This is a genomic window from Colwellia marinimaniae, from assembly GCF_002207865.1.
Lineage (GTDB): Bacteria > Pseudomonadota > Gammaproteobacteria > Enterobacterales > Alteromonadaceae > Colwellia > Colwellia marinimaniae.
On sequence record NZ_BDQM01000014.1, the window covers coordinates 57,672 to 99,627 of the forward strand.

At 37.6% G+C, this 41,956-nt stretch carries 39 protein-coding genes, 1 tRNA gene and 1 pseudogene (1 of these 41 running past the window's edge); 29 read left to right on the forward strand and 12 right to left on the reverse strand.

The genetic code is table 11. The annotated features are described in order from the left end of the window. A protein-coding gene (gene bioD / locus MTCD1_RS10140) for a dethiobiotin synthase (protein WP_057180996.1) crosses the window boundary here: on the forward strand, positions 1-57 show its 3' end. It extends 777 nt beyond the left edge of the window; 57 of the gene's 834 nt are visible here — the last part of the coding sequence; its start codon lies beyond the left edge, outside the window; the stop codon is at positions 55-57. Positions 58-81: 24 nt separating this feature from the next. Here bioD and MTCD1_RS10145 read toward each other — a convergent pair whose 3' ends face one another. Further along, positions 82-504 carry a type II toxin-antitoxin system HicB family antitoxin gene (locus MTCD1_RS10145; protein WP_057180995.1) on the reverse strand — a complete coding sequence of 141 codons (423 nt, stop codon included), beginning with the start codon at positions 502-504 and terminating at the stop codon, positions 82-84. A gap of 671 nt (positions 505-1,175) precedes the next feature. On the opposite strand from MTCD1_RS10145, the gene MTCD1_RS10150 reads away from it, so the two are divergent. From MTCD1_RS10150 to MTCD1_RS10165, 4 genes are all read left to right on the forward strand, one after another. Next, positions 1,176-1,910 carry an EAL domain-containing protein gene (locus MTCD1_RS10150; RefSeq protein ID WP_057180994.1) on the forward strand — a complete coding sequence of 245 codons (735 nt, stop codon included), beginning with the start codon at positions 1,176-1,178 and terminating at the stop codon, positions 1,908-1,910. Positions 1,911-1,988: 78 nt separating this feature from the next. Beyond that, positions 1,989-2,525 (forward strand): peroxiredoxin family protein, encoded by a 537-nt coding sequence (locus MTCD1_RS10155; RefSeq protein WP_057180993.1) that lies wholly within the window; start codon positions 1,989-1,991, stop codon positions 2,523-2,525. Between the two features lie 84 nt (positions 2,526-2,609). Further along, positions 2,610-2,861, forward strand: coding sequence for a hypothetical protein (locus MTCD1_RS10160; protein ID WP_057180992.1), 252 nt, complete (start codon positions 2,610-2,612; stop codon positions 2,859-2,861). Between the two features lie 179 nt (positions 2,862-3,040). After that, positions 3,041-3,214, forward strand: a complete 174-nt coding sequence (locus MTCD1_RS10165; RefSeq protein WP_231733022.1) for a hypothetical protein — start codon at positions 3,041-3,043, stop codon at positions 3,212-3,214. Positions 3,215-3,383: 169 nt separating this feature from the next. Here MTCD1_RS10165 and MTCD1_RS10170 read toward each other — a convergent pair whose 3' ends face one another. Both MTCD1_RS10170 and MTCD1_RS10175 read right to left on the reverse strand, forming a co-directional pair. Next, on the reverse strand, positions 3,384-5,837 hold the full coding sequence (locus MTCD1_RS10170) for a TonB-dependent receptor plug domain-containing protein (protein WP_057180990.1): 2,454 nt from the start codon (positions 5,835-5,837) through the stop codon (positions 3,384-3,386). Positions 5,838-6,531: 694 nt separating this feature from the next. Continuing rightward, entirely contained in the window at positions 6,532-7,167 is a 636-nt protein-coding gene (locus MTCD1_RS10175; protein WP_057180989.1) for a hypothetical protein, read from the reverse strand. Between the two features lie 286 nt (positions 7,168-7,453). Between MTCD1_RS10175 and MTCD1_RS10180 the strand changes: the two genes are divergently transcribed. After that, positions 7,454-8,317, forward strand: coding sequence for an RluA family pseudouridine synthase (locus MTCD1_RS10180; protein WP_057180988.1), 864 nt, complete (start codon positions 7,454-7,456; stop codon positions 8,315-8,317). A 118-nt stretch (positions 8,318-8,435) separates the two neighbouring features. On the opposite strand, the gene sigZ is transcribed toward MTCD1_RS10180, so the two are convergent. Continuing rightward, positions 8,436-8,966 carry an RNA polymerase sigma factor SigZ gene (gene sigZ / locus MTCD1_RS10185; protein WP_057181044.1) on the reverse strand — a complete coding sequence of 177 codons (531 nt, stop codon included), beginning with the start codon at positions 8,964-8,966 and terminating at the stop codon, positions 8,436-8,438. 205 nt (positions 8,967-9,171) lie between these two features. Here sigZ and arsH point away from each other — a divergent pair, with 205 nt between their 5' ends. The 9 genes from arsH to MTCD1_RS10225 all read left to right on the forward strand — a co-directional run bounded on the left by arsH (position 9,172) and on the right by MTCD1_RS10225 (position 15,790). Next, the gene (gene arsH, locus MTCD1_RS10190) at positions 9,172-9,846 is read left to right on the forward strand and encodes an arsenical resistance protein ArsH (protein WP_057180987.1); all 675 of its coding nucleotides are present in this window, start codon (positions 9,172-9,174) and stop codon (positions 9,844-9,846) included. Positions 9,847-10,129: 283 nt separating this feature from the next. Continuing rightward, the gene (locus MTCD1_RS10195) at positions 10,130-10,327 is read left to right on the forward strand and encodes a carbon storage regulator (RefSeq protein WP_057180986.1); all 198 of its coding nucleotides are present in this window, start codon (positions 10,130-10,132) and stop codon (positions 10,325-10,327) included. A gap of 255 nt (positions 10,328-10,582) precedes the next feature. Further along, the gene (locus MTCD1_RS21750) at positions 10,583-11,002 is read left to right on the forward strand and encodes a hypothetical protein (RefSeq protein ID WP_231733021.1); all 420 of its coding nucleotides are present in this window, start codon (positions 10,583-10,585) and stop codon (positions 11,000-11,002) included. 81 nt (positions 11,003-11,083) lie between these two features. Continuing rightward, the gene (locus MTCD1_RS21755) at positions 11,084-11,548 is read left to right on the forward strand and encodes a transposase (protein ID WP_235013366.1); all 465 of its coding nucleotides are present in this window, start codon (positions 11,084-11,086) and stop codon (positions 11,546-11,548) included. A gap of 499 nt (positions 11,549-12,047) precedes the next feature. Then, complete coding sequence (locus MTCD1_RS10205) at positions 12,048-12,509, forward strand: hypothetical protein (RefSeq protein ID WP_057180985.1); 462 nt, start codon at positions 12,048-12,050, stop codon at positions 12,507-12,509. A 75-nt stretch (positions 12,510-12,584) separates the two neighbouring features. Continuing rightward, on the forward strand, positions 12,585-13,112 hold the full coding sequence (locus MTCD1_RS10210; RefSeq protein ID WP_057180984.1) for a GNAT family N-acetyltransferase: 528 nt from the start codon (positions 12,585-12,587) through the stop codon (positions 13,110-13,112). Positions 13,113-13,374: 262 nt separating this feature from the next. Continuing rightward, a complete protein-coding gene (locus MTCD1_RS10215) occupies positions 13,375-13,707 on the forward strand; it encodes a hypothetical protein (RefSeq protein WP_057180983.1) in 333 nt (110 codons plus the stop codon). Between the two features lie 237 nt (positions 13,708-13,944). After that, positions 13,945-14,358, forward strand: coding sequence for an LIC_13387 family protein (locus MTCD1_RS21475; protein ID WP_057180982.1), 414 nt, complete (start codon positions 13,945-13,947; stop codon positions 14,356-14,358). Between the two features lie 211 nt (positions 14,359-14,569). Continuing rightward, a complete protein-coding gene (locus MTCD1_RS10225) occupies positions 14,570-15,790 on the forward strand; it encodes a DEAD/DEAH box helicase (RefSeq protein ID WP_057180981.1) in 1,221 nt (406 codons plus the stop codon). Positions 15,791-16,661: 871 nt separating this feature from the next. Here the strand turns inward: MTCD1_RS10225 and MTCD1_RS10230 are convergent. Further along, entirely contained in the window at positions 16,662-18,935 is a 2,274-nt protein-coding gene (locus MTCD1_RS10230) for a tetratricopeptide repeat protein (protein WP_057180980.1), read from the reverse strand. A 289-nt stretch (positions 18,936-19,224) separates the two neighbouring features. Here MTCD1_RS10230 and MTCD1_RS10235 point away from each other — a divergent pair, with 289 nt between their 5' ends. Continuing rightward, on the forward strand, positions 19,225-19,617 hold the full coding sequence (locus MTCD1_RS10235; protein ID WP_057180979.1) for a DUF3718 domain-containing protein: 393 nt from the start codon (positions 19,225-19,227) through the stop codon (positions 19,615-19,617). A 473-nt stretch (positions 19,618-20,090) separates the two neighbouring features. Here MTCD1_RS10235 and MTCD1_RS10240 read toward each other — a convergent pair whose 3' ends face one another. Then, positions 20,091-20,831 (reverse strand): endonuclease, encoded by a 741-nt coding sequence (locus tag MTCD1_RS10240; protein WP_088568941.1) that lies wholly within the window; start codon positions 20,829-20,831, stop codon positions 20,091-20,093. A gap of 34 nt (positions 20,832-20,865) precedes the next feature. On the opposite strand from MTCD1_RS10240, the pseudogene MTCD1_RS23290 reads away from it, so the two are divergent. Then, positions 20,866-21,021 (forward strand): annotated as a pseudogene (locus tag MTCD1_RS23290) (DUF6988 family protein); the annotation flags it as partial. Between the two features lie 118 nt (positions 21,022-21,139). Here MTCD1_RS23290 and MTCD1_RS10245 read toward each other — a convergent pair. The 3 genes from MTCD1_RS10245 to MTCD1_RS10255 all read right to left on the reverse strand — a co-directional run bounded on the left by MTCD1_RS10245 (position 21,140) and on the right by MTCD1_RS10255 (position 23,378). Continuing rightward, positions 21,140-21,216, reverse strand: a tRNA-Pro gene (locus tag MTCD1_RS10245). A 153-nt stretch (positions 21,217-21,369) separates the two neighbouring features. Next, positions 21,370-23,130: a DUF3413 domain-containing protein gene (locus MTCD1_RS10250; protein WP_057180977.1), complete on the reverse strand. Its 1,761-nt coding sequence runs from the start codon at positions 23,128-23,130 to the stop codon at positions 21,370-21,372. Positions 23,131-23,171: 41 nt separating this feature from the next. Continuing rightward, on the reverse strand, positions 23,172-23,378 hold the full coding sequence (locus MTCD1_RS10255; protein WP_057181043.1) for a YejL family protein: 207 nt from the start codon (positions 23,376-23,378) through the stop codon (positions 23,172-23,174). Between the two features lie 123 nt (positions 23,379-23,501). Here MTCD1_RS10255 and yejK point away from each other — a divergent pair, with 123 nt between their 5' ends. The 11 genes from yejK to MTCD1_RS10310 all read left to right on the forward strand — a co-directional run bounded on the left by yejK (position 23,502) and on the right by MTCD1_RS10310 (position 38,301). Then, positions 23,502-24,572 carry a nucleoid-associated protein YejK gene (yejK, locus tag MTCD1_RS10260; protein ID WP_057180976.1) on the forward strand — a complete coding sequence of 357 codons (1,071 nt, stop codon included), beginning with the start codon at positions 23,502-23,504 and terminating at the stop codon, positions 24,570-24,572. 152 nt (positions 24,573-24,724) lie between these two features. Further along, entirely contained in the window at positions 24,725-25,792 is a 1,068-nt protein-coding gene (gene pyrC / locus MTCD1_RS10265; RefSeq protein WP_057180975.1) for a dihydroorotase, read from the forward strand. Between the two features lie 108 nt (positions 25,793-25,900). Next, the gene (locus tag MTCD1_RS10270; RefSeq protein ID WP_057180974.1) at positions 25,901-26,791 is read left to right on the forward strand and encodes a 6-carboxytetrahydropterin synthase; all 891 of its coding nucleotides are present in this window, start codon (positions 25,901-25,903) and stop codon (positions 26,789-26,791) included. Continuing rightward, entirely contained in the window at positions 26,784-27,659 is an 876-nt protein-coding gene (locus MTCD1_RS10275) for a M23 family metallopeptidase (protein WP_057180973.1), read from the forward strand. Before MTCD1_RS10270 ends, MTCD1_RS10275 begins: the two co-directional genes overlap by 8 nt. A 20-nt stretch (positions 27,660-27,679) precedes the next feature. Next, positions 27,680-31,495 (forward strand): ATP-binding protein, encoded by a 3,816-nt coding sequence (locus tag MTCD1_RS10280; protein ID WP_057180972.1) that lies wholly within the window; start codon positions 27,680-27,682, stop codon positions 31,493-31,495. Then, positions 31,488-32,111: a hypothetical protein gene (locus MTCD1_RS10285; protein ID WP_057180971.1), complete on the forward strand. Its 624-nt coding sequence runs from the start codon at positions 31,488-31,490 to the stop codon at positions 32,109-32,111. The genes MTCD1_RS10280 and MTCD1_RS10285 overlap by 8 nt, the downstream gene beginning before the upstream one ends. Further along, a complete protein-coding gene (locus tag MTCD1_RS10290; RefSeq protein WP_057180970.1) occupies positions 32,111-33,373 on the forward strand; it encodes a hypothetical protein in 1,263 nt (420 codons plus the stop codon). Before MTCD1_RS10285 ends, MTCD1_RS10290 begins: the two co-directional genes overlap by 1 nt. A gap of 40 nt (positions 33,374-33,413) precedes the next feature. Beyond that, a complete protein-coding gene (locus MTCD1_RS10295; protein WP_057180969.1) occupies positions 33,414-34,340 on the forward strand; it encodes a DUF7281 domain-containing protein in 927 nt (308 codons plus the stop codon). 514 nt (positions 34,341-34,854) lie between these two features. Next, the gene (locus tag MTCD1_RS10300) at positions 34,855-36,120 is read left to right on the forward strand and encodes a tyrosine-type recombinase/integrase (protein ID WP_057180968.1); all 1,266 of its coding nucleotides are present in this window, start codon (positions 34,855-34,857) and stop codon (positions 36,118-36,120) included. A 920-nt stretch (positions 36,121-37,040) separates the two neighbouring features. After that, the gene (locus MTCD1_RS10305; RefSeq protein WP_057180967.1) at positions 37,041-37,250 is read left to right on the forward strand and encodes a hypothetical protein; all 210 of its coding nucleotides are present in this window, start codon (positions 37,041-37,043) and stop codon (positions 37,248-37,250) included. Then, a complete protein-coding gene (locus MTCD1_RS10310) occupies positions 37,237-38,301 on the forward strand; it encodes a tyrosine-type recombinase/integrase (RefSeq protein WP_057180966.1) in 1,065 nt (354 codons plus the stop codon). Before MTCD1_RS10305 ends, MTCD1_RS10310 begins: the two co-directional genes overlap by 14 nt. A 357-nt stretch (positions 38,302-38,658) precedes the next feature. On the opposite strand, the gene MTCD1_RS10315 is transcribed toward MTCD1_RS10310, so the two are convergent. The 3 genes from MTCD1_RS10315 to MTCD1_RS10325 form a co-directional block, all read right to left on the reverse strand. Continuing rightward, positions 38,659-39,282: an ATPase gene (locus MTCD1_RS10315; protein ID WP_057180965.1), complete on the reverse strand. Its 624-nt coding sequence runs from the start codon at positions 39,280-39,282 to the stop codon at positions 38,659-38,661. Next, positions 39,270-39,530 (reverse strand): hypothetical protein, encoded by a 261-nt coding sequence (locus MTCD1_RS10320; RefSeq protein ID WP_057180964.1) that lies wholly within the window; start codon positions 39,528-39,530, stop codon positions 39,270-39,272. The genes MTCD1_RS10315 and MTCD1_RS10320 overlap by 13 nt, the downstream gene beginning before the upstream one ends. Positions 39,531-40,099: 569 nt before the next feature. Then, positions 40,100-40,432 carry a YggL 50S ribosome-binding family protein gene (locus MTCD1_RS10325; protein WP_057180963.1) on the reverse strand — a complete coding sequence of 111 codons (333 nt, stop codon included), beginning with the start codon at positions 40,430-40,432 and terminating at the stop codon, positions 40,100-40,102. 461 nt (positions 40,433-40,893) lie between these two features. Here MTCD1_RS10325 and MTCD1_RS10330 point away from each other — a divergent pair, with 461 nt between their 5' ends. After that, positions 40,894-41,814 (forward strand): hypothetical protein, encoded by a 921-nt coding sequence (locus MTCD1_RS10330; RefSeq protein WP_057180962.1) that lies wholly within the window; start codon positions 40,894-40,896, stop codon positions 41,812-41,814. Positions 41,815-41,956 lie beyond the last annotated feature (142 nt).

Consider the following 41,956-nt stretch of genomic DNA (forward strand, 5'->3'; position numbering starts at 1 on the left):
CATGATAAAATTCACCTTGCGGCTCAGAAAATTAATTTAGCACCCTTAGTAACATAAATTTTTGCTTACTGATTGGCAGAACTATTTTTGTAATTCAGCAAAGCAAGCACTGGCAATAAATCCTGAGCGAGTTTTGTAATCCGATGACTTACTTACTTTGTCATCTATTTGAGCAATAAGTAATTCAGGTAGGGTAACATTTATTTTATGGCTCTTACCAAGGTAGGGGGTAATATCAATACTGACTATCGCCCAAAAAGCGTGGGCAAAAGTATGTGGATTTGCTAGAATATGGTTTTTTCTATGTTGCTCTAAGCCTTGTGCATTTGGGATCTTTTCCCCGTATTCCGCCAAAATAGCCAGATGTGATTGTATTGCTTTTGTCACTTCTTCCATGCCTAAATCAATGGTCTTCTCGGTAATTTGACAGCCAGGAAGATCAGGTACTGACACCTGATAATCTGTGCTTTTTTCAGCTTGAGTAAACACCACAGCATACTTCATTTTGAACTCCCAACAACAGTAAAAAAATCCATTAATCATAGTAACTCTGATAACTCATACTTGCAATAGGTTGATAACCCCTCTAACCCCACCAAACCCATACAAACAACCCCAGTAACCCTATGTAGTAATAATATCGACAACCCTGATAACCCCGTAACCTTTCTGTAGGTGAATGTTTACTATGATTAGCGCTACTTAATAATCAGAGCATAAATTAATTATCGGTAAGTTAGTTTATTTTGATAAGAGATTTTTTATCTGCGCTAGTTGAAAATTAGCAAGCAGGACTTAATGATTAAGCTAGGTGGCTAGAGTTATTATTTATCATGGCTCAGCAATACCTAGCTCAGCCAAAAGGATAATAAAATGCCATAGCACCGGTAATATTAGCCACTATTATTAGTCGTTATAGTAAGTAATTAAATTGCAGGTGAGCGAGATAAATGCAGGAAAACATGGTCATAAAGTTGCCCGAATAAAGACATGATGAGCTTAGTTTTATTTATTGAGGCACGAGTATTACTGCTATTTTAGCCATATTGCGCAAATTAATGGCAATCAAGCACGATTTGCGAAACACTTCTTTACATGATAATCATTCTTATTTACAGTTATGTTTCCATATATGTTGTAGGAATTGCTGACTAAGTAATTATCAGCTGTAGTTAATGAAAGATAAGAAATTACTCAACGCAGAGTGTTTAATTGATCTCTTGGAAAACAGGCGCTTTGGCGTTGAATACCAACCAATAATTAGTTGTAAAAACCAAGAGATTTTTGCTTATGAATCCCTCGCAAGATTCTACACTGCCAATAACGATTCAATTCGGCCTGACCTTGTTTTCGAATCGCTGCACAGTAGCCCATTAAGTTTGTTTCAAATTGAATACCAACAAAAGAAATTACAATTATCTTATGCCGTCAATGGCCATGATATTTTTGTAAATTTAGATCAAGACTCTTACTTTTCCTGTGGTGTCATTGGTCAAAAAAATCCCTTTCTTAAGTTGTTTAAAGAATTCCAAAAGTCTAAGGTTGTGGTCGAGTTAATAGAAAACTCGGAACTTAATGATGCCATTATGAGTTTGGCCATGATCGATGACCTAGCTCAAAACAATATTGCTACCGCGATAGATGATGTTTGTAATCCGCAATCCATGATATCCACCTCTGTTATTCAACTGGTTGATTACATCAAACTTGATAAGTTCGTCATAAAAAACAAAAAGAATCGTAACTTTATGTTACTGGTTAAATCGATTATCGATTACGCTCACAGTACAAATAAAAAAATAATACTAGAAGGGGTAGAGACCGCAGAGGATTTAAAGCTTGCCCAACAGCTTAACTGTGATTTTGTCCAGGGCTTTTATTACCGTCATCTTTTTAAGAAGGTAGGTTAAGCTCTGTTAATCACGGTATTAACCCCATACAATGTCAGAAAAGCTTACTTACCTTTCCCCTCAATATTGAGTACTAATATGAAAAGAAATATCAAAAAATCTATACGTTTACTTTGTAGCCTAGTGACTTTTGTCGGCTGCTCAGCTTTTGCCTCCGATCTAAAGGTTGGCGATAGCGCGCCAAACTTTAACTTACAAGCAACCACAGGTGGCTTTTACCAACTGAGTGATTATCAAGGTAAACAAGCCGTAGTCTTGGCTTGGTATCCCATGGCAAACACACGAGGCTGTACTATTGAATGTAAATCGTTAACTGAGCAAGGCCATCTTATTCGTGAATATGATGTCAGCTATGTCATGGCAAGTGTTGACCCTATTGATGACAATCGCGCCTTTGCCGAGAAAACGGGTGCTGATTTTCCTATGCTAAGTGATCCCACTAAAGCCACCGCAAAAGCCTATCAAGTGCTAAATATGTTTAGGGTGGCTAGTCGGGTAACATTTTATATTTCTAAAGAAGGCAAGATTTTAAAAATAGATGACGATATTACCCCCAAGTCTGCCGCGCAAGATATTGCTAATAACCTAGCAGCACTAAATATAGATAAGAAGTAGCCTATACAATCGGCCTTAGCAAGAATCTATTTAGGATGAGTTTAAAGCTTTGCTATACCAAAACTAGACTGAAGATAATACTTTATGGCAAAACCCAATAAAAAAGGTCCAAGTAAAACAGTCGATATCTATTGCAAGGGCTGTAACTTTCTCCTATTCAAATATAGGAAAGCCGGTAAGGGTGCTTTACTCAAATGTTTTAAAGAACGTATCAGTAAAGATTTTACCGATATCCCTTGTACCTGCCCGCAATGCGATAAAGTATTTGCCCGAGAATGTTTAATTCGAGGCACGCCCGCTTTTAAAATGATCGGTGGTAAAGTCTGGTGTAAATAGCTTGTTAACGTATCGTTATGGATATGCTCTATTTGGTAACTAAAAACAATTGAACACATTTTTAGCACAACTTATAGCATTTATAGTTTTTTTGCCCGCTATGATATGCGCACATAACTTATATTAGGATTGGCTCATTGGATATCGAACAAGCGAGAATAAAAGCTGTATGTAATCATATGACTACCATCAGCATTGATAATAAACCTTTTGTGCCATTAATTAAGGTCAAGCGCAGTGAGGCATTGCTTGCTGGCAATATCAGAGTGATGTTATCGAAAAGACGTTCTAACCGTATTCATTATTTTTTGCAGATGTATTCGCATAAAATCACCTTCGTTAATAAAGATTAGACTGACGAAGTTTTATCGCAGTGTCAGAGCATTCAGCTTATATCTGCTTTGAATTGGGTAAAATGTTAGCTCTAATAAAAAGCACCAGCTAAAAACTGGTGCTTTTTTTATAAATACCGCCAAAAAACTTAATCGTTATTGGACTATTTATCAGCTAAAGATTACTTGATTAGAAGTTATACGAGGCTCTCATATAATATTCCCGTCCGGAAAGAGAGAAGGGGAAACTTGTCCAGCCATATTTAAAACCAATTTGAGGGAAAATTCCGCCGTTATCGCCCCATTCATCAGGGTACTCATCGGTTAAGTTTAAGATACCGCCGCTGATGCTGACGTTATCGGTGACATGCCATTGCGCGGTAACATCAAATAAACTTTTTGCACCCCATGTCGTTTCTTCTGTGCCATAAGATGCTGAAGTAACTTCACCATAATAGGTCATTCGGGCTGTTACCGACCAGTTATCCATATCAAACATGGCTGATAAGGCCGCTTTGTCTTGTGGTTGTGCTTTCTCCACTAACAATTCTTGGGCATGATTGAAAATAATTTCATCAGGCACCATAGCAGAAGAGGTGTTGATGTTACTTACTTGGGTATTATTATGGTGATAAGAAAGCTCATAGACTACATCCATATTACTTAGCGTTTGTGTATATTGGTTAACCCAATCAAGACCAAAGGTTTCAGTATCAATAGCATTAGTGAAAATGGAAACATTTTTCACTCCGTCTAAAGCCTGGTTTGCACCAGAATGGCGGTCAAAAAACGCATCGATGTCAGCATTAATACCACGGGAAATATTACCAGAGTAAACAATACGATCATCAATATTGATTTGGTAAATATCAAGTGTTGAAGAGTAATTACCGGCATTATAAATCACACCAAAAGATATATTGGTTGAGTTTTCTTCTTGTAAGTCACTAAAGCCGAGTTCACCTGCTAGTGCTTCATTCGGGCGTAAAGTCACTAAATCAGCAAGTTCACCATTATCTAAAGAAATCGAACGTTGGGTGAAATTAGCTTGCTGCATGCCAGGCGCTCTATAACCCGTAGAGGCAGAAGCCCTTATGGCTAAACTATCGGTCAAACTTAAATTGGTTGATAGCTTACCAATAACCGTACTACCAAAATCATCGTAGTTTTCATAACGAACCGCACCCGTAATTAACCAATCTTCGGTCACTGATGTTTCGGTATCAAAATAGAAAGCAAAGCTATCTCTGTCGGTATCTATCTCCATTGCGGGGCTATATCCTTGGAAACCTTGCATGCCAGGAACGGTAATGTCATCGCCAGTACAATTTGTCATGGCTGGATCACCCATTGGGTTGACCGACTCCGCACATAAAGTATCTCCACGAGCATAGGTGACCATATCACCCGCTTCTTGGGCGAAACCATCAATGCGATATTCAAAACCAAAAGCAATAGAGGTATCATAATAAAAACCTAAATCTACTTCTGTTACCGCATCAACATTAAAGGTAGTTTGACTGTAAACTAGCGCGCCATCATAAGCGGATGTTGGGCTGTCTGGGCCATAACTGGCGTTTAAAGAGTCTAAATTACTGAATTCAAACCTATTTTCACCCGTTACTAGGCTAGCATCAAAGTCCCATTTACCGATTTGTGTTTTAAAACCAGCGGCTAAAGAAAAATCTTCTGATTTTGAGCCAAGTCTTGGGGTAATGCCTTGTGGAAATAACGCGCTCCATACACGGTCATCCGCAGCGGGGCGATAAAAACCTAATGATTCACCCTCTTTGGTGGTATAGCCACCAAATGCATAGAACTCACTACTCTCACCTATATCATAAGAAAAGTTAGCCCAAAGACTGGTCATTTCAGTGGCGGCTTCACCAACAAGTAACAGTTGGCGCGGTTCATCAATAGAGCCAAACCAATCTGTAGGTGTTGCTCTATTTATCTCACCACTATCTGAATATTCGAAGGTTAGGTTTAACATACCTTTAGTACCAAGGGCTAAACCATAATTACCACCAAATTCAGTTGATTCGCCATCACCTTCACTAGTTTGACCATATTGTGCCCAAACAGTGCCGCCTTCATCGCCTTTTAAAACGATATTAATAACACCCGCAATTGCGTCAGAGCCATATTGGGCAGCAGCACCATCGCGTAGTATTTCAATATGTGAAATAGCGGTCATTGGGATTGAGCTTAAATCAGTACCCGCACTTCCTCGACCAACATTTTCTTGTACGGCAACGACCGCTTGTTGATGGCGACGTTTACCATTGATTAGTACTAAGACTTGATCTGGACCTAAACTACGTAATGTTGCCGGACGCATTAAATCTTGGCCATCTGAGGTAGTAGTATTATTCATGTTAAAGGAGGGCGCTAGTTTTCGTAACATATCAGGTATACTGGTTGCACCTGAGTTTTTAATTGCTTCTGACGAGATAATATCAATGGGTGAAGGGCTATCAGCAACAGTTCGGTTAGATATTCGTGTGCCTATACTGATAATTCGCTCAATGTCGGAGTATTTAGCGCTGTCAGAGCTCTTTGTTTCTGCGGAAAAACTTGAAGTGCTGGCTAGTGATAAGCAAACAGATAAAGCGATAGTACTGTAATTAAAGCGTCTTTTCATATTGTAAATTCCATAATTATTAAATTAGCTATGCGGTAACACTACTACTTTGATTTTATTTGTTATTAATTATTGCTTTTAGGTAATAAAGCGCAAATTTTTGTTACCTAAGTAACATACAATGAAAACTTTCATCTGAACAGTCATTCTTTCGTCTTAGATGAAGCCGGGAATTTAATGCGAAGTTTGTCAGAGCTTAGGTAAACCTGTAGCTGCATGATTTTTTAATATTCAGAGTGAATATCATTAGCTTTCATGCCTAAGCCAAGTGCATAAGATCGTCATCCCCGAAGTGTTTTAATCGGGGATGACGTTTACAACGAGTTGCTGAGTAAACTAGATAGGCATGTTAGCTTTTATTGCTGCTATGCAAGTCTGTTTTTAGAAAATAGAAAATCCTGTAGAATTCACTACAGGATTTTCTAGTATGACTTATATTTGTTAAGGTTTTTATCAAGTCTTCATGGGGCGGGTAGCAATATTCGCCTATTCGATACGAGGGTGTAAAAATGGACCATATAAACTATATCTATCAAATTAACAATAGCTTAGCACGTAACGCATAACTCTCAATGCGCAACGCGTAACTTTTCAGTATATGTGTACAGCTGTTTATTTGCTACTTTATCAGACGATATCACTTTATTATTACCATCATCGGTTACCATTATAATACCTATCGTTCGCTGTTTTTTTAACGATAAATATCATCCAACTCGCCATTTTTAAGTTTTTTATTCACTGTTTTTAAACACTGGTGTGCATGGCTGATCACTTGCTGCATGTTTTCATAGCAACGACGTTGGTTTTTTCCGTAGGCAAAAAAGGTCAGTACCACTTGCTGGCCCATGCCGCCGGTATCTTCTTTATCGCCAAGCGCAAGATAACAAGTGGCCGATTGAGATAAACAAATGGCGCCAGCACGAAAGCCTAGTTTGGTACTGCTAACGTTTTGCAGGATATTTTTCATTAACCAGTCGATGCTGCGCTGCTGACAGTTTTCTTCAATATCGCGGAACAGTATCATTAACCGGGCACTGCATTTTATTGCATAGGGATATTGCTCATCGGGATTTTTTTCTGCGGCGTTAAAGGTGCAGTCATTACTTTCTAGTAATGACGATGGGCTATTGAGCCATTCTACCAACGAATAGAAAGTATCGGCAAAAGGCCAATGATTAAAGGGCTGAAAATCTTCCAGTGAACTACGTATCAATTTAGGATTTTTCTTAAAATCCATATAAATACTGGTTTGGTCTGTTGTCATCGACGTCCAAGGATGAGATCGACCCTCGGTGTGTTCGGTTTGCTTGGCGGTAAAAGCGTCCACGGTTTAACCCTTTAATACTGTTGTCGACCAAAACACTTATACCAATCGGACTAATTTATTAATCCGTTTGGTATCTCATTACAGCTTCGCTAAAGAGGCGGTGTTTGCTCGAACTTTTATGAAAGCCACATATTAACAGCAATGGATAAAATAAAAAACGCCAAAGCGGTTAGTAATCTAGCTAGTCGCCCTATTCAGAGGTACACTGCCTGCCAATATTGTAAATAGTGCTAACCGTGCGATTATTCCCGGTTAATAGCAGAATTGTTATGAGGATATACCCTTAATGTCAGACAAATTACGAGTAAGCGAGGCCGGCAGCCTGTTGATTTTTCTAAATGCCAAGTTGCAAGGTTGGTCTAAAAAGAAGATTAAACAGCGCCTGCAACTAGGTTGCGTGCTAGTAAATGGTGAGTCTGTTGTTAAACATGATCATCCACTGAATGCCGGTGATGATGTTGAGGTATTGGCACAAGGTAAACGTTTTGACGCCAGTAAAACTAAGTCTGCTAGTGCAAAATTAGAAATACTGTTTAGTGACCATGATCTCATTGTCATTAATAAACCAGCGGGTTTATTGTCTGTTGCCACGGCGCAGGAGAATAAAGTGACTGCACTGGCAATTTTACGTAATCAGCTATCAAAGGCGAAGAAGGCAGTTAAATTGTGGCCTGTACACCGACTCGACCGAGATACCTCCGGCGTATTGATGTTTGCTACTTCACGGGAAATGCGCGAGGCTATTAATGCCAAGTGGGCCGAAGCCGATAAAGTGTACCTGGCCGTGGTAGAAGGTGTGCCAGAGCCTAAGAGCGGTACGATAAACCAACCGCTTCGCCTAGACGACAAGCAATATAAGATGCATGTTGGCGCCCATGAAGACGCTAAAAATGCCATTACTCATTTTAGTACAGTACGCAGTGTTAATCAGCGCTCTTTATTGGAAGTTAAACTTGATACTGGTCGTCAACATCAAATACGTGCGCATTTATCTTGGTTAGGTTATCCCATCGTCGGTGATCCGCGTTATGGTAATGACGGAGCTCGTATGGGACTTCATGCACAACGCTTAACCATTACTCGACCAAAAGGTGATCGACTAACCATTGAAGCACCAATGCCTAATGATTTGATTACCTTATTGAGGTAGGCTCAGTTTACCTAAGCTATTTATTGTGATGGTGAATGAAGGTGAAAGTGAAGGTGTTATTACATTCAACACCTTAACCATCACAAACCGAGGATAATAGTAATTAGGCACAACCCTATTATCTCTTGGTCTTCACTTCATAATCATAAACATTACCGATTTTATCAATTTTAAAATGGCAACAATCGTCAAATACCTTTTTAAGTAAGCCGCGACTTTTTTGTACACGGGATTTAAGTGTTGAATAACTTACCCCTAATTGCTCAGCATATTCTTTTTGTGATTGATTATTCATATCAATAGCGATAAGTAAGTTTGCATGCTCATCTGGCAGGGCATTAATAAAGGGTGAGATACAGTTTAATAAGTCAATATTGCTCTCTTGAGATTCTTCTAGGGGCCAGTGGCCCTCGAGCTTATTTTCTTGAGCACGGCCTTTCTTCCGATAGTAATCAATGATGGTATTATTGGCTATTTGAAACAACCAAGACTTAACGCTTTTTTGTGTTTTTACTGCACTCAGCTTGTTATATATTTTTATCAAAATGTCTTGCAACAAATCTTCTACATCCGTTTCATTTGAGATCTTAGCATGTAAGAACCGCTTTAACTCTGCTCGGTATGCTAACCATATATCTTCTATATTCATTGGACTAACCATCTCCAGTACTCCGACTAGGCTTGCAAGCGGAGAAGCTCTATTCAATATAACTCTGTTTCTATATTAGACGAACAGCAAGTTGAAAAGACGAAAAAAACACATAAACATTATTATATTTACGATTTCACCTTAATTTTTCGTCTTTTTGTACGGCCAAGCGTCTTATGGGTAAATGAACTAACTAGAGAGTTTTATGAACTTCTTACAAAACGAACAATTTAAGCTAAAGCCTAGCGTTAACAAAGTCAGTATGCATAAGCCAAGAGTATTAATGTTATATGGCTCTTTGCGCGCAACTTCATATAGTAGATTAACCGCTGAAGAAGCAGGGCGTATTTTGACAGCAATGGGCGCTGAAGTTAAGTTCTTTAATCCTAAAGGACTGCCATTATTTGATAACAATGACTCAGCTGACCATCTTAAGGTAATAGAGCTTAGAGAGTTGGTACAATGGTCCGAAGCACAAGTTTGGTCGTCACCGGAGATACACGGCAATATGTCCGGTGTAATGAAGACCCAAGTAGATTGGATCCCTTTGTCAATGGGCGCAGTCAGGCCAACACAAGGAAAAGTCTTAGCGGTTATGCAAGTCACTGGCGGCTCACAAAGTTTTAACGCAATCAACAACATGAGGATTCTAGGCCGTTGGATGAGAATGTTAACAATCCCCAATCAATCCTCTGTGGCAAAAGCTTATAACGAGTTTGATGACCATGACATCATGAAAGCTTCACCCTATAGAGACCGAATTGTTGATGTTATGGAAGAGTTGATGCGTTTCACTTATTTAACCAGAGATAAAAGTGACTTTTTTCTCGACAGATACAGTGAGAGACGTGCGGGTAAGCCAAAGCTAATCGCCATGTAAATGCGCCAGTAATGTAATTATTGGTGCGCTTAGCAAGGTTTGTTAAATAGCAGTCATAAATAAACGCTTGAGTCTCAAGATCTTTTTGATTTAAAAGTTGCTCGGAGTAGTTACCAACTCTTAAGTTGAATAATAGTTGCTTGTTTAGCCCCCCAGGACCATGTTGTCCGCTATATAGTGCTTTTAGTCTGAATAACACCATAATGAAAATGTTATTGAGTAATTGCCCATATAAAGATTTTTGTACTATCTTTATATGACGCAATCAAAATAAGGACAAACAATGTTAATTCAAGGACGTGAAGAAAATCAATCCATTGTTATCTGTGACGATACAAGTATTTCAGCACTGAAAGTCAGCAATGACCAGGTAAAACTTGAAACTTTGGATGCTAATGAGGTTAAAGCCTCGGACGAAGAACTTATCCCTTATAAATGGTATTCGCCACTTACTGATTTGCTCGAGCACTTAGCGCATTAATAAACGATGCCTTGCTGGCTTGGTACTAGTAAGGTTAATTTACACGTTTACAATAAGTTACCTAGTTGATAACCTAGCTATGAATTAAAAATAGAGAGAAATTACCAATGAGCTGTTCAGTATTTAATTCAAATAGTACAAAAGTTAACCAACAAAATTCACTCAACTGAATTTTTAGAAAATCACCGGAAAAAATCTACTGATTTCACTCGAAATCGCACCCTTACTTTTCCTCGTTTAATGAGTTTATGTTGAATGCGCTCAATGGTTCAATTCAGGCTGTTAGCTGTTGATGGGTCAGTCACACAATTACCACTCTCTAACGAACTACTTGAGCATTTTGGCAAAGATCGTCCACATGCCGCTATGCCTCATGTTCGTCTTTCTCAACTTTATGATGTTAAGAATAATATTACCCTAGACTTACAGGGTGAAAGCCATTCAACAGAAGAGCGTGAAATGGCACTAAGGCACTTAAATAAAACCCAAGCAGGTGACTTAATAATTTATGACAGAGGCTATCCTGCTGTTTGGTTTTATAAATACCATAGGCTAAAGAATGTTGATTTTTGCATGCGCATTGTTAAAAGCTCGAATGTTGTTAAAGCCTTCTTAGCAAGTGGGAAATATAGTGATGTCGTCGATTTCCCTTGTATTGAGAAGTCTCTTCAATGATGTAGAAAAGATAAAATATCGACTGAATCACTACGTTTAAGGTTAGTGCGAGTTGACCTGCCATCAGGTGAGCCAGAGATTTTGGTTTCATCATTAACAGACTTAAAAGATTATCCTACTGCTCTTTTCGCTGATTTATATCACCAACGTTGGGGAGTTGAAGAAGATTACAAAGTATTGAAAAGTCGTCTCAATATTGAGAATTACTCTAGTGCTTCTGTTGAAGGTATTTTACAAGACTTACACGCTAAGCTATTGACTAAAAACCTTGCAGCTTCTGCAATCCATGATGCAAAACGAAAAATAAAGAAGCCTAAAAACAAGAGACTCTATGAATATAAAATCAATTTCACCTTTGCGAGAAATCAGCTTAAAGACAATATTGTTCGGTTCACAATGAAGCTAGCTGAGCTTGAGTTATACGAACTACTGATAAGTAAAATATCAAAGAGTTTAAGTGTGATTCGACCCAATCGTAAGTTTGTTCGACAAGACCGTAGAAACAAGACAAGTAAATATCCTATGAATTATAAACGTATGTGCTAAATCCTTAAGTTAACATGCCTATGTAGTTTACTCAGGAACTCTTTGTAAACGTCATCTTCGAAGTTTCTGATCGAAGATCTATTGTTCTTTATACACTGGATCCCCGATTAAAACACCACGGGGATGACAATCCTGATCCAAGTGCATAGGCATGTAAGTTAATGACATTGAGGTGCGCTAAGCGGAAGGTAGCTTCAAAGTATTTGCGATATATTTTGTAATGAATTATTGCGGGCTTATTACTGATACTTCTCAGTAATAAACCCAAACCAATCTATATAAACACTAAGTCGTTGATATTATATTAAATAGTATCTAGTTCTTTGTTGGATATTACTGAGAAATCTAAGTAATATCCAAGTCTTAACAAAAACCTATACTTTTAGTTTATAAGGTACTGAAAATATGGGATATTAATATGTATTAAATTAAAGCTATGGAGCTGACATTACTGAGCCGTATCCATAATAAGCTGTTATGCATTTAAGTCGAGTTTCGCATGAAATATATATTATCTTTTTTAGCCATGTCTGCGTCATCATTTTGTTTTGCTGCGGATGATTCAAATTTTTCTTTAGGTTTAGGAACCGACCATGGTGGTATTGGCGCAAAATATTCAATTAATAGCAACGATTCAAAATATTATGCTTCTTTAGGTGTTCGTGTACATTCAAGTGATGGTGGCACAGGATTTGGCTATGGCGTAGGTTGGGATCATAAAATAGGAGGTAATAACCACTCCTTAGGTCTTTTCGCTGGAGCTGTATCAGCTCAAATCAGTCATGGAAAGGTCGCTTTGTATCACGGATTATCCGGAACTTACAATTATTACTTTTCCGGGTTTAATAACAGTTCATTTGTTATCGGTGGTTCTATTTATAGTGGTGTAACTTCAAAAAATGAATATATATTTGAAGAAAGTTCAAGTGGTGTAGCTCTGAAGCTTGCTTATCAGTGGTAATGCATAACAAGCTGTTAAACAAGGACAAAATACAGTTGGCTTTTAACAGGGCGTTATAAAGCCTAAGGAATTGTCATGCAACTTGCAGATGAAAGAATCGAACTTGTACCATTTAAAGATTCTGATTTTGAGTTTTTTCAAAAAATTATTACTTGTCCACAGATGATGGAGCATGTTTATGATCCTTTGACTTATGATGAGGCTAAATCTTCTTTTGAAGGAAGATTACCACCATGGAAATTTGAAAGTGATAACTGGCGTTCTTTTATTATCACTGAAATTATAAATGGTGATAAGTTGGGGTATATATCTCTTAGAATAGTCAATCATGAAGCTAAAATTGCTGAAGTAGGTTTCATGATTAAGGCTAGTGCTCAGGGTAAGGGGCTAGGTAGTAAAGCGCTTAAACTTATGAAGCAGTATGCATTCGATACATTAATGCTAAATAAGCTCGTTGCTTTTTGTTCTGTACATAATGTTGGCTCATATAGCTTGCTAGAGAAAGAAGACTTTTCCCGTGAGAGCTGTTTAAAACAAAACACCTTAATGAATAATCAATACAGAGATGATTATGCGTATAGTTTATGTAATCCGGCTTTATAACAAGCAAATTAATCAGGACAAATAACAGTTGGTTTTTGCTCCTGCGTCGCTTATTTTAACCAACTATTATTTGCCCATTATTTGGGCGTTGAGGCTGTAGAATAACTAATTCAGCCAAAACTACTAAAATTTTGTGCTCCTATATCGAACTGTAGAGGATTAACTCGATATAGGTAATGCATTTACCACCCCGATTTTAGGGGGTAATTCATAATAAACGAGTTATTCTACAAGCTCGTTATGTTTTTAAAAGGATTTTTTCTTGCCACGTAGTATATTATTTATCATTTTATATTTTTCAATTAGTGCATGTGTCTTTGTACCAACAACCTCTGAAACACAAAATTATTATAATAAATGTGAGATGCTTACTAAAAAGCTAACTTTGAAGCCTAAAGTAAGAAAAGAGTATTCATTATGCAGTGGTAAAGAGTTTCTTGATGACCCTATAGTATGTATGGTGTTTAATGGTGTTATAGCTACTGCAACTATAGTTGTGTCTGGTAGCATTGTAGTTATAGGTAATACTGTACATTGGTTGGAATACAAGTCTGGGTGTAAACCAAAACATAAGAAAATCAACAAGGACACGTAACGCTTGCTCGGTTCCGCTACGCTGCACATTTTAGCAAGCATTACTTAGCCCGTTATTTGGGTGTTGAGGCTGTAGAATAACTAATTCAGCCAAAACTACTAAAATCTTGTGCTCCTGTATCGAACTGTAGAGGATTAACTCGATATAGGTAATACATTTACCACCCCGATTTTAGGGGGTAATTCATAATAAACGAGTTATTCTACAAGCTCGTTATGTGTTTAAAAGGAGTTAGACGTGATTTCACAAATACTATTCATAATAGGTGCTTCAATATTCGGCTTACTTGGCTTTGTACATCTTGTTTATACTTTCTTTACTGACAAGTTTAATCCGTATAACTCTGATGTAATCGAAGCAATGAAAAGTACTTCTCCTATCCTTACTAAAGAAACAACTGTTTGGCGTGCTTGGATAGGTTTCAATGCTAGTCATAGTCTAGGCGCAATACTTTTTGCAGCCATTTACATTCCTTTAGCTTTCTCACACATTCAATTTATTGCTAATAATAGCTGGTTTGCAGTGTTGCCTTCTATTGTTGGTATTTCATATTTACTTTTAGCAAAAAATTACTGGTTTAAAATTCCATTTTTAGGCATTCTACTCTCAACATTATGTTTCGTAGTTGCTTTTGTGCTAATCAACACATAACAAGCTGTTATATTTACAAGGAAGTTTATGAGTAATCTCGAAGATTAAAATCAAGTGGTCAGAACACTTGATTACTGAACTATTTTTTGTGATCTGTTTTGTGAGATTTTTTGTGGAAATTTGTCAGCAACAGCCATCCTGAATACATCTTAAATATGTTAAAGCATTCTGTTAGAATAATAGGCTATTGATTAAAGAATACCGAGGTAACATGTCAGAATTCCAAGCATTTTCACTTTTAGAGTCCATTATTGACCGCATTAGTCTTAAAGGCTATAAACAGCCGACACCGATCCAAAAAGAATGTATCCCAGCGCTTATTAATGGCAATGATCTTCTTGGTATAGCGCAAACGGGAACCGGAAAAACGGCGGCCTTTTCATTGCCTATTATCAATAATTTTGCACGAAATAAAATAGCTATCAAAGCGAAGAGTACACGTTCGCTCATACTAACGCCCACGAGAGAGCTTGCCTCGCAAATAATGCAAAGCATTGATGACTACGCTGATGGTTTAGGGCTTAAAACTAAGGTTGTTTATGGTGGTGTCGGAAGACAAGCTCAAGTTGACTCTATCGCACTTGGACTCGATATTTTAGTGGCCACCCCTGGAAGGTTATTGGATTTAATTGAAACGGGCGATATAAATTTTAAGGCGTTAGAGGTATTTGTATTAGATGAAGCCGATACAATGCTTGATATGGGCTTCTTTAATGATGTGCAAAACATCATATCTAAACTGCCAAAGAACCGACAAACACTATTGTTTTCAGCTACTATGCCTGCTGAAATAGAGATACTTGCAGAAGCAATATTAACGGATCCAACAAAAGTTCAAATTACGGCTGAAACGGTTACTATCGACTTGGTTAATCAAAGTGTATACCATCTTGAAAAATCGGATAAAGTACCTTTGCTCTTTAATATCCTGCAAAAACCTGACTATGAAAAAGTTCTCATCTTTTGTAAAACAAAGTATGGCACTGACATCATTGTTAAAGCACTAGAAAAAGCATCAATAACTGCCGCTAGCCTGCACAGTGGTAAAACACAAGCCGTAAGAGAGGAAGCGTTACAAAACTTTAAAGATTCTAATTTAAGAGTATTAGTTGCCACTGATGTTGCTGCTCGTGGCATTGATGTTGATAATATTACTTTAGTCATTAACTATAACCTTCCTGAAGATCCAAGAAACTACATACACCGTATAGGACGAACTGCTCGTGCCGGGAAAAGTGGCATGGCCATTTCATTTGTGGTAGAAAATGATATAAGGCAATTAAATAATATTGAAAATAGCATAGGGCAAATCATTGCTGTTGTTACAGAACAGCCTTTTCATAAAGAGTTTTTAAAAACACCTACACAAGTCAATAAAAAGGTTAAAAAAACAAATAGACCAAGAGCAAGAACAAGAACAAAAAACAGATAAAGACAGGCATAAATTAGCCAACTAAAGGTTTTCAGCTAGACGACAAATATCACCTCATCTCACGATGCGTTAGACCTGCCTTTCTTTATGGTGAAGATAAGCACACCAAGTTATCAGCATTGGCGTGGTGGGGTTGCTGATAAACCACATGCGTTAAGTGATGTTGTTGCGATTAATGTCTGTGGGTATGTTTTGTCTATTTGAGCGGGAGTAACCACAGCCATTTGGTGCTATTTATTGATGAGTAACGTACGAAGACCTTGAAGGAAAGCAGTTTGAAATTGTTGAGCTGAGTGATCAATTTGGAAGCGTATTGGCAGCATATAAGTTGCTGAATACAGATTCACCAGTGTTATCATGTACATTGTAAACGTCGCCATTCAAATGCCATTCTGTTACTGATTCCGTCTTATTACCTTGGCGTGCAGTGCGGTTTGACTAAAGTGAGTCTAGCGCTATTTTGACTCACAAAAATATAGGCCATCTAAAAACTCGATGACCATTCCGTGCTTAATTACCTAAAGCATTGGTTGTGGTTTTCTTGGCTGCCTTTGCGGCTTTCTTCTCTTTTGCTGTTAAAAGTGGTTTCTTTTTGGTGTTTTTTTTACTGTCTTGTCCTTTACTCATGATACTTTCCTCTTGAGGTATTGTCTTAAAACTAAAGTCAGTTTGAGCCAACCTAATGACTATGGCAACGCAGTGACTTCCATTCAAACTTCCATGGCGATGCGTAATAACACTAGTATGGTCCTATGGACGATCAATTGATAGCAATCGTTTAAATTAGCGGTTCTCTAGGTGTATTAATGTCCATTGCTAACCCTTCTTTTGACGATAAAACTGCCTAGGTGAATCTTACGATTGCTATCACCTAGGGGATAACAGGGATAGGTGAGAGTTCACCGTTGGCTTCCATACGAACTAAATTAGCTCGCTGCTCGGCAAGTTGCTGCAAAATGCCGTTATTCAAGGCTTTAAATTCTGGGTTGTTGAACAGCGGAGCCAACACAGGGTTTTTAGTGAGATCGACACAGCCACCAAGTTCGCGCCATTGATATAACGCGCTCATAGCCTTAGTTTCCTCTCCCATTGACAGGTACAGCCAGGCATCTAAATATTCAATACCGTCCCAACGATAACGGCTTTTAAATGGTAATATTTTTAGTATGCGCTGGGTGAGTGGCATAGCTTTTTCTTTTTCGCCACTGGCGTGCAAAGTGGCTGCGTAGGCAATTGCTACTTTGAATATCCATCCATTGAAGTCAGTGTTGACGTTATCATGGCTAAGTTCAGGATAATTGGCGGCAAAACGTGCACTGGCTAATGCTGGTCGACCATTTTTTATATCAAGCTCAGCCAATTTTATATTAATGTAGTGACGCCAAAGTATATTCAAAGATTGAACAGCCGGTAACATTTGTCCGCTCAGTTCATCCTCATCGCGTAACCGATGCAATTCGAAGGAAGACATAATAGAGAATTCATCCGTCGAGGAAAGTCTAATACTACGTTGATACCAGAATATCGCGTCATCGAACATGTTTAGATCTTTATAGCTCTCGGCTAATTCGAATGCCGACATGGGTACTTGAGGATCGAGAAAATAGGACTTACGGTGCGCTTTTATTGCTTGGTCATGTTGGTAAAATTTAGTATTAAATAGAATGCCTAAAGATCGATAGCTTTGGGCGAACTTAGGCGCTTTGGTTATTAAATCTTCAAGTACTTGTTGCGCCTCTTCGTTGCGGTTTGAATTCATCAAAGCCTCAGCTAACTGCTGTTTAGGGTGGCTATTTTGAGGATCGAGTATAATAGCTTGACGAAATAAGGTGATCGCTTGTTCTGGTTGGCCAAGAGACCAGCTAGTAAGGTTGCCGTACATCATCAAGGCTGCGGCATTGTTGGGGTTTAATTGGATAGCTTGTTTGAATGCGAATTTTGATGCGGCAGCATTGCCTTTTATTTGTTCTAGGTAACCTAAAGCCTGATGGGCCTCACTGAGCTTAGGGTTCAACGAAAGTGCTCGCTTAACTACAGGTTCAGCCATGGCACTTTGTCTATCCCCGGACAAACCGCCGTAGAAGACTTTTTCAAGTAACGACAAAGCTAGTTGTGCATGTGCTTGAGCAAAATATTCATCAAACTCGATCGCCTGCTGGAAATGAATAATGGCTTCGCTGTAACCTTTGCTAGTATTGAGGGTATAACTACTGCGACCGCGGAAAAAGGCTTCTAATGCTGACATATTATCAGTAGGTGATTTTTTAAACTCTTGATGCTCCTCAGGTGAAAGCACCGCTTGTAATTCATTGATAATGGCATCGACTATTTCGCTTTGAATGGCGAAGACATTTTCGCTGCTTAGTTCACGGGTGTAAGTCTCAGCCCAAAGGTTGGCATCGGTGCGGGCATCTATTAGCTGAATATTAATGCGTACTTGCGTACCCGAACGTCGTACCCCGCCTGATATAATCGTCGCCACACCGAGCTCTTGAGCTATTTGTCTAATATTCTTATCGGTGTTTTTGTAAGATTTGACCGAAGTGCGAGAAATACTTTTAATGTCTTTAATGCGCGATATTTGCGTGAGTAAATCGTCATGAATGCCATCGGTAAAGTATTGATCCGATTTTAGCTCACTACGATTTTCAAAGGGCAAAACCGCAATGGACTTTTGCTTGTCATTGTTATTATTCGTGGGGATTTCACTAACAGGTAGCCAAACTTTATAACCAATAATAAATAATAGCGGTAAAGTTATTGTTAGTAGCGATCTTAAGTAACGTTGAGTCTTAACTGTTGGAAAAGTCGTGCTTACTAGGTCAACTTTACTCGGCATTGCTTTTATTTCAGCAATGAATTGATAACCACGGCCTCTAATTGTTTTTATTATAGTTTGGTGTTCACCGTCATCCCCTAATGCAGCGCGTGCACATTTTATATTGTTGCTTAAAGTGGCATTGCAAACTTCACGCCCGGCCCAAAGATTTTTAAATAACTCATCGCGCGATATTAGTCTGTCTCTATGGTCAATCAGATATAAAATTAAATCAAAAACATGGGGTTCAACCAACTTCGGCATGCCATTGACCTGCAAAGTGAAATTTTCACTATTTAGCTCACAGCTATCGAACCTGAATATCATTTGATTTTTATCATCCTAATTAATTTTTCAATAATGGTTCGAACTATTGATTTTTATTAATATTAACAATGAAGTATTAAACCCATACCTAACCCATAGCTAACCCTTAGCTATGAATAGATAACTCATAGGTTTAAGCAAAGCCACTTTCGCTATAGTGCAAGTGTAGTCTAGCGTTCGTAACAATGCGTATAAGGTATTTGTTACGAAATAAGCAATTTTCTTAGTTTACTATGCTCGATGATAGCGGCAGATTTGCTGTCATGAGTTATGAAAGGAGTATAAAGATATGAAATTCATTAAATTACTATTAATTACCATGACCATTTTCATGATGAACAGTGTCTATGCCATTCAATATAAGTTTGTTGCCATGGATAATTCTATTTACACAAAAATGTGCGTGCTTGCCGGTAACAATGAACAAAAGGCACTAAAAACAGCGTTGAGACGGCATGAACATAGTCCAAGATCTCTGGCAAATACTACATTTTGCAATGGTCTAATCATCGCAAATTTCGCTTACAAATATCAAGCGAATATGACTTATGACTACTTAAAAAAATATACCCATAGTCGACATGTAGATAAAGCAACTAAAGTTTCCATTCAGGATGTTATCACTCGTACAACAGAGAATAAATCAACGGAAGAAATTATTTTAGTTTATGTTGGTTATTGATTATAAGTAATTATTTATCTGGGAAAACATCCATTTTGGTAATGCTTTTATCTGCAATGTTAACGCTTAGTGGCTGTTTTCTTTCTTAGCTTTCTTATGATGACTGTAAGGGTTAAGAACATCTACTCACAGAATATGCAGACGAACAGTTACCCCCGTTATGTGCACTTCCAAAAAGCCGCCAATTAGGTGGCCTTTTTTTAAAAATATTTTGGAATAATTATACTGTAAATATTCATTGCGATGTGTTGATAATATAAGCCCCTTAATAAAGGATATTTTTCCTATACAGTAGTTACTAACAACGTCTTCTTTTAGACTAATCAGAAGTAAGAAGACCTCCCTCGTTGCTAACGCCCACCTCATTGGTGAAGCAGCCGTTAGAGCTTTAAAGCCTAACAACTATTGTGGTATCACTAGCCTTTAGCCAGTGACTGTAATAGCTTAAATCAAGTGCTATCAGGGGCGGTTCATTACCAAACACCAGCAGACTGACAGCGACTTTTAACAATCTCATTCTCGCTTTGCTGCAAGCTAGTAATCTTCTTCGCTCTCGAGCACTCCCAAGCATCTACGGGGTACATCTTATCCCAAGCACTCATAAGCTGGCGCTGTGATTTACTCATGCTATAGCGCTTGTAAGCCCCAACCATGTAGAGGTATGTTCGAGCTATTTGACCTCTAGCAATTTCAGGTGGCTCTGCTTTACGATTATCAATTTTCATGGCACAACTACCAAAGTCACTTTTCACGGCAGGTAACATAGTGAAGTTGTAATTACTTCTTAGGGCGTTCACAGCGCCAATGGCAGGGAATAGGTTAAACATGTCAGCTTGCATGTAACGATATTCTGTATTTACTTTTTCAGCGCACCTACGACCTTTAAATACTTTGCCTTTACTACTTACACACTGCTTATGGCCATCACGCCATTCAATAAAGGTACGACCGAAATTCTCTGCCGGTACAACATGTTCCCACTCTATCTTTTTAGCGCGTTTGACATATTTAGTCGTAGTGAAGCCTTTTGGTGGCGTTACCTTTTTCTTAGCGTCAAACGTCGCTCCGCAATAAAGTGTTTTACGGTGATTGTTGTAAACCTGCTTTTCTAAGAGTTTTTTAGCTTTACTAAACGATTGAACTTCTTGGTTGGCCGCTAAGGTTGTTGTGGTGATGAAGTTTGTTATTAACAAGATTGTTATTGTTGCTTTCATTTTTATTATTTAAGTTTAATTCTACGTTCATGCTGGTGTTCATGCATTACAGCGTCATGCCGTAGGTTATCCCGAGAAGTTAGTAATAGACATCGTAAAGTCATCGAATGGTTTGCTTAGTATGACGGCAATGATGGCGGCGATATTAACGGGTAATCATGAAGAATGTTTGCCCGTACTCTTAGCTTAATAGTTAGGGAGCTAATATTGTATTGAGGTTGACTGCTACCTATGAGTTACCCAGACACAAAAAAGCCACTTGAACAGTTTAATCAACTTTTTAAGTGGCTTTTTTATTGTACTAAATGTGGTCGGAGTAGCAAGATTCGAACTTGCGACCTCACGTCCCCCAGACGCACGCGCTACCAAGCTGCGCTATACCCCGACAAGGTAAACTCTTGGGCTTCACGAGTTTACCATCGGTATCATAATGATTTATCAACGTATTGCAATGACAATTAGCGTAATACTTGCTTCATAGTGCCTAAGTGGCTAACTTATGCGCAATTCCACTCACCTTTGCCTAAATAAAGGGCGCTTACTGTTTTTCCTGCTGAGTAAACTGCTTAATAAAGTGCACACCATCAATCATTAAGGGGAAATCCTCATTGACGGTAATTGGCGATGAAAATTTACGTGAGTAACTTTGAAAGTTGCCATTTTGATCGACAAACACTGATTTATCTTTATTAAAGATAATAATGCCTTTATCGGTCGTATTAGCAATAACTCGGTCTTTATTTAATCTCGGTAAATCAGTGCCATTACTGTGCTTGCTCACCTTACAGCCTAGCCACTGACTCATTAGCGTCGGTTGTAAGTCCATGTTACTGGTATTAAAGCTTACATCCTTATGGCTTACTGCTGTGCCCTGAGGATATATAAATAACGCCGGTTTAGTGTTTAAACGTGTTTCATTACTTTGATTGCCGATAGAGCTGATCCAAATGATATCTTTAGCGGATTTTTGCTTTTGTGCTAACAGTAGTGCATCAACAAATAATTCAAATTGATATTGGTTATTGTTTTGTTCGGCTTTATTGGCCTTAATGCCATGGCTATTTTTAAAGTAAATAATATGCAACCCCGGGGTTTTATTATTTAACTTCTCTGCAAACAATAAACTTGAGACATTGCTCAGTTCAGTTTTTTTACTGAATAGCGCTTCAAACCAGCGAGGTTCAGTGATGTCGATATTTTCATCTGCACCATGACCTGTCACTGAGTTAACGGTAAACTCAGCAGAGATAACCGTTAAGCTCGTTGCCAGGGCTTGTTGGTCGATACGTTGAAACAGTAGCGGTTTAATACCTTGCTTTAAAATATCTTGTTGATAAATGCTCGGTAGAGCATAAAGCAGGTTAAACCAAGCATCATCACTTATACCGGTATCAATATTATTGGTTAAAAGTAAGCTGCTAACACTTGCTCGGCGGCTAAATTGATTCAGCTGACTGATTGATACTTGTTGCTCGGTAAGAATTAAAAATACCGAGTTAGTCGGAGTTTTATTTGCTGTTTCACTAGGACAAAGCTCTGCCGTAATAGTCGGGTAATTGGGAATAGCCTGACTAAACGATAGCGGGCTATTTTTACGCTCGATATAATCTTCTATGTTAAATAAGCCATATTTGGTTAACAGCGTTTTTGCAGTGGCTGGATAAGACAAAGGTAAAACAGTGTCTTGGCGTAAAATATCATAATTAAGATTGGCATCGGCCCAAATATGGCTTACATGACTAAAGAAAAATGATAAAACCAAGGCGAAAATAACAAAACGGGCAAAGATTGTTTTTTGCAATTTCTTTAAGTGCTTCCAAGCATAGTTACTTACGGTAAATTCAAACGCTAAAATAACGATAGCCAAGGCACCACTGAGGCTATAAAACAGGCTATTTTCCTTGGCGATGTCTTGTAACAAGCTAATAATTTGCGTACTTGACGAGGCATTTAAATGATAACCCAAGCGACTATAGATAAAGGCATCTAATACCAGTAGTAATAAACCCAGGGTAAAAATAATGGAGCCAATGGTTCTGATGAACTTGGTATTAGGAAAAACTAGCGTTAAAGGAAACAACACCAAGACAAAACTCATAAAAGTCAAAAAGGCAATATGACTAACCCAGGTCGTTATTAAGTAGACTTGGCCAAAGAGGGTTGTTGGTGCGGGATCACTAAATAAATAGTAAGAGGAGAGGGCAATTGCTGCTAAAATATTGAAAAAGGTGAACCAATGGCTCCAACTGATCAAATGTAATAGTTTTTTGCTGTAGCTTTTTGTATCAAAAGAAACCATTGATAATAATTCTTCTTGCAGGTGAAATTAATGTCGCGTCTTTAAACTGATTTTTTTAATGCGCTGGTAAAGTTGTCTACCACGGCAGTACGTTTGCTTTCGGGTACTTGGCTAACAACGTGTGTCACGGCATTGCCTAAACACATTAAGGCTAAATCAGGGGTTGTTTCTTCTTTTATAAGTACATCAAGTAAATCTTGGATAATTTTTTCTACACGTTCGTTCGAATATTTAGATACAATAGGCATAATAAGTGTTTTCGTTAATGATAAATTTAATTTCTCTAGTTTATCAAATGCCTGCACAATTTAATATATAGCAGATATAAAACACCAACATTAACTTACATTAGTAACTGAACCTAAAATCATATGAGCTTAATAATTACAAACATAGCACTACATTACTTGTCTAAAAAAGAAGACACCGGTGAAGTTGTCTTACGCCTTGGTCCGGAAAATATTGATTTCACCCAAGAAAGTGCCAAAACAACTAACTTTGTAGATGGTCTACACACCATTTATAATGCCAAAGGTAATAAAGCGTATGGCAGTTTTTCCGACATGCCCAGTGAAGGGGATGCCGCGCGCTTTGTTGATTTGATGGCAAGCTATTTAACGGAACAGCAAAGTTTCTATGACTTTAGTACCCAAGCGGCCAATGTATTAAAAAATGAAATTGAAAAATATGACATAGACGAGACTGGCTATTTTGTTATCTGTCATTATGAATACATGGGTGGACGTTACTTATTAATAGCAGTTATACCGGTGTCAGAGCATTACAGCGTTGATGGTGAATTGAATATTTCAGCCGCGCAGCATCTAGATATCAATAAAATACAACTAGCAGCGCGTATTGATTTATTCGATTATAAAGACAATGCCCAGGGCAATCGCTATATTTCTTTTATTAAGGGTAGAGCGGGCCGTAAAGTATCAGACTTCTTTTTAGACTTTCTAGGTTGTGAAGAAGGCTTAAACGCCAAAGAACAAACGCAAACACTGGTACAAGCGGTTGAAGATTATGTTGCCGTTAATCAACTAGACCCAAGTGAAAAGCAAAAAACACGTAAAGATTTACTGAGCTACTGTAAAGAGCAAAAAGCGAGTTCTCAAGATGTGTCACTGCAAGAGATTGGTAAAGTAATTGAAAGTGCCGGTGCAGAACAAGACTTTTATCAGTTCTGCCAAACACAATCGTATGCTATGGAAGAATCGTTTCCACACGAGCAAGCAGTGGTTAATAAAATCACTAAATATTCAGGCTATGGTAATGGTATAAGCTTGAGTTTTGAACGTAGTCATTTTGGCGAAGACGTGATTTATAATCCACATAATGATTCAATAACCATATATAAAGTGCCACCGAATTTAAAAGAACAATTAATGGCACTTCTGGATAGTGAAAAAGTTGAGGCTGAAAAAGTCCCAGAAGAGTAACAATACCGCCAGAATATCGGTAACGCATAACCACAAAGGTACCGCGTTACCATTTATAAGAGGGTATTTTTACCAAAGTAAGTATTTAAAATCAGCCAGTTACAACTACATGTAATAAATTGACTGTAATCATCAAGAAATTGGAAATGAACATGACAAATGAACGCAATAGCGCAACTAATCACTCAAATAACACCTTAACCATCGCTCGCCCTGATGATTGGCACGTACATTTACGTGACGGCGAAGTCTTAAAAAATACCGTTGCCGACATTAGTCGTTATATTGGCCGCGCCATAGTCATGCCAAATTTAGTACCACCAATAACCACGGCAGCGTTAGCAAAAAGTTATCACAAACGCATTTTGGCAGAGGTGAAAAATAGCCACTTTAAACCACTAATGACTTTATATTTAACCGATAAAACCACGGCTCAAGATATTATTGATGCGAAAGAATCTGGTGTGGTGTATGCGGCAAAATTATATCCTGCTGGCGCAACAACCAATTCTTCATCGGGTGTAACGGATGTTGCCAATTTAACGGACGTTTTTGCCGCCATGCAAGCAGTTGATATGCCACTATTAGTACACGGTGAAGTAACAACCGCTGATATCGATATTTTCGATAGAGAGCAAGTATTCATTGATACCATTTTACAGCCCTTGGTAGCTAACTATCCTAACCTTAAAATAGTGTTAGAACATATCACCACTAAAAATGCCGTAGATTTTGTTAGTGCAGCTGGTGATAATGTTGCCGCTACTATTACTGCGCATCATTTACTCTATAACCGTAACGACATGTTAGTGGGTGGTATCAAACCACATTATTACTGTTTACCTATTTTAAAACGCAATACTCATCAACAAGCGTTAAGGGCTGCCGCAACAAGTGGCAGTACAAAGTTCTTCTTAGGCACCGATTCAGCACCACATGCACAACATGCTAAAGAGTCAGCATGTGGTTGTGCTGGTGTGTATTCCTCTTTTGCTGCCATAGAGCTGTATGCGGAAGTGTTTGAACAAGAAAATGCTTTAGATAAATTAGAAGCCTTTGCCAGTATTAACGGCGCCAATTTTTACCAATTACCAGTAAATACCGACACCATCACCCTAGTTAAAAAGGCCTGGCAAGTACCAGCAACCATGACTTTTGGCGGCGATGTTGTGGTACCAGTGCGTGCCAATGAAGAAATTTTGTGGACAGTAGCAGACTAACTTAAGCTAAACGCAGCTTTATCTAACGATGTTTAAAGTAGATAACGCTGGCTGAACGAGTTAAGCCCGAATAAAAAGTAGAGAGCCCTAAGTAAATTAAGGAAAAAAATGCAATTATTTGTAGATAATCTTACCGTTATTGATTTTTCATACCTGTGTAAACAGCGCGGTATTGTCGGTGAGAGCTGGATTGTTGACGTATTACTCGATGGCTCGTTAAACGAGCAAAGTATGGTATTGGATTTTGCTATTGTGAAAAAGCAAATCAAGGCCATTATTGATGATGCCGTTGACCATAAACTGTTATTACCTGCGCAAGAGCAAGCAATAACCTTGGCAGACTCACCACATAACCAAGGTCATCAAACCATTGACTTTAATAGCGATGTAGCAAATTACTACTTACAATCTCCTGCCTGTGCTTTTGCGACTATAGACTGTTTAAGCATTACAGTAGCCGCGGTGACGACACATTTAACGGCTATTATTTTGGCGCACTTGCCCGATAATGTGCAAGGTTTGTCCTTAGTATTGCGCCCGGAAGTTATTTCGAGCGATTATTATCATTACACTCATGGTTTGAAGTTACACGATGGCAATTGTCAGCGTATTGCCCATGGTCACCGCTCAAAAATTAAAGTTTATGTTGATGATAAAAGAGATGCTAAGTTAGAAGCCGCTTGGTGTCAGCGTTGGCAAGACATCTATATTGCCAGTGAAGCCGATAGAATTTCACGCGATGATATCGAGTTATCTGCTCACGCAATGAACAATTTAACACCCGATCATCAATATTTTAGTTACCATGCACCACAAGGTCGATTTGATATCGCCGTTGATAGCAAGGTACTTGATGTGGTTGATTGTGATTCTACGGTAGAGTTATTAGCCGATTTTATTTTAAGACAAATAAAAGCTGAACATGCAGAGCTCGCCAATAAGACAGTGCAAGTTGTTGCTTATGAAGGTGTCGCTAAAGGGGCAATTGTTCATGGTTAGCCCTTTAACTCATGACTTAGCTAAAACATTACCTAATACCTTAAGCAAAAGCTTCGTTGCTTTTGCACTTGCCGCTAGCTTTTCTGTTAGCGCGGTTAATATCACCAGCCCAAAGATAGTGTTAAGCGGTGAAATTAAGCAAGGTGGTTTAATTGTCGGTAAAACACAGCCGGACAATACCGTCAGCTTAAATGGCAAGGTAATCACAGTTTCTAGTCAGGGGGATTACACCTTTGGTTTTTCCCGTGATGACAAGAAAAGTTATCAATTAGTCATTACCTCAATTAATGGTGATCGGGCAACAAAAACCCTAACTCCTTCAATACGCAGTTATAATATTCAGCGTATTGAAGGCATTAAGAAAAGCATCATGCAGCCAAATCCTAAGTCGGTTGCCCGAGCGCAACAAGATAGCAAACAGGTAAAAGCTGCCCGAAAAGTTGCCAGTACACTTAATTATTTTGCTCAAGGCTTTATTGCGCCAATAAAAGGCCGCATTACCGGTGTTTATGGCAGCCAACGTGTTTATAACGGCGTGCCTAAAAATCCACATTTTGGTTTAGATTACGCCGGTAAAACCGGCGATCCGGTCAAAGCTCCAGCTTCGGGTACGGTATTACTTTGGGTACCTGATATGTTTTACTCTGGTGGCACCATGATTATTGATCATGGTCAAGGCGTCAGCTCTACCTTTTTACATTTAAGTCATTCTTATGTAAAACAAGGTGATAAAGTTAAACAAGGGCAGGTAGTCGCCGCAGTAGGTAAAAGCGGCAGAGCAACCGGCCCCCATTTAGACTGGCGCATTAACTGGTTCGGTGTGAAAATTGACCCAGCGCTAGTATTGAAATTACAACCTCTTCATTAATTTTCCCTTAAGGTCACACTATGGCAGAACACGGCTATTCGCTGCTCCGCATTATTATTATCGATAGTTTTTGGCAGGGTCAAGTCAACGAACTTGATTTAACGGGTCACACACAACTTGAAGGCACCAACGGCGCAGGCAAAACGTCATTAATGCGACTGTTGCCACTTTTTTATGGCATGCGACCCAGTGATATTGTTAGCAAGGTAGATCAGGCGAAAAACTTTGCCGATTTTTACTTACCTCGTGAATCCAGCATTTTAGTGTACGAATACTGCCGACCCTATGGACAAATATGCCAGGTGTTAGCGACCAGTGATGGTAGAGGTGTGCAATTTAAATTTATTGATGCCCCTTACGACGCACAACACTTTATCGCCAATAACCAAGGCAGCAAAGCCAAGCCTTTTACCATCAGTGAAATAGAAAAAAACTACCGTAGTATCAATGCAGAAAGTTCAAAATTCCTCGGCATAGATAAATACCGTCAAGTGATTCAAAATTTGCGCAGCGGTCGTCAACACAAAGAAATAAGACTACTGCAAAATCGCTTTTCTTTTAGTGAACAACCCTGCCCACATATTGATAAAGTGATTAACGGCACCATAGAAAAAAATCTAGATTTTGAAGCGGTTAAACGTATGTTAGTGGCTATTGCCAGTGATCATCTTGCCCGTGATACCAACGAAGAAAAAGAGCAGCTAAGTTTAAATAAAGCCGATATTACTGGCTGGTTGGCTGATATTCAGGCCAGTCGCGCCATTAAAAAAGTTGCTGATAAAATCTCTGTTTGGCAAAACGATTTTAGTGCCTTTGCCAGTTTATTAAATAAGTTACAACATCTACATGCTGAAGTGATCGCGCATCAACAGCGCCTTGAAATAAAGCAGCAAGATAGAGACGAGCTTAAAAAAACCAGTATCGTAACACGCAATACACTCGATACCGAGTTAGCCAATGCCACAGAGCACTATCAAAAAGCCTTATTTGATTTAAACGCTAAGATTGATGCCGATTTAAGTAAAATAGACTTACTTGATGCAGACAAACTTAACTATGAAGATGATGATGCCAGTAGTTATCAAATTAAGGCCGAGCAAGCGCCACACATTCAGCAAGAATTAAATGAAGTGATTGCCGTTATTGATGCCTTTGAAGGCAATATCACTAAAATAGGGCAAAAATTTGATAAGCTGATTCAAAAAATTGAAGTTGAAAAACTTAAAGCAGTCAGTAGTAATAACGAAAAATCGGCGCTTATTACTGCCACGACCAATGAGCAGTTAACCCATATAAATGATGTTTTTCATCAACAAGAGTACGCTCTTAATGCTCAACTACATAAAGAAGAGCTTAAGCTGCAAAAAGATCGGCAACAAATCCAACATCAATTAGACCATGCTAACCAACAGTTAACCCAGCCAATAATACCGCAGCAATTAACTCGCGATATTGACGATAACATGCAAGCGTTAACTCTCGCTCAGCAAAGTTATAATCAACTACTGCAGCAAGAGTCAGAGTTGCAAAAGCAGCAATATCAATTAGAGAAACAACAAGACCAACAATTAGCGCAACGTAGTGACGCTAATCGCTATCTGGAACAGTTACGTCAAGATTATCAGCAAGTAGAATTACAACTGCTGCCACAAGCAGGCTCTTTACATCATTACCTTATTAACGAGCCACAAGCGGGTAATTGGCAAAATGATATTGGCCGCTTACTTACTAGCGAGCAATTATCACGGTCTGATTTAAATCCACAGTGGCTAGCAAGCGATAGTGCCACAGCCAGTCTTTATGGCTTATCCATAGATTTACAACAACTGCCTTGTGACGATTCATTATTTTTAGATGAAGCGCAACTGCGTGAAAAACGTCAAGTTATCGAAACTAAGTTACAAAACCAAACTGATAAAATTAGCCAGCTTGATGAGCATTTAAAAGGCTTAGTCAAAGCGCTTAATCAGCTTAAAGTCAATGTGACGGAACAGACACAGAACTTAAACCAACAAAAATTAACCTTAGGACAATTGCAAACGCAGCAAGAAAGCCTAGTGATTAAAAAACAGTTGGCCATTAAGGCACACCGTCAAAGCATCGAGACACAATTACAAAGTTTCAATCAGCAAATAAAAATGCTGGATAAAAAGCAACACAGCTTTGAAGAAGATAAAACCGAGCAGTTGCATGATTTAACCAATGATAAATTAGAAAAATGCATGGTGGTTGAAAGTGATAGAGACAATCAGTTAACACTGTTAGCCGAGCAACTTATCACCTTAAAAACTAATGCCAAGCAGCGCTCTACCGAGCTTAAAAAACAACAAGCCAGTGATATTAAACACCTTGACCCCGAAGGGGAAGTAGACAAACGTATTGCTAAGCGCGTGACGCTAGAGCAAGACTTACAGCAATGTTCGCTGTTCGCCCAAAAGGCGCGTGACTATCAAAGTTTTCTTAATGAACGTTATTGTCACCGTGATGCTTTGGTTGAAGAAAACCAGAACAGAAAAATCACCAAGCGTAATCTAGAGTCAAATCATGAAGATATTAGCATTGAACTGACAACTAAAATTAGTGAATTAAGACAGCTAATTAAAAAAACCAATCTAGAAAAACAGGCCACCGATGATTTATTAATACAACTGAATGATAATAAGCGTTTGTGTGAAATGTCTGCCATTGACAGTAAACTTGCTGAGCAAGAGCCGGCCAACCAAGCCGATTTAACCGTTAGCTTTTGTCATGACTTTTACCAACAATTTAAAACCATTGAGAAACGCTTGGCTAGTCAGCTGAATACCTTTAGTGAGCGTTTTAGAAAAGATCACTCTGGCAGTGAGCTTTATGATAATTGGCAAAATCTATTAGTTGAAAACGATAACTACTCTGGCGCTCAAGCACTGTTTAAATATCGTGAGCCCATTAGCGCGTTATTAAATAGTGCCGAGCAAAAGCAGCAAAGTACGTATCAACTGGTTACCGTTAACGCCACCATGATCAACGAATTTTATCAGCACATCGAAAATTTTGGTCGGAATATAAAGCGCATAGGTAAACTTTTATCCGCTAAGGTTACCGCTTTGGCACACTTTGAAGCCTTAGCCGACATCAATGTGACTACGGTAATGAAGCAAGAAGAGCTAGAGTACTGGGGACCTTTGAAAAGTTTTGCCGAAGTGTTTGAACTACATAAAGATCAATTACGTGATGGTATTGGTGAGGTACCCGATGATTTGGTTTTCGCTATGCAAAAATTGGCTAATTATTTGCCCAGTGAAGGCTTTGTCTTAGTACACAATAATTTGTTTGATTTAGAATTTACCATTGTAGAAAAAGGCCAAATAAAATACGCCCGTAATGCCAAGCAGCTGAAAAAAGTCAGTTCAACCGGTTTATCTTATTTAGCCATGTTGTCATTATTTGCCGGTCTTTTAGGCATGTTACGTGGTGATAGTAAACATGCCAGCCAAATAATTTTACCGGTTGATGAACTAGGTGAACTGGCTGCAGAAAATATCGATCTGTTATTACAAATGTTTAACGACAATAATATCAGTATGTTATCAGCATCACCCTCAACTGACCGTCATATTTTATCCTTGTATAACCGCCATTATAAATTAAAAGATAATAAGATTTATCATGCCGAAATCCCGCAATCTCGATTGGATGAATTACTGGCACAACGTAATAAAGTACCGGATATTACTGATGAAAGTACCAAGGTAATAGCTGAGGATAATACAGCAATAACAGCTGACGAAAGTACTGAAGTCACAGCAGAGGCCAGTACAGAGAAAAAGAAAGCCGAGGTGGTAAATAATGTTTAAAGAAAGTATTCAAAAGCTGCTTTGTGGCACTGTTATTTGTCAAACGGCTTATGAAGCCGAATATTTGTATTTAAAAGCAGAAAGTCATAGCGATAAAGTGAATGATTTTTTAGCCAATTTAGATAGAAAATTGACCTACCTTGAAAGCGCCGATGCCTATTACTGTACCTTTAATCAGGTTGATGACAGTAACCATGCTGAGCTCAGTGTTTTATTTAGTGATATGCGTAGCACTTTTAGACCACTGGTAGAGTTTTTAGATTTACTGCTAACGGCAACACAAGCAGATTTACCTATACGCGCTAAATCGGTGTTGAATATCAATGAATTATTCGAACCCTTTGAACATGATCAAACCTTGAGTGAGCAATTACGGCGCTTAACCACCATCAAGCCTTTCAAAACAAATAAAACTGAAACGCGTGAGCAACTGGTGATGGTATTTCAAAAGCTGGAAGAAATGCATTATTTTGTCCGTAAAAATGCCGGTAGCAGTAGATATTATGCTACGGCGCGTTTTGACCTAATTTACTTACTGATAGAGTTTTTGAATGATGCCGAGCTGGTCACTTTACCCGAGCAAGAAAAAAGCCAACAAGACGAGCTGCTTTTCTAATGGCTGGTTTTGATTCTTCGCAAGTCGCAACGTTACTAAGACAAATTGGTGCCTACAATGACTTACTCGCCAATGCCTATGTTTATGGCTCGATAGCGAGTGATGAACAAGATGTCAATACCTTGAATTTGTTGCATAAATCTGGTTTGATCAGACCTGATGATTCTCCAGGTGAGTATCGAGTAACTACCGATCTAAAACGCATGTTAAACCGATTAATGCGTAAGCAAACCAGCTATCGACAACTTACCGACATGGGTAAAGTCATTGAAGCGATTGAAGAAGTAGTAAAAGATTATCAACTGGCGACCATAGCCAAAGAGCAAGAAGATGCCGAGTATTATTTAGATCAACTCGATGATTTACTTTATGAAACTAAAGACAGTTTAAACAACAACTTAGAGAATATGCACTTTGCTATTGTTAGTCAATTTGGTTTTGTTAGTAGCTTGTCTAACAAGATACGCCAAAATGAACGTTACTTATCCCATGCGCAAAAGCTACTGAATGAGTTGCAGCAAATTGATCCGCAAGATTGTTACGAGTGGCTAGATTGGCTCTGTCCTAATGAGTTTGCCCGTAAAATTTCTAACTTTGTTTACTGGTATAACCAAATTTTGCCCAAACTACGTTTGATTATTGATAACATGCGTATTAGTTTGTTTCGCTTACGTCGAGATGAAAAACAGGCCAGCCAATTACGAAATATGGCGCGTTTTTTACGGAAACATCCTGAATTTGACCTTGATGAGCAGTTATTTGAGCTACCAAATTTACCTGAACAGCTGAAATATTCGCCACCAATGCCACTGCGCAGCTATGTCGATACCAAGCAAACCGACATTGAACAAGCCTTACTTGAGTTGGTACAGTCATTACGTAAACAAGCCGTCGTTAGCCCCATTAAAGTAAGAACAACCAGCGAGGTCAGTTTCGAGCCAATTGAAAAAATTGCCGCCGAAGAAGATTTTTTTGAAGATCAAACAGAACTGTTGTTTGAACGGGTGATCATCAATAACTGTGCGGTTTCCGCTTTAGGTTTTTATCAAGAATTCCAAAATATTTGGCTGGAAAAATCACACGTTATCGCGCCAAAAGAATGGATAGAATTAGTGTTTAGTTGCTACTGCAAATTAACCAACGCACAGCAAAATGCCCTTAATATCAAAATGAAAGGTATTGTAGTTACCGGCACTACCCATAACTATAGTTATAGTGATGTCGTTATCGAACTTAAACCTGAAATCAAAGCTAGTGCCTAACTAAACATAAAGTCATAGGTATAATATATAAAACAGTATTATGAACAAACAACTTTATAATTTCACTCAAGATAAACTGCAAAAAAATAGGCAGGGCGGTCAGATAAAAAATAGCGCCTTAGCAATAAGGTTGCATAAAGATTATCATTTTGGCCAATTTGATTTGAGTAAAAAACACTTAACGTTTAACCTGACTGATATTTTGGCACTAAGCAAAGAAATACAAAGAACGCTTGGTGTTGAGATTAGAAATGATTCATATCCTAATAAAACCAGCAGAGTAACTAATGCGGGTGTTAATCGAAGTGAAAAAGAAAACAGCTATGCGGTTAGCAAAGATTTCATCTTGATTAATAGCTTATCTGAGCTGAAAATTAATAAAACAATTTATAAATCATCGCCGTTTACTTCATTAGGTAACTATATAAAGGCAGATGAAATTCAATCGGTTGAACATAGTGTCATTGTTTTAGTTGAGAACCTTGCCGTGATGGCGAATCTCAAGCTGATAAATTTAACAGCACTATGTGATGAAATTGATTTGCCGATTGATTTACCGATTGATTTAACTAAAGCACTTTGGCTTTATCGTGGAGATGTTAAGCCGCAACAAACTACCAATACCAGTTATCAATTTTTTCGACGCTTTAAGGGGAAAATTCCACTAATCTGTTTTAGTGATCTCGATCCTAAAGGCATCGAAATTGCGCTCACTAGCCAGGCTGATTTTTGGTTAACCCTTAAAAATACCCATGAAGTTGCTATGGCATTACTAGGTAGTGAACAAGAATGGTATAAACAAAAATCTGCCATTGATTTTTTACTAAAGCAAGAAAAGACTAATGAAGAAAAACAGCCATGGCAATATAGCTTTGACATACTACAGCATCATAAAAAGACGCTTAAGCAAGAGCACATGCTCAAACATAAACTTGAGTTAGCTTTATTAAAAATAAATGACAAATAACATTCAGTAAAATAAACAAAGCTGAAGCTAGCTAAAATCAGTTAGGCTACCTTAACTAAAAATAATTTCAGCCATCTGCACGGTTATTAAAATGGCAATGGTCATGACTTAACATTTTCAATAGCTGATAAAAACAGAGTGTCAGACATAAGTTGATTTATAATTTTATATTAAAAGTGCTGGTTGAAAGTATTAGTTGTAAAGTGAGAGATGTAAAACATATTGTTGAAAGTGAAAACAGTAAACAATAATGAAGATATCTAAAACGAACAGTAATAAAATTAGTAACTATATTAACAAACATAACTAAAGTCATAGCTGGAGCAATTCAGTAGTAAGCCTAGAATACCAAGGCTAGAACAAAGCATGTAATAAAGTAAATAGCAGCAGAGCACAGATATAGATACCCACTATGTCCGATACTCTTCAGTATTGGACATAGTGGGTATAGTGGTTTAAACTGGCTTTAACCTATGTTTCCCTCGTTAGAATTAAAATTTTGGTATTCAAATAAATGTCATTAACTAAAACCTCGACCAGCACCTTTTCTAAACCGGTACCTTTATATCCACCATACCTTGATTTGTGTGATTTCGATCTTGAAGATTATCCACAGCTAGATAAAATATTTTCTGCAAATGAGCCTTGGTGGCTTGAGCAATTTAACTGGGGTAAAATATTCCTTACTTATATCGGTAGAAATAAATCTAACCATACCTATGACAGATTTAGAAATGACGTAGAACGTTTTATTTTATGGTCGTTTATTGAAAAGAAAAAACCAATTGACCAATTACGTAAAACTGACTTGCTTGAATATGCTGACTTTTGTTGGCAGCCACCAGTTACTTGGATTGGCACATCAAATCAAGAACGTTTCAAACTATCCAATGGTTATTCAACGGCTAATGAACTTTGGTTTCCATTTAAGATGCAAGCACCTAAAAGTCAAAAATCTCAATATGTCATTGATAAGAAAAAATACCGACCATCACAACAAACACTTTCATCGATGTTTACCGCACTTATCGTTTTTTATAATTACCTAATGGCTGAAGATTTCTGTATTGGTAATCCGGCAGCAATTGCTAAAAAAGATTGCCGCCACTTTATCATTGACTCACAAGTTAAAGAAATTAAACGTTTAACCGCTAGCCAATGGCAATACGTTTTAGATACTGCTGTTGAAATGGCTGATGAAGACCCCATCTTTGAACGTAACTTATTCGTAATTGCATCATTGAAAACCCTCTTTTTAAGGATTTCAGAGTTATCTGAACGGCCCAATTGGTCACCCACCATGGGCCATTTTTGGCAAGATGAAGATGAAAACTGGTGGTTGAAAATATTTGGTAAAAGTCGAAAAATACGTGATATTACCGTGCCCGTAGATTATTTGCATTTTTTAGAACGTTATCGCGCTTACCGTGGTTTATTAGGTTTACCAATAAGAAACGAAAATACGGTTCTTGTGGAAAAAATACGTGGTCAAGGCGGTATGACCTCCAGGCATTTACGACGTTTAGTACAGAGTGTTTTTGATCTCGCCTATGAAAATATGCGCAGAGTAGAAGGTGAAACCAGGGCGATGAAATTAAAAGAAGCTTCTGCCCATTGGTTAAGGCATACCGGTGCCAGTATGGAAATTGAACGTGGCCGCCCTCTTAAAGATATTTCAGAAGATCTTGGTCATGCCAGCATGGCAACCACCGATACTGTCTATGTACAAAGTGAAAATAAGAAACGTGCTGAAAGTGGTAAGCGTAGAAAGGTCGATTAACCGCTCTACCCTATAGCTTTCTAAACATATCGAATATTACCAGTTAAAATAGCGCGCTAGGTGATTATTTACCAGTGATGACAGCCGATGTTTATCAGCATGCACGTACGGTGAGTTTGATATTTAAACAAAGCCACCGTAAGGCCTTATAGTAAAGGGATGTAGGGTATACAGTCAATTTTAAGCTATTTTAACTTAACTCAAATGCGTACTAAACAGTTGATAAAATAGACAAATAATATAAATATCGTACAAATTTAGGAAATGGGCATTTATAAATTTGTTTAAAGTGCCCTACTGATCTTCTTAAATATCCTTCTCAGCTATATTTTTAAGTTTTGTAACTTATTAGTCAATTAATGGTGATTTAATAAGCATTAATTCTTGTCTTTGAAAACATTACCTCATAGTTATTACCCGCTTTGTAAGCCCTTGTTCATTTACCAGTGAGAATAAAAAACTGACTTGATCAGATCCTCATTTTGGCAATGGTGGCAGCTAAAGTATTAGCCTGTTTTTGCTTAAAAAACTCTATTCAGCCATTTACTCTGCTATTTTTGTACAAAAAACAGTCTTCACTCTCCCCGATTTTATCGTTATATGCTTTAGTCACCATCAAACAACCACGGTAAATGATAGTTAAGTAAAACACCATTGGCTAAAAAACAAACTAAATGGATGTAGCTATATAAAATGAAGGCGAACTATCCGTTAATTAACTGTAATTGTCTTTTTTATCATCTATTTACCGCTATTGCGTATGATAATTATAGTTATCTTATTCAATAAGCTAAAACGATATTAAGTAGACTAAAGTAACGGTATACTGTACACTTATACAGTATACCGTTGATTAAGTCCTATAGGACAATTTATATATTAGAATTTCCCAGTATAATAACCATGACAGAATTACGTAGATGACAGTAGCAAGACGCGCCCAAAAGAAAAAATCACGCACTAAAAATGACATCACTACCATACAGCTATCGCGCACCTTAAAAAAAAGATTACATCTCATTATTAAATCCAACGGCTTTAACAAGTTAGATGAAGGCCTTGATGAAGTATTGAGTTTTTATGAAGATAATCATCTTGCTATACTAGGTATGGATAATGAAACTGACTGAGTTATCATTAGCTGATCTTAATGTTGTGGTACCTTCAAAACACCAAGAAGCCGCCAACAAATATTTTACTGATATATTTAATTTATTGCCGGCTAATACCCAGCGCTCATATAAAAGTGATTTAAAACAATATTATGATTTTTGTTTTGCCAATGATATGCCAGGTTTAACGCCCGATATGGATTTAACAGAAACAAGTATTAAAGCTTATGTTCTGGCAATGTGTGAATCTCAATTAGCTCACAATACTATCCGTCATCGTATGGCGACCCTATCTAAGTTTATGGCCATTGCAAAATTTCCTAACCCGTTAAAGAATTCAGAGTACTTGCGTGATTTTATTAAATTACAAATGAAAGCGCATGATATTTACGCGCGAGCGAATCAAGCACCTGCATTAAGATTAAGAGATTTAGAAGAAATAAATACTCATGTTATCCCTAAAACTTTATTAGACTTCCGTGATTTAGCCATGATTAATATAATGTTTGATGGGTTATTACGCGCAGATGAAGTGGCGCCAGTACAATTAAAACATATAGATTACAAACAAAATAAACTTTTGGTACCAACGTCTAAAACTGACCAATCGGGTAAAGGCTCTTTACGTTATATATCCAATACCAGTATTAGCTATGTAACGGCTTATATCGCCGAAGCCAATATCGATAGGAAAAGTAAACGGGAAAAAGTTAAAGATGATCCTACTCGAATTAATAAAGGCATACTATTTCGGGGGATATCGCCTAAGGGTACAACTATGTTGCCTTTTGACGAAACGGTTACTCGCCTTGCTCACATGCAAAAAATTGCTTATGTAAATATTTATAAGTCACTCAAGCGTATTGCCAAGAAAGCTGGCATTGACCTACCAATTACTTGCCACAGTCCGCGCGTTGGTGCTGCCGTTACCATGGCAGAAAATGGCGTTTCAATGAAAAAAATTCAAGATGCCGGTGATTGGAAAAGTCCTGACATGCCGGCGAGATATACTGAACAAGCTGACATTGGTAATGGTATGTCGGATATAGCAAATATATTTAAACGCTAACCCAGCCATAAGTAGATTTGTCTGTAAGCATTGATCTGAATACAGTTTTATAACAGAAAATACTCTTCGATTCGATAAGGTTGATAATCATTCGTTAAAGCATGATTTTTAAATATTAAATTTGAGCTGCTTGTTTAACCAGTATTGACAGCAGAAGTTTATCAGAATGCACGTAGCGTCAGTTTTATATTTAAACAAGTGGCTTGATAGTGTTGATACTAAAGGGGTGTATAGAATTATGGTGTAGTTTATTCCCGCTAAAACAGGGGTGAATAGTTGATTAAACAAACAGATAAACTTAATTAACTATTAAAAGGTACTAAAAAATGCTAGTTCAGTCTTATTAAAGAGTATATATTAACGAATTATTCTTACTTTACTTTTATCCCACTTCATTAAAACATGCTCCCTAAACCAATGTGGTTCGAGTTCGTAATAAAGTTTTTCTTTAATATCTAAGTAACCATTAATATTTATTTCAGCAAAAGATGTTAGTTTATCCGTATTATCAAAAAAATAAACTCTTCGACAAAGTAATGCCATTTCGCAGAGTTGCTCTAAACTACGTTGATATCTTGATAATATCTTTTCTTTAGGAACAGGGTGACCACCAGATATAACTCTCTCATCTACTCGATCACAATTAATTTCCGGATCATTTATACAAACATAATATAAATATGTTTTAAAACCCCTTTGATTCGCTTTTCGTATGAAATCTAAATGACTCTCATGACTCATGACCGATTCATAACTATGTGAAATACCATCAATTAACCATTTTTCTCTTTGATCTTTTGATATTTTTTGAGCTATTCTTGAACGTGATAATTTATCTTCAATTATATCAACCAAAGATTTTTCTATTTCATCTGGATTAGTATATTGACCAAGAGGGACTTCGAATCTCTGACGAAGTTCATCTGTTAACGTTGTTTTACCTGAACCATTCGGCCCAGCAATTAACCTTAAGCTAGGCACAGATCATCTTCAATTCTTGGAATTGACACTACATTTTTATCCTTAACTATTTCTTTTTTTCCATCGGAATAAACTTTATAAATTTTGCCGTGTTGCGCTATAGTTATATACGCTCTATTTTTAAACGCTCTAATTCTAGCAGTCTTGGTAGCTAATTTAGCAATACGATTAAGACTCGTTAAATCAGTTAAAGGATCTTTTCTTTTAGTCGCTGAAATCCGTGGTACTACAATATTTTTACTAGTCATAAAATTCACTCCTCTGTTATTATATTTTAATCTTTAAACCCAACTTAAACAAGAAACAAAGCATTGATACTACAATAAATTATAGCTAGTGTATTTTAATCCTAGGCTCTATCAGGGATGAGCGATAAACATCGCCTACCTTGTCATCTTCTTTTTTCGCCTTGATAATAAAAGTGACACCTAGGTTTAAAAAAATCAGTAATGGTAGGGCTATGATTAACCTATATGTTATTAATAACATATAAAGAGGTTTATTTTGAGTGGGTGTCTGCCATATTGTATATTTAAACAAACCAAGCTGAGAGTATTGATAGCAAAGGGCTGCAGGTAAATATAGTGTCAATTATACCACGTTAAATAAACTTAAATAAGTGATAAGTAGTTGATTAAACAACCAATATGCTTAAGTAATATATAAAATAAGAAATTAAAATCTTCTTTAACTGCCCTACTACTCTTATTAGATGTTAGAATTTAAAGTATTATTTTCCACTCTTGAGTGTAATATCCACAAGCAGCACAAACTTTCGCTCCTTCTAAAAGAGCTTTTCTACACCCGCTTGATTCGATTATACGCCATAGTTAGCATCGACAAGTTCGCCAATATTAAACTCTGACACGGTATTTTGGTCTTTCAACCAATTAGAGATGTTTGTTATGTCTGATTCAGTGACTGAACCATAACGTTCATGAGAAGAAATAAACCCTGCAAAGGAAGTCAGATCACCACCACCGCCAATACACAAGCTTAGGGTGTCAACATAAACAAAAAAATCATCCATTATTGTTGCTAATTCGGACTCATCTTTACAAGTTAAATTACAATCTAATTCAACCCCCTTTACAGCAAATTCATCCAAATAAAGTTTTTTTCTTAATCTACGAGATTTTCGAGAGTGCATAATTTTCCTTGGCATATAACGCTTACATAAGCTGAAAATGATAGTTAGCTAAAATGTTTGAGCAATGATCTTACACCACTTTCGTAGACACTTTACTAATTTTTAAAATTAGATATTAAGGGCGGTTAGTACCACAAAGCCGACCTAATACATCGGTTAAAATCACCTCACCTAATGACCACTTTGATACGAAACCGGACGTTCCCCACAGATATAAATATGCATTGTTTGCCTATAAATATTACCAATTAATCGAATAACCTGACTGGCAAAAATGCCACCATTGCGGTAATTGGCAAAATTAGTTTTATTGAATGCATAGAGGGGACAATGAACAATCGTTTAATTAGTTAAAGCCCACCTATATAGGTTGTTGTTTGAATAAGTAAAATATACATTGAATAAACTATTCACAACGTATTAAACTCAAGCTTTAATGGAAAGCAAACTAAGGAAGGCTATTGAAAGTATTAATTATTATTGTTGTTTTGATGAATGTCATTGGTTGCTCCACGCAACCAACCAATGATTATCAACCAAAAAGTACATTAGAAACCACAACAAAGAGTAGTCCCTCACAAAACTTTAAAGAAATGGTGCCAATTGGGACTTGGGAAGGGATTAGCCGCTCAGGGGCAGAATTTAAAGTATTGAAAATTATGTCCAACAACCAGCACAGCCTAACTTCATACAATATTGCATCAGGTATGCAGTTTCAAAAAAGTGTCTCGTTCACAAATAAAGATATAGAATGCGATAAGTTTAACTGCCATATTTATACTCACACGGCAGATGAGAAACTACCCTTAAAAATTACTCTTACAAAGTTCGTAGATCAAGATTACTTAGTGACGGAAGCCGTTAGGCTAGCATCAGAAGGAATATACAGCACAAGTTACGGACTTAAAACAGTCAAAGCTAAAACAATACCAGAGCGATTTATTGCACAAGAAACTGAAAAATTAACAGCGATAGCCTCAATACATAAAAATAAGAGGTTTGGTTATTGGTCTGGAATATTAGAGATTTCAAATGAAGACCAATTAAAGTTCGTTACATTGGATTATCAACCTGGGCAAGTCGCAACTTTCACGGTTTATACCCCAGGGCTACCTTACCAAGCAAAGATGAATTTTAAGCCTGAATGGTTACAGCAAAATAACGGTGAATTAACCACTAAGCTGAAAGGTGCTCTTTTTGCAAGCGAAATGACATTAAGATATCCTCTGAGAGATGTGATTAAAGGAGATTTCGAGCAACGCTTTGAACGTTACCCAGAACGACTTATTAGCAATGGTAATTTCAGGCTTTCCCGTGTTAAACCATTAGAGGATTATAAACTACCAAAATGGCTGAAACCCCTACTACAAAAATTAGAATAATATTACATACATGAACGGCAGCATAACCCCCCGTGTCAGAATAGTTGTCACCCCTAAAATTTAAATTTTTTTAGATCGGGGAGTGGTAATCGAACAATAAATGTCTAGTTATTCAACAGAAAGAAAAGAAGCTATTTTAAGT

Bases quoted from the DNA above. Each gene is read 5' to 3' on its own strand.
- MTCD1_RS10145 (WP_057180995.1), bottom strand. From the start codon at position 504: ATGAAGTATGCTGTGGTGTTTACTCAAGCTGAAAAAAGCACAGATTAT.
- MTCD1_RS10150 (WP_057180994.1), top strand. From the start codon at position 1,176: ATGAAAGATAAGAAATTACTCAACGCAGAGTGTTTAATTGATCTCTTG.
- MTCD1_RS10155 (WP_057180993.1), top strand. From the start codon at position 1,989: ATGAAAAGAAATATCAAAAAATCTATACGTTTACTTTGTAGCCTAGTG.
- MTCD1_RS10160 (WP_057180992.1), top strand. From the start codon at position 2,610: ATGGCAAAACCCAATAAAAAAGGTCCAAGTAAAACAGTCGATATCTAT.
- MTCD1_RS10165 (WP_231733022.1), top strand. From the start codon at position 3,041: ATGACTACCATCAGCATTGATAATAAACCTTTTGTGCCATTAATTAAG.
- MTCD1_RS10170 (WP_057180990.1), bottom strand. From the start codon at position 5,837: ATGAAAAGACGCTTTAATTACAGTACTATCGCTTTATCTGTTTGCTTA.
- MTCD1_RS10180 (WP_057180988.1), top strand. From the start codon at position 7,454: ATGTCAGACAAATTACGAGTAAGCGAGGCCGGCAGCCTGTTGATTTTT.
- sigZ (WP_057181044.1), bottom strand. From the start codon at position 8,966: ATGAATATAGAAGATATATGGTTAGCATACCGAGCAGAGTTAAAGCGG.
- arsH (WP_057180987.1), top strand. From the start codon at position 9,172: ATGAACTTCTTACAAAACGAACAATTTAAGCTAAAGCCTAGCGTTAAC.
- MTCD1_RS10195 (WP_057180986.1), top strand. From the start codon at position 10,130: ATGTTAATTCAAGGACGTGAAGAAAATCAATCCATTGTTATCTGTGAC.
- MTCD1_RS21750 (WP_231733021.1), top strand. From the start codon at position 10,583: ATGCGCTCAATGGTTCAATTCAGGCTGTTAGCTGTTGATGGGTCAGTC.
- MTCD1_RS10205 (WP_057180985.1), top strand. From the start codon at position 12,048: ATGAAATATATATTATCTTTTTTAGCCATGTCTGCGTCATCATTTTGT.
- MTCD1_RS10210 (WP_057180984.1), top strand. From the start codon at position 12,585: ATGCAACTTGCAGATGAAAGAATCGAACTTGTACCATTTAAAGATTCT.
- MTCD1_RS10225 (WP_057180981.1), top strand. From the start codon at position 14,570: ATGTCAGAATTCCAAGCATTTTCACTTTTAGAGTCCATTATTGACCGC.
- MTCD1_RS10230 (WP_057180980.1), bottom strand. From the start codon at position 18,935: ATGATATTCAGGTTCGATAGCTGTGAGCTAAATAGTGAAAATTTCACT.
- MTCD1_RS10235 (WP_057180979.1), top strand. From the start codon at position 19,225: ATGAAATTCATTAAATTACTATTAATTACCATGACCATTTTCATGATG.
- MTCD1_RS10240 (WP_088568941.1), bottom strand. From the start codon at position 20,831: ATGAAAGCAACAATAACAATCTTGTTAATAACAAACTTCATCACCACA.
- MTCD1_RS10250 (WP_057180977.1), bottom strand. From the start codon at position 23,130: ATGGTTTCTTTTGATACAAAAAGCTACAGCAAAAAACTATTACATTTG.
- MTCD1_RS10255 (WP_057181043.1), bottom strand. From the start codon at position 23,378: ATGCCTATTGTATCTAAATATTCGAACGAACGTGTAGAAAAAATTATC.
- yejK (WP_057180976.1), top strand. From the start codon at position 23,502: ATGAGCTTAATAATTACAAACATAGCACTACATTACTTGTCTAAAAAA.
- pyrC (WP_057180975.1), top strand. From the start codon at position 24,725: ATGACAAATGAACGCAATAGCGCAACTAATCACTCAAATAACACCTTA.
- MTCD1_RS10270 (WP_057180974.1), top strand. From the start codon at position 25,901: ATGCAATTATTTGTAGATAATCTTACCGTTATTGATTTTTCATACCTG.
- MTCD1_RS10275 (WP_057180973.1), top strand. From the start codon at position 26,784: ATGGTTAGCCCTTTAACTCATGACTTAGCTAAAACATTACCTAATACC.
- MTCD1_RS10280 (WP_057180972.1), top strand. From the start codon at position 27,680: ATGGCAGAACACGGCTATTCGCTGCTCCGCATTATTATTATCGATAGT.
- MTCD1_RS10285 (WP_057180971.1), top strand. From the start codon at position 31,488: ATGTTTAAAGAAAGTATTCAAAAGCTGCTTTGTGGCACTGTTATTTGT.
- MTCD1_RS10290 (WP_057180970.1), top strand. From the start codon at position 32,111: ATGGCTGGTTTTGATTCTTCGCAAGTCGCAACGTTACTAAGACAAATT.
- MTCD1_RS10295 (WP_057180969.1), top strand. From the start codon at position 33,414: ATGAACAAACAACTTTATAATTTCACTCAAGATAAACTGCAAAAAAAT.
- MTCD1_RS10300 (WP_057180968.1), top strand. From the start codon at position 34,855: ATGTCATTAACTAAAACCTCGACCAGCACCTTTTCTAAACCGGTACCT.
- MTCD1_RS10305 (WP_057180967.1), top strand. From the start codon at position 37,041: ATGACAGTAGCAAGACGCGCCCAAAAGAAAAAATCACGCACTAAAAAT.
- MTCD1_RS10310 (WP_057180966.1), top strand. From the start codon at position 37,237: ATGAAACTGACTGAGTTATCATTAGCTGATCTTAATGTTGTGGTACCT.
- MTCD1_RS10320 (WP_057180964.1), bottom strand. From the start codon at position 39,530: ATGACTAGTAAAAATATTGTAGTACCACGGATTTCAGCGACTAAAAGA.
- MTCD1_RS10325 (WP_057180963.1), bottom strand. From the start codon at position 40,432: ATGCACTCTCGAAAATCTCGTAGATTAAGAAAAAAACTTTATTTGGAT.